51 protein-coding genes, 3 tRNA genes, 1 pseudogene and 1 riboswitch (1 of these 56 cut by a window edge) are annotated in these 56,701 nt (G+C 71.1%); of the genes and pseudogenes, 23 read left to right on the plus strand and 32 right to left on the minus strand.

Going from position 1 to position 56,701, the window contains the following annotated elements; all coding sequences use genetic code 11:
* Nucleotides 1-27: 27 nt before the first annotated feature.
* A complete protein-coding gene (locus KVA01_RS04925; protein WP_068467712.1) occupies nt 28-960 on the plus strand; it encodes a LysR family transcriptional regulator in 933 nt (310 codons plus the stop codon).
* On the opposite strand, the gene KVA01_RS04930 is transcribed toward KVA01_RS04925, so the two are convergent.
* From KVA01_RS04930 to KVA01_RS12890, 5 genes are all read right to left on the minus strand, one after another.
* Entirely contained in the window at nt 947-1,630 is a 684-nt protein-coding gene (locus tag KVA01_RS04930) for a TrmH family RNA methyltransferase (RefSeq protein WP_082810223.1), read from the minus strand. The two genes, KVA01_RS04925 and KVA01_RS04930, sit on opposite strands and share 14 nt — an antisense overlap.
* Nucleotides 1,623-2,204, minus strand: a complete 582-nt coding sequence (gene pyrE / locus KVA01_RS04935; RefSeq protein WP_068467707.1) for an orotate phosphoribosyltransferase — start codon at nt 2,202-2,204, stop codon at nt 1,623-1,625. The genes KVA01_RS04930 and pyrE overlap by 8 nt, the downstream gene beginning before the upstream one ends.
* A gap of 30 nt (nt 2,205-2,234) precedes the next feature.
* Nucleotides 2,235-2,858 (minus strand): thymidine kinase, encoded by a 624-nt coding sequence (locus tag KVA01_RS04940; RefSeq protein ID WP_068467706.1) that lies wholly within the window; start codon nt 2,856-2,858, stop codon nt 2,235-2,237.
* Nucleotides 2,859-2,864: 6 nt separating this feature from the next.
* A complete protein-coding gene (locus KVA01_RS12885) occupies nt 2,865-3,044 on the minus strand; it encodes a hypothetical protein (protein WP_231860558.1) in 180 nt (59 codons plus the stop codon).
* A 94-nt stretch (nt 3,045-3,138) separates the two neighbouring features.
* A complete protein-coding gene (locus tag KVA01_RS12890) occupies nt 3,139-3,567 on the minus strand; it encodes a hypothetical protein (RefSeq protein WP_233438763.1) in 429 nt (142 codons plus the stop codon).
* A 140-nt stretch (nt 3,568-3,707) separates the two neighbouring features.
* On the opposite strand from KVA01_RS12890, the gene KVA01_RS04950 reads away from it, so the two are divergent.
* Nucleotides 3,708-4,628: an NADP-dependent oxidoreductase gene (locus KVA01_RS04950; RefSeq protein WP_170221123.1), complete on the plus strand. Its 921-nt coding sequence runs from the start codon at nt 3,708-3,710 to the stop codon at nt 4,626-4,628.
* A 206-nt stretch (nt 4,629-4,834) separates the two neighbouring features.
* Here the strand turns inward: KVA01_RS04950 and KVA01_RS04955 are convergent, their stop codons facing one another.
* Entirely contained in the window at nt 4,835-5,593 is a 759-nt protein-coding gene (locus tag KVA01_RS04955) for an SDR family NAD(P)-dependent oxidoreductase (RefSeq protein WP_068467702.1), read from the minus strand.
* 278 nt (nt 5,594-5,871) lie between these two features.
* On the opposite strand from KVA01_RS04955, the gene KVA01_RS04960 reads away from it, so the two are divergent.
* A complete protein-coding gene (locus tag KVA01_RS04960; RefSeq protein ID WP_141269159.1) occupies nt 5,872-7,836 on the plus strand; it encodes an AMP-binding protein in 1,965 nt (654 codons plus the stop codon).
* 128 nt (nt 7,837-7,964) lie between these two features.
* The gene (locus KVA01_RS04965; RefSeq protein WP_068467698.1) at nt 7,965-8,984 is read left to right on the plus strand and encodes an LLM class flavin-dependent oxidoreductase; all 1,020 of its coding nucleotides are present in this window, start codon (nt 7,965-7,967) and stop codon (nt 8,982-8,984) included.
* Between the two features lie 354 nt (nt 8,985-9,338).
* Here the strand turns inward: KVA01_RS04965 and KVA01_RS04970 are convergent, their stop codons facing one another.
* A complete protein-coding gene (locus KVA01_RS04970) occupies nt 9,339-9,887 on the minus strand; it encodes a hypothetical protein (RefSeq protein WP_141269161.1) in 549 nt (182 codons plus the stop codon).
* Between the two features lie 157 nt (nt 9,888-10,044).
* Between KVA01_RS04970 and KVA01_RS04975 the strand changes: the two genes are divergently transcribed.
* Both KVA01_RS04975 and KVA01_RS04980 read left to right on the plus strand, forming a co-directional pair.
* A complete protein-coding gene (locus KVA01_RS04975) occupies nt 10,045-10,584 on the plus strand; it encodes a VOC family protein (RefSeq protein WP_141269163.1) in 540 nt (179 codons plus the stop codon).
* On the plus strand, nt 10,574-11,371 hold the full coding sequence (locus KVA01_RS04980; protein WP_218023597.1) for a MerR family transcriptional regulator: 798 nt from the start codon (nt 10,574-10,576) through the stop codon (nt 11,369-11,371). The genes KVA01_RS04975 and KVA01_RS04980 overlap by 11 nt, the downstream gene beginning before the upstream one ends.
* 208 nt (nt 11,372-11,579) lie before the next feature.
* Here the strand turns inward: KVA01_RS04980 and KVA01_RS04985 are convergent, their stop codons facing one another.
* Complete coding sequence (locus tag KVA01_RS04985) at nt 11,580-12,044, minus strand: GNAT family N-acetyltransferase (RefSeq protein ID WP_233438764.1); 465 nt, start codon at nt 12,042-12,044, stop codon at nt 11,580-11,582.
* Between the two features lie 142 nt (nt 12,045-12,186).
* Here KVA01_RS04985 and KVA01_RS04990 point away from each other — a divergent pair, with 142 nt between their 5' ends.
* A complete protein-coding gene (locus KVA01_RS04990; RefSeq protein ID WP_068467688.1) occupies nt 12,187-12,552 on the plus strand; it encodes an SdpI family protein in 366 nt (121 codons plus the stop codon).
* Between the two features lie 273 nt (nt 12,553-12,825).
* Here the strand turns inward: KVA01_RS04990 and KVA01_RS04995 are convergent, their stop codons facing one another.
* Nucleotides 12,826-13,479: a hypothetical protein gene (locus tag KVA01_RS04995; protein ID WP_231860556.1), complete on the minus strand. Its 654-nt coding sequence runs from the start codon at nt 13,477-13,479 to the stop codon at nt 12,826-12,828.
* Nucleotides 13,445-13,738, minus strand: coding sequence for a putative quinol monooxygenase (locus tag KVA01_RS05000; protein WP_068467685.1), 294 nt, complete (start codon nt 13,736-13,738; stop codon nt 13,445-13,447). The genes KVA01_RS04995 and KVA01_RS05000 overlap by 35 nt, the downstream gene beginning before the upstream one ends.
* Nucleotides 13,739-13,902: 164 nt before the next feature.
* Here KVA01_RS05000 and KVA01_RS05005 point away from each other — a divergent pair, with 164 nt between their 5' ends.
* On the plus strand, nt 13,903-14,880 hold the full coding sequence (locus tag KVA01_RS05005) for an ABC transporter ATP-binding protein (protein WP_141269169.1): 978 nt from the start codon (nt 13,903-13,905) through the stop codon (nt 14,878-14,880).
* Nucleotides 14,877-15,686 carry a hypothetical protein gene (locus tag KVA01_RS05010; protein WP_141269172.1) on the plus strand — a complete coding sequence of 270 codons (810 nt, stop codon included), beginning with the start codon at nt 14,877-14,879 and terminating at the stop codon, nt 15,684-15,686. The genes KVA01_RS05005 and KVA01_RS05010 overlap by 4 nt, the downstream gene beginning before the upstream one ends.
* Here the strand turns inward: KVA01_RS05010 and KVA01_RS05015 are convergent.
* The 5 genes from KVA01_RS05015 to KVA01_RS05035 all read right to left on the minus strand — a co-directional run bounded on the left by KVA01_RS05015 (nt 15,667) and on the right by KVA01_RS05035 (nt 20,753).
* Nucleotides 15,667-16,614: an Abi family protein gene (locus tag KVA01_RS05015; RefSeq protein WP_141269174.1), complete on the minus strand. Its 948-nt coding sequence runs from the start codon at nt 16,612-16,614 to the stop codon at nt 15,667-15,669. The genes KVA01_RS05010 and KVA01_RS05015 overlap by 20 nt on opposite strands.
* 66 nt (nt 16,615-16,680) lie before the next feature.
* Complete coding sequence (locus tag KVA01_RS05020; RefSeq protein ID WP_233438765.1) at nt 16,681-18,261, minus strand: ABC transporter permease; 1,581 nt, start codon at nt 18,259-18,261, stop codon at nt 16,681-16,683.
* A gap of 62 nt (nt 18,262-18,323) precedes the next feature.
* Nucleotides 18,324-19,115, minus strand: coding sequence for a molybdate ABC transporter substrate-binding protein (modA, locus tag KVA01_RS05025; protein ID WP_233438766.1), 792 nt, complete (start codon nt 19,113-19,115; stop codon nt 18,324-18,326).
* 23 nt (nt 19,116-19,138) lie between these two features.
* Nucleotides 19,139-19,540 carry a TOBE domain-containing protein gene (locus KVA01_RS05030; RefSeq protein WP_141269180.1) on the minus strand — a complete coding sequence of 134 codons (402 nt, stop codon included), beginning with the start codon at nt 19,538-19,540 and terminating at the stop codon, nt 19,139-19,141.
* Between the two features lie 430 nt (nt 19,541-19,970).
* Entirely contained in the window at nt 19,971-20,753 is a 783-nt protein-coding gene (locus KVA01_RS05035) for an enoyl-CoA hydratase (RefSeq protein ID WP_141269182.1), read from the minus strand.
* Between the two features lie 280 nt (nt 20,754-21,033).
* Here KVA01_RS05035 and nadE point away from each other — a divergent pair, with 280 nt between their 5' ends.
* Complete coding sequence (nadE, locus tag KVA01_RS05040) at nt 21,034-21,861, plus strand: NAD(+) synthase (protein WP_068467670.1); 828 nt, start codon at nt 21,034-21,036, stop codon at nt 21,859-21,861.
* Here the strand turns inward: nadE and nhaA are convergent.
* Entirely contained in the window at nt 21,827-23,077 is a 1,251-nt protein-coding gene (nhaA, locus tag KVA01_RS05045; RefSeq protein ID WP_141269184.1) for a Na+/H+ antiporter NhaA, read from the minus strand. The two genes, nadE and nhaA, sit on opposite strands and share 35 nt — an antisense overlap.
* Before the next feature lie 225 nt (nt 23,078-23,302).
* Nucleotides 23,303-23,442, plus strand: a riboswitch (TPP riboswitch).
* A gap of 47 nt (nt 23,443-23,489) precedes the next feature.
* Here nhaA and KVA01_RS05050 point away from each other — a divergent pair.
* Nucleotides 23,490-24,254, plus strand: a complete 765-nt coding sequence (locus KVA01_RS05050) for a 3-oxoacyl-ACP reductase (RefSeq protein WP_141269186.1) — start codon at nt 23,490-23,492, stop codon at nt 24,252-24,254.
* 1 nt (nt 24,255) lies between these two features.
* Nucleotides 24,256-25,596 carry an LLM class flavin-dependent oxidoreductase gene (locus KVA01_RS05055; RefSeq protein WP_141269188.1) on the plus strand — a complete coding sequence of 447 codons (1,341 nt, stop codon included), beginning with the start codon at nt 24,256-24,258 and terminating at the stop codon, nt 25,594-25,596.
* Between the two features lie 227 nt (nt 25,597-25,823).
* Here the strand turns inward: KVA01_RS05055 and KVA01_RS05060 are convergent, their stop codons facing one another.
* Entirely contained in the window at nt 25,824-27,110 is a 1,287-nt protein-coding gene (locus KVA01_RS05060; protein ID WP_231860555.1) for a phospholipase D-like domain-containing protein, read from the minus strand.
* 113 nt (nt 27,111-27,223) lie between these two features.
* Between KVA01_RS05060 and KVA01_RS05065 the strand changes: the two genes are divergently transcribed.
* Nucleotides 27,224-28,030, plus strand: a complete 807-nt coding sequence (locus tag KVA01_RS05065; protein ID WP_141269190.1) for an exodeoxyribonuclease III — start codon at nt 27,224-27,226, stop codon at nt 28,028-28,030.
* Nucleotides 28,031-28,033: 3 nt separating this feature from the next.
* On the plus strand, nt 28,034-29,176 hold the full coding sequence (locus KVA01_RS05070; protein ID WP_141269192.1) for a DUF8083 family protein: 1,143 nt from the start codon (nt 28,034-28,036) through the stop codon (nt 29,174-29,176).
* A 184-nt stretch (nt 29,177-29,360) separates the two neighbouring features.
* Here the strand turns inward: KVA01_RS05070 and KVA01_RS05075 are convergent, their stop codons facing one another.
* Nucleotides 29,361-30,371 (minus strand): putative endonuclease domain-containing protein, encoded by a 1,011-nt coding sequence (locus KVA01_RS05075; RefSeq protein WP_068471220.1) that lies wholly within the window; start codon nt 30,369-30,371, stop codon nt 29,361-29,363.
* A gap of 359 nt (nt 30,372-30,730) precedes the next feature.
* On the opposite strand from KVA01_RS05075, the gene KVA01_RS05080 reads away from it, so the two are divergent.
* Nucleotides 30,731-32,470 (plus strand): glycoside hydrolase family 13 protein, encoded by a 1,740-nt coding sequence (locus KVA01_RS05080; RefSeq protein ID WP_068467256.1) that lies wholly within the window; start codon nt 30,731-30,733, stop codon nt 32,468-32,470.
* Nucleotides 32,471-32,678: 208 nt separating this feature from the next.
* Here KVA01_RS05080 and KVA01_RS05085 read toward each other — a convergent pair whose 3' ends face one another.
* The 5 genes from KVA01_RS05085 to KVA01_RS05105 all read right to left on the minus strand — a co-directional run bounded on the left by KVA01_RS05085 (nt 32,679) and on the right by KVA01_RS05105 (nt 34,850).
* Complete coding sequence (locus KVA01_RS05085) at nt 32,679-33,149, minus strand: hypothetical protein (protein WP_068467258.1); 471 nt, start codon at nt 33,147-33,149, stop codon at nt 32,679-32,681.
* Nucleotides 33,150-33,357: 208 nt separating this feature from the next.
* Nucleotides 33,358-33,430 (minus strand) — tRNA-Phe (locus KVA01_RS05090).
* Between the two features lie 75 nt (nt 33,431-33,505).
* A tRNA-Asp gene (locus KVA01_RS05095) sits at nt 33,506-33,579 on the minus strand.
* 99 nt (nt 33,580-33,678) lie between these two features.
* A tRNA-Glu gene (locus tag KVA01_RS05100) sits at nt 33,679-33,751 on the minus strand.
* A 151-nt stretch (nt 33,752-33,902) separates the two neighbouring features.
* Entirely contained in the window at nt 33,903-34,850 is a 948-nt protein-coding gene (locus tag KVA01_RS05105) for a universal stress protein (protein ID WP_068467260.1), read from the minus strand.
* Between the two features lie 160 nt (nt 34,851-35,010).
* Here KVA01_RS05105 and KVA01_RS05110 point away from each other — a divergent pair, with 160 nt between their 5' ends.
* Nucleotides 35,011-36,378 (plus strand): D-arabinono-1,4-lactone oxidase, encoded by a 1,368-nt coding sequence (locus KVA01_RS05110; protein WP_231860536.1) that lies wholly within the window; start codon nt 35,011-35,013, stop codon nt 36,376-36,378.
* Nucleotides 36,379-36,463: 85 nt separating this feature from the next.
* Here the strand turns inward: KVA01_RS05110 and KVA01_RS05115 are convergent, their stop codons facing one another.
* Nucleotides 36,464-37,888: an FAD-dependent oxidoreductase gene (locus KVA01_RS05115; RefSeq protein ID WP_068467262.1), complete on the minus strand. Its 1,425-nt coding sequence runs from the start codon at nt 37,886-37,888 to the stop codon at nt 36,464-36,466.
* Nucleotides 37,889-38,112: 224 nt separating this feature from the next.
* Between KVA01_RS05115 and KVA01_RS05120 the strand changes: the two genes are divergently transcribed.
* On the plus strand, nt 38,113-39,573 hold the full coding sequence (locus tag KVA01_RS05120; protein WP_174805706.1) for an NCS2 family permease: 1,461 nt from the start codon (nt 38,113-38,115) through the stop codon (nt 39,571-39,573).
* 138 nt (nt 39,574-39,711) lie between these two features.
* On the opposite strand, the gene KVA01_RS05125 is transcribed toward KVA01_RS05120, so the two are convergent.
* Complete coding sequence (locus tag KVA01_RS05125) at nt 39,712-40,692, minus strand: spermidine synthase (protein WP_141269196.1); 981 nt, start codon at nt 40,690-40,692, stop codon at nt 39,712-39,714.
* A gap of 28 nt (nt 40,693-40,720) precedes the next feature.
* Complete coding sequence (locus tag KVA01_RS05130; protein ID WP_141269198.1) at nt 40,721-41,134, minus strand: thiamine-binding protein; 414 nt, start codon at nt 41,132-41,134, stop codon at nt 40,721-40,723.
* A 104-nt stretch (nt 41,135-41,238) separates the two neighbouring features.
* On the opposite strand from KVA01_RS05130, the gene pta reads away from it, so the two are divergent.
* Complete coding sequence (gene pta, locus KVA01_RS05135; RefSeq protein ID WP_068467270.1) at nt 41,239-43,332, plus strand: phosphate acetyltransferase; 2,094 nt, start codon at nt 41,239-41,241, stop codon at nt 43,330-43,332.
* 244 nt (nt 43,333-43,576) lie between these two features.
* On the plus strand, nt 43,577-44,809 hold the full coding sequence (locus KVA01_RS05140) for an acetate kinase (RefSeq protein ID WP_141269200.1): 1,233 nt from the start codon (nt 43,577-43,579) through the stop codon (nt 44,807-44,809).
* 170 nt (nt 44,810-44,979) lie between these two features.
* Here KVA01_RS05140 and KVA01_RS05145 read toward each other — a convergent pair whose 3' ends face one another.
* Together KVA01_RS05145 and KVA01_RS05150 are read right to left on the minus strand one after the other, a co-directional pair.
* A complete protein-coding gene (locus KVA01_RS05145; protein ID WP_068467274.1) occupies nt 44,980-45,267 on the minus strand; it encodes a hypothetical protein in 288 nt (95 codons plus the stop codon).
* Between the two features lie 375 nt (nt 45,268-45,642).
* Nucleotides 45,643-46,146, minus strand: coding sequence for a phosphoribosyltransferase (locus KVA01_RS05150; RefSeq protein ID WP_068467276.1), 504 nt, complete (start codon nt 46,144-46,146; stop codon nt 45,643-45,645).
* A gap of 97 nt (nt 46,147-46,243) precedes the next feature.
* On the opposite strand from KVA01_RS05150, the gene KVA01_RS05155 reads away from it, so the two are divergent.
* Entirely contained in the window at nt 46,244-47,806 is a 1,563-nt protein-coding gene (locus KVA01_RS05155) for a nucleobase:cation symporter-2 family protein (protein ID WP_141269202.1), read from the plus strand.
* Between the two features lie 258 nt (nt 47,807-48,064).
* On the opposite strand, the gene KVA01_RS05160 is transcribed toward KVA01_RS05155, so the two are convergent.
* The 4 genes and pseudogenes from KVA01_RS05160 to KVA01_RS12900 form a co-directional block, all read right to left on the minus strand.
* The gene (locus KVA01_RS05160) at nt 48,065-49,825 is read right to left on the minus strand and encodes an ABC-ATPase domain-containing protein (RefSeq protein ID WP_068467279.1); all 1,761 of its coding nucleotides are present in this window, start codon (nt 49,823-49,825) and stop codon (nt 48,065-48,067) included.
* A gap of 46 nt (nt 49,826-49,871) precedes the next feature.
* Nucleotides 49,872-50,207 (minus strand): hypothetical protein, encoded by a 336-nt coding sequence (locus KVA01_RS12895; RefSeq protein WP_233438767.1) that lies wholly within the window; start codon nt 50,205-50,207, stop codon nt 49,872-49,874.
* A gap of 85 nt (nt 50,208-50,292) precedes the next feature.
* Nucleotides 50,293-50,904, minus strand: a complete 612-nt coding sequence (locus tag KVA01_RS05170) for an HAD hydrolase-like protein (RefSeq protein WP_197461428.1) — start codon at nt 50,902-50,904, stop codon at nt 50,293-50,295.
* A gap of 332 nt (nt 50,905-51,236) precedes the next feature.
* A pseudogene (locus KVA01_RS12900) lies at nt 51,237-52,036 on the minus strand (alpha/beta hydrolase).
* Nucleotides 52,037-52,194: 158 nt separating this feature from the next.
* Between KVA01_RS12900 and KVA01_RS05180 the strand changes: the two are divergent.
* From KVA01_RS05180 to KVA01_RS05190, 3 genes are all read left to right on the plus strand, one after another.
* Nucleotides 52,195-53,277 carry a hypothetical protein gene (locus KVA01_RS05180; protein WP_068467283.1) on the plus strand — a complete coding sequence of 361 codons (1,083 nt, stop codon included), beginning with the start codon at nt 52,195-52,197 and terminating at the stop codon, nt 53,275-53,277.
* A 44-nt stretch (nt 53,278-53,321) separates the two neighbouring features.
* Nucleotides 53,322-55,985 carry an excinuclease ABC subunit UvrA gene (locus KVA01_RS05185; RefSeq protein ID WP_141269204.1) on the plus strand — a complete coding sequence of 888 codons (2,664 nt, stop codon included), beginning with the start codon at nt 53,322-53,324 and terminating at the stop codon, nt 55,983-55,985.
* 208 nt (nt 55,986-56,193) lie between these two features.
* Nucleotides 56,194-56,701, plus strand: partial view of a VWA domain-containing protein gene (locus KVA01_RS05190; protein WP_068467285.1) — the start only. 833 nt of this gene lie beyond the right edge of the window; the window shows 508 of its 1,341 coding nt (coding positions 1-508); the start codon lies at nt 56,194-56,196; its stop codon lies off the right edge, out of view.

Consider the following 56,701-nt stretch of genomic DNA (forward strand, 5'->3'; position numbering starts at 1 on the left):
CCCCCCCCCCCCCGAAGGAGGTACGCTGTGCTCAACGTGGAACGGCTCAGGATCCTGGCCGAGCTCAGCCGTCGCGGCACGCTGCGCGCCGTGGCCGAGGCCCTGTCCTTCAGCACCTCCGCGGTCTCCCAGCAGCTGCGGCAGCTGGAGAAGGACGTGGGCGTGCCGCTCGTGGAACGCGTGGGCCGCGGCCTGGTGCTGACCCCGCAGGGGGAGCTGCTGGCTGCCCGCGCGCACGTGATCCTCGCGGAGGTGGAGCGCGCCGAGGCGGACGTGGTGGCCTCCACGGGCGAGCCCCGCGGAACCGTCACGGTGGCCGGGTTCCAGTCCGCTGCGATAACCCTGGTGCCCGCCACGGTGGACGACGTCGCGCGGCACCACCCGGGGGTCGACGTCGTGTTCCGACTGGGCGAACCGGCCGAGACGCTGCCCGCCCTGCCCGGGGCGGAGGTCGACGTCGCCCTCGTGGAGAGCTACCCCGGGGCCACCCTCGCCCCGGTGCCGGGGGTCACCACGCTGCCGCTCCTGGAGGACCCGCTGTGGCTGGCCCTCTCCCCCGGTCGGCTGGCCGCTCTGGACACCGACCAGGACCCGGTGGCGCAGCTCTCCGGCGCCGGGTGGGCCGTGGAACCGGAGGGCACCGCGCCGCACGCCTGGCTCGTGGAGCTGTGCCGCCGCCGGGGGTTCGACCCGCACCCGGTGTGCGTCTCGGAGGACCTCGCGGTGCAGCTGGCGTTCGTGGCGAGCGGGCACGCCGTCGCCGTGCTCCCCGGGCTGACCTTGGCCTCCGCGCCGCCGGAGGTGGTGACGCTGCCCCTGGGGGATCCCGCCCCGAGTCGCACGGTCACCGCCGCGTGGCGGGAGAACGCCGGCAACCGCCGTGCCGCGCGGGCCGTCCTGGAGTCGCTGCAGCGGGTCGCCCGCGATCTCGCCCCGCCGGGCCAGCTCAGCCGGCCGTGACCCGCTGACCGAAGACGTGCCGTCGGATCCAGGCGTGCATCGTCACCGCGGCGGCGGCTCCGGCGTTGATGGAACGCGTGGAGCCGAACTGCTCGATCGCCAGCACGGCGTCCGCCTGGGCGACCAGCTCTTCCGAGACACCCGGGCCCTCCTGCCCGAAGACCAGCACGCAGTGCTCGGGCAGGTCGAAGGTCTCGATCAGCTGCGAGCCGGGGACGTTGTCGATCGCGAGCACCGCCAGGCCCTCGCCGCGGGCCCAGTCCATGAACTCTGCGACGCCCGCGTGGTGGCGCACGTGCTGGTAGCGGTCCGTGACCATGGCCCCGCGGCGGTTCCAGCGGCGGCGTCCGATGATGTGCACCTCCCGCGCCAGGAACGCGTTCGCGGTGCGGACCACGGAGCCGATGTTGAAGTCGTGCTCCCAGTTCTCCACGGCCACGTGGAACGCGTGCCGCCGGGAGTCCAGGTCCGCGATGATCGCGTCCATGCGCCAGTAGCGGTACCGGTCCGCCACGTTGCGACGGTCGCCCTCGCGCAGCAGCTCGGGGTCCCAGTGCTCCCCGGCCGGCCAGTCACCGTGCCAGGGGCCCACGCCGACCACACGGTCCTGCGGAACAGTTGCGGCGGCGTCGTCGTCCTGCCGAGGCCCGGACGCCTCCGGCTCAGTCAAGCCCCAGCTCGTCCTTGGAGTAGGCGTACAGACATGGGATGCCCGCGGTCTCCTCGATGCGCTCCTTGGCACCGGTGCGGCGGTCCACGATCACGGCCACGGCCACGACGTTCGCGCCCGCCTTCTGCAGCGCCTCCACGGCGGTCAGGGCGGAACCACCCGTGGTGGAGGTGTCCTCGACGACCACCACGTTGCGGCCCACCACGCTGGGGCCCTCCACCTGACGCCCCATGCCGTAGGACTTCTGAGCCTTGCGCACCACAAAGGTGTCGACGGCGCGGCCCTGGTCCCCGGCCGTGCGCATGATCGCGTTGCCCACCGGGTCCGCACCCATGGTGAGCCCACCGGCGGCGTCGAACGCGATCCCGGCCCCGTCCAGCAGACCGAGCATGACCTGACCCACGTACCGGGAGGCCTCGTGGTGCAGGGTCACGCGGCGTAGGTCCACGTAGTAGTCCGCTTCGATGCCGCTGGCCAGCGTGACCTTGCCCCGCACCACGGCGAGGTCCTTGATCAGTTCGCGCAGGCGCTCACGGGCGGTGGCCAGGTCCACGGGAGAGAAGTCGGTGCTCATACGGGCAGTTTACGTGTCGGGGCTAACCCCTCAGCCCAGCCTGCCGCCGGATTCTCGCAGGTAGCACGCCGCGCACAGGGACTCGTAGGTGACGGTCACGCCGTCGATGGCCACCTGGTCCCCCTCGAACACGAAGTCGTCGCCCACCTTCCGCGTGTTGAACAGGGCCTTGCGTCCGCAGCGGCAGATGGTCTTGAGCTCCTCCAAGGTGTGGGCGAGCTCCATGAGCCGCTCGGAGCCGGGGAAAGAACGGGTACGGAAGTCGGTGCGGATGCCGTAGGCCATCACGGGCACGTCCAGCAGCACGGCGATCCGTAGCAGGTCGTCCACCTGCCCGGTCTCCAGGAACTGCGCCTCGTCCACCAGCAGGCACGCCACGGGCTGGGCGTCCACGTGCTCGAGCAGGGCCTCCGGGTCATCGCCGGTGGAGTGGCGCTTGAACAGGCCCATGGCGCTCTCGCCGGGCTGGATCAGGAAGTCCACCGTGCGGGTGACACCCAGCCGGGAGAGGATCTGGTCCTCGCCCTTGGTGTCCACGTGGGGTTTGGCGAGCAGCACGCGCTGCCCGCGTTCCTCGTAGTTGTAGGCGGCCTGGAGCAGCGCCGTGGATTTCCCGGAGTTCATCGCGCCGTAGCGGAAGTAGAGCTTGGCCACGGTCGGTCAGTCTATCGCCGCCCGCAGCCACGCCTTCGACGGGCGCGGCCAGCGCTGCACGCGGCCGTCCTCGGAGGTGGCCTCGACCGCGTACTCGATCTCACCCGAGGCCGGGCCCTGCGGCAGGTGGGCCGTGTACTCGCCGTTCAGCGCGGTCTCCCGCATGGGCGCGCGGCAGTGCAGCACGTTCCGGTCCCGCCAGCCGGCGGGGCCCGTGTTGCGGGGGGGGGCGCACCGCGTGGGGCTCCTTGTCGAAGGAGAACGTGTACCCCCGGATCTCCTAACCCGGCATGGCCGTGCGCCACTGCCCCAGGGCGGTCTCGTCCTCGGGGATGCCGCAGCGCGGCACGTAGACCACCTTGTTGAGCACCACCGAGTTCACGTACGGCGCCAGCCCACCGTGAGGGCTGATGCCGGTGTCCATGTGCAGGATCTCGAAGGGCCGCCCCCAGCGGGTGAGCAGCGGTTCCAGGTGCTCCGTGACGATCGCGCCGTACCGCTCCCGCAGCGGGTGGTCGGCGGGCGGGCGGGCGCAGCACCAGCAGCCGCTCCTCGTCCGAGGCCTTGAGCAGGCACCCCACAGGGTCCCGGAGACCCACGGCCACAGGACCAGGAAGACGGCCACGCCGCGCGAGTTCGCCCAGGCCACCCACGTGAGACCGCCGTGGGCGCCGTGCAGCGCGACGACGCCGATCGTCTCGACCCCCACGACCCCCGGCGGGGCGAGACGGCCTGCACCGGGTAGCCGCGGTCCGTGATCTCCTCGGGGTTGGACTGGACGCCATGTCGCACGTGCTGCGGCATGGAATAAGGTCCCCGCCCTGGGCTGTTGAGACAGGCATGACCACAATGAAGGCGCAGACATATCAGCAGTACGGCGACACCTCCGTGCTGGAGCTCACCGACCAGCCCATGCCCAAGGTGGGCCCCGGCGAGGTCTTGGTGAAGGTCAAGGCCGCGGGCATCAACCCGGTGGACTGGAAGGTCATGTCCGGCGGGCTGGATTCCATGATGACCGTCCAGTTCCCGGCGGCCCCCGGCTGGGACGTCGCGGGCGTCGTCGTGGGCAAGGGCTTCGACACCCCCAGCGTCTCCGAGGGCGATGAGGTGATCGCCTACGCCCGCAAGGACTGGATCCACGGCGGTACGTTTGCCCAGTACGTCTCGGTCCCGGTGCGCGCACTTGCCCCCAAACCGAAGAGTCTTTCCTGGGAACAGGCCGGAGGGCTGCCGCTCGCCGGACTCACCGCGTACCAGGTGCTCACCCGACTTGGTGTCGCGGAGGGCAAGACCGTGCTTATCCATGCGGCCTCCGGTGGTGTGGGGAGCATGGGCGTGCAGATTGCCAAGGCGTTCGGCGCGCGGGTAATCGGCACCGCATCGACCAAGAACCACGACTACGTGCGTGAGCTCGGCGCGGAGCCCGTGGAATACGGGGACGGCCTCGTGGAGCGCGTCAAGGAGCTCGCCCCGAACGGGGTGGACATCGTCGTGGACTTCGTGGGCGGCGTGGTGGAGGACTCCGTCGCCGTGCTCGCGGACGGCGGCCAGCACGCCTCCATCGCGGAGCCCGAGGTGGAGGAGCACGGCGGGCACTACATGTGGGTCTCTCCGGACGCAGAGCAGCTCACCGAGCTCGGTCGCCTGGCCGACGACGGCAAGCTCACCGTCCGAGTGGACCGCACCTTCCCGCTCGCGCAGCTGCCGGACGCATTCACCGCCAGCCAGGAGGGCCACGCCGTGGGCAAGATCGTGCTCACGGTCGACTGATCCGCGGAACGCCCCGGGGGCGTCTCGACCTCAGCGGGGCGACTCCCGGGGCCTTTCGCGCAGGCCGGGGCCACGGAGCTCTGACCACATCACGACGATGCCTCGTCACGGGTGGACCGTGACGAGGCATCGTCATGTGCGGGGCCGTGCGGTGTCGTCGCCCGTGGCTGCGTGGCCGGGACGGGACAGGCGCGCGGCAGCGAGGATCAGCGCGGCGCCATGCGCAGGGCGCCGTCCATGCGGATGGTCTCCCCGTTGAGGTAGTCGTGCTCCACGATCATCCCCGCGAGCTGGGCGTACTCGTCCGGGCGGGCCAGGCGGTGCGGGAAGGGGACGGACTCCGCCAAGGCGCTGCGGAACTCCTCGCTCACCCGACCGAGCATGGGGGTGTCCACGATCCCGGGGGCGATCGTCATCACGCGCACCCCGCGGGAGGACAGGTCACGCGCCGCGGCGATCGTCATCGAATGCACACCGCCCTTGGACGCGGCGTACGCGGCCTGGCCGATCTGTCCCTCGAAGGCAGCCACGGAGGCGGTGTTGATGATGACGCCGCGTTGACCGGCCTCGTCCACGGGGTCCTGCGCGGTCATGACCTCCGCGGCGAGCGCGAGGACCGTGAACGTGCCCACCAGGTTGATCCGCACCACGCGCTCGAACAACGCGATGTCGTGTACGCCGTTCTTGCCCACCACGCGCGCGGAGGTCCCGATGCCCGCGCAGTTGACCACGGTGCGCAACGGCGCCACGTCCGCGGCGGTGGCCACGGCGGCCCGCACCTGCTCCTCGTCGGTGACGTCCGCGGACACGTACTGCACGCCATCGACCGGCGCGGCGGCGTGCACGACCTGCGGCAGATCCAGGCCGATCACGCGCGCCCCACGCGCCACGAGTTCCGCGGCCGTGGCCGCCCCCAGCCCGGAGGCCGCACCCGTGACGACCGCCGTCGAGTCCCTGATGTCCATGTCCGCTCCGTTCCCCGCCTCGTGGGCGGTCCAGCACGCTGTTGATGACGCCGTTCGTCGCTTTCTCCGCCCGATCGTACGGCTCCGGTGCGCGCAGGTCGACGGGCCCCATGAGCCGGCAAGCCCCGGTCAGCGCGCGACCAGCGACGACGCCCCGGTGCGGTGCAGTAAATTTAAGGAACCAGCCACCCCCGGTTCGAGGCGCGAGCACCACAGGCGCGCCGGGCCGCCCTCCCGTGGACGGGCCGGGGATCCGCACACGTCGCAGCGAGGATCCCATGAGCGAGACCACCGCCTCAGAACACTCCGTCACGCAGCGGTTGCGCGCCGCACGGGACCAGCTGCTGCGCCTACGCACCGACCTGGACGCCGCACACCGCGAGTTCGAGTGGCCCCGGTTCGAGTATTTCAACTTCGCCCTGGACTGGTTCGACGTCCTGGGCAACGGCGAGGAAGCGGACCGCGAGGCCCTCGTGATCGTGGAGGAGGACGGCACCGAGACCCGCCGCACGTACGCGCAGCTGTCCCGGCGCTCGTCGCAGCTGGCCACGTGGTTGCGCTCGCGGGGCGTGCGCCGCGGTGACCGGGTCATCCTCATGCTCGGCAACCAGGTGGAGCTGTGGGAGACCATGCTCGCGTGCACCAAGCTGGGCGCACCCATGATCCCCACGACCGTGATGCTCGGGCCCGCCGATCTGCAGGACCGCGTGGAGCGCGGCCGGGCGGCCTGGGTGGTCACGTCCCACACGAACGCCCTGAAGTTCGAGGACGTCCCCGGGGACTTCACGATCATCGAGGTTCCCGATCAGCCCGATCACCGTCCCCGTTCCGCGCCGTCGGTCTTCGCGTCCTCCGCTGGGCACGACGACGCCGCGCCGTCGCCCGCTGCTGCCGGCGACGACGCTGCGGGAGCGCCGGAAGCCGGGACTGCGGCGTCGTCGGGCGGGGGTGAAGAACCGAGCCTGCGGAAGATCGGGGAGCACCCCGTGATCGACTACCGGGACTCCTTCGCGGGTCCCGAGGAGTTCGAGGTGACCGAGCCCTCGCCCGCGGATGACCCGCTGCTGTTGTACTTCACCTCCGGGACCACGTCCCTGCCAAAACTCGTGGAGCACACCAACGTCACGTACCCCGTGGGGCATTTGTCCACGATGTACTGGATCGGGCTGGAACCCGGGGACGTGCACCTGAACGTGGCGTCGCCGGGGTGGGGCAAGCACGCGTGGTCCAACTTCTACGCACCGTTCATCGCGGGTGCCACCGTGTTCCTCTACAACTACTCGCGCTTCGACGCCGTGGCACTCATGGACCAGATGGACCGCGAGGGCGTGACGTCCTTCTGCGCACCGCCCACCGTGTGGCGCATGCTCATCCAGTCGGACCTGACCCATCTGAAGAACCCGCCGCGCAAGACGGTGTCCGCGGGTGAACCACTGAATCCGGAGATCATCGCGCGGGTCAAGGCCGCGTGGGGCACCGAGATCCGTGACGGGTACGGTCAGACCGAGTCCTCACTGCAGATCGCCAACACCCCCGGGATGCCCGTGAAACCCGGGGCCATGGGCCGTGCGCTACCCGGGTACGAGACCGTGCTGATCGACACCACGACCGGTGAGGTGAGCGAGACCGAGGGCGAACTGTGCTTGCGTCTGGACCCGCGTCCCGTGAGCCTGACACCCGGCTACCACGGGGACGCCGCGAAGACCGATGAGGCGTTCCGGGACGGCGTCTACCACACCGGGGACGTGGTCTCGCGGGACGAGAACGGGGTCTTCACCTACGTGGGCCGCGCGGACGACGTCTTCAAAGCCTCCGACTACCGGCTCTCTCCCTTCGAGCTGGAATCCGTGGTGATCGAACACCCCGCGGTCGTGGAGGTGGCAGTGGTGCCTTCGCCGGATCCCATCCGCCTGGCCGTTCCCAAGGCGTACGTGGTGCTCGCCGCGGGTCACGAGCCCACCGCCGAGACCGCGGAGAGCATCCTGCACCACTGCCGGGTCAACCTCGCGGCGTACAAGCGCATCCGTCGACTCGAGTTCGCGGAGCTGCCCAAGACCATCTCCGGCAAGATCCGCCGGGTCGAGCTGCGGGACCGGGAGGCGGTGCTGCATCCGGACGCAGTGGATTCCGGTTCCAGCCCTGCGGCGGGTTCCGCTTCCTCGCCCGACGACGACGCCGCGGCCCGCGCGAGTGCCTCCGTCGAGTACGCGGACACGGACTTTCCCTCCTTGCGTCATCAATAATTTCTGCGGGAATAACATGGGGCCGTCAACGCTTGTGACGGGTGAACAGCTTCCGAGAGGCGCCGGCACCCATGCCGGGGTCCCCGGATCCTTCGAGTCCTTCAAGTCCTTCGAGAAAGAGCGGTGACATGAAGAAGATCGGCTTCCTGTCCTTCGGGCACTGGACCCCCAGTCCGCACTCGGCCGTGCGCACCGGTTCCGACGCCCTGCTGCAGAGCATCGACCTCGCGGTCGCGGCCGAGGAGCTCGGCGCGGACGGCGCGTACTTCCGCGTGCACCACTTCGCGAACCAGCTGGGCGCACCCTTCCCGCTGCTGTCCGCGATCGGTGCGAAGACGTCGCGGATCGAGATCGGCACCGGCGTGATCGACATGCGCTACGTCAACCCGCAGGCGTTCGTGGAGGACGCCGGGGCGGCGGACCTGATCTCCGGCGGCAGGCTGCAGCTCGGCATCTCCCGGGGATCCCCCGAGCAGGTGATCGACGGCTGGCGGTACTTCGGCATGGAGCCCGCCGAGGGTGAGACCGAGGCGGACATGGCCCGCCGCCACACTCTCAAGACGCTGGAGCTGCTGGAGGGCACGGGCTTTGCCCAGCCGAACCCGCGCCCCATGTTCCCCAACCCTCCGGGGCTGCTGCGCCTGGAACCCCACTCCGAGGGGCTCCGGGACCGCATGTGGTGGGGAGCGGCGTCGGACGCCACCGCCCGGTGGTCCGCGGAGCTCGGGATGAACCTCATGAGCTCCACCCTGAAGACCGACGAGTCCGGCGAGCCGCTCCACGTGCAGCAGGCCAAGCAGATCCGCGTGTTCCGCGAGGCCTGGGCGCAGGCCGGGCACACGCACGAGCCGCGCGTGTCCGTGTCCCGGAGCATCTTCGCGCTCGTCAACGACACCGACCGCGCGTACTTCGGCATCAACCGGGAGAACTCGGACCAGGTGGGGGTCATCGACAACACCCGTTCCGTGTTCGGCCGCAGCTACGCGGCGGAGCCCGACCGGCTGGTGGAGGAGCTCGCGCAGGACGAGGCGATCGCGGAGGCGGACACCCTGCTCCTGACCGTCCCCAACCAGCTGGGCGTCGAGTACAACGCGCACGTCATCGAGTCGATCCTCACCCACGTGGCGCCGGAGCTGGGCTGGCGCTGACGGTCTGGCGTGCGGCGTCGGGCGCTGGTCTGGTCCGGCAGCTACGCCGACGCCCCGCGGTGACATCTGAGGTGTAGAAGTGCCCGCGGGACGTGCTGTCCCGCGGGCACTTCTACGCCCAGGAGTTCGGGGCTCGGCGGGAGCCGCCGGAGCTGGGCTGCCGGCCAGCCGCACCTCGCCGGGGCCGACGCCGCGGCGTCGGCCGTGCGCATGGCACTCCTGGGCGGTAGCGCTCCCGGACGTTGACATCTCCGGGTGGCCGTGTTTCCCACCGGCAGTGTCGCCGGTCTCCGGAGGGTGCGGGCTGCGATGTTCTCAGCGTGCGGTGTTCCGAGGACCCGTTGCCGTCAGGTCTCAGCGCACGCGGTTCAGCTCCCGCAGCAGGGCTTCCCCGTCCGCGACGTCGAAGAAGGCCACGGGCGAGGGCCGACCGGGCGAGAAGATCTCCATGCCGCTGTTGAGTTGGGCGGTCTGGAGGCCCGCCCCGCCGAAGACGACCTCCACGTGCACGCCGTCCCGGTTCTTCCGCACCTGCGCGGGCTCGTCCTTCACGCGGACGTCCGAGACCCTCCGGTCCCCCTCCACCACGATGGCGCGGGTGTCCGTGAGGCCGTAGACCGTGCGCCGTTTGCGACGAGCCTTGACGATGAACCGTCCGAAGACGAGGTACAACAGGCCCATCGCCACGAAGAGCAGCCCGAAAAGAGGAGACCACCAGCGAGGGCCAGCGTCCGTGGACACCCGCCACGTCCACCACACGGCGAACGCGCACCACAGGATGCTGAAGGGCACGAAGAACGCGTCGAACGGCATGAAGTGCACGCGCGGATCGGGCTGCCCCGACCACAGAAGCTTCTCGCCGGGACGCAGATGGGGTTGCAGCCGCTGCTGGGGATTCTCCACAGGGGCAGTATGACACCGGCCACACCCCCCTGACGTCTGAGGCGCGAAATGCCCGCCCCGAGGCGGTATTGGCGGGCATTTCACGCCTCAGATGTCCGAGCTCCTGGTGTGGAACGCCCTTGACCCTCACGCAACGTGAGGCAGGACAGTCACCGTCATGAGCACTCACTTCGATTCCTTCGACATCAGCCCCGTTCCCGCTCCGGCATGGGACGCGGCGGCGCCCGAGAACTTCCGCGGCATCTACGGCATGCCGTCCTTCGTCACCGTCACCACCTCGGACATGGCCGCATCCGTGACCTTCTGGACCGGGGTGCTCGGGTTCTTCTCACTGTTCGAGATCCCCGGGCGGCTGGTGCATCTCCGCCGCTGGGCCTTCCAGGACGTCCTCCTCGTCCCCGGCACGCCGCCGCAGGAGGGAGCGTCCTCCCCGGCGGTGAACTTCGCGTGCGTGCAGGCCCAGATCGAACAGGTCAGCGCCGCGTGTGAAGGTTTCGACGGCGTCGTCGTGTCCGGCCCGCGGGACACGCCCTGGAACAGTCGCGAGGTCGAGGTCCTCACCCCGGAAGGCATCCGGGTGGTCTTCACCGCGGCCAAGCCGTACGACCCCGCGACCCAGGAGGCCGCCAATTTGAGGGCCGTGGGCATCACTGCCCCGGCACACGGCGTCGAGGACAATGAGGCCCATGGCCGATGACCGGATGCCGTTGACCGTGGGGCAGGCAGCAGAGCGACTGGGCGTCACTGTGCGGACGCTGCACCACTGGGATGCCGAGGGCGTGGCGTGCCCCTCCGAGCGGTCCGGCACCGGGTACCGCCTCTACACCGGCGCGGATCTGGAGCGCTTGGAGCGAGTGGTGATCTACCGCGAGCTGGGGCTGGGGCTCGACGCCGTCCGCGCCCTGCTCGACGATCCCACCGTGGACGCCGTCGCCGCGCTGCGCGAGCAGAACGCGCAGCTGGAGGCGCGCATCCGACACTTGCGTGACCTCCACGGAAGCGTGCAGCGCATGATCGAGGCGCACGAACGCGGGATCCTCATGCCCCCAGAGCAGCAGAAGCGCGTCTTCGGCACCGGGTGGGATCCGTCGTGGCCGGCCCAGGCGCGGGCCCGCTGGGGTGACACCCCGCAGTGGCGGCAGTACGCCGAACGAGCAGCTTCCCGAAGCCCCTCCGAGTGGTCGGGTCTCTCGCAGGAGAGCCGCGAGCTCGACGACGCCTTGGCACGTGCCGTGCGCGAAGGCACCCTTCCCGGCAACCCCCGCGCGAACGATCTCGTGGAACGCCACCGCGCGCTGTTAAGCCAGTACTTCCCGCTCACCCGGCAGATGCAGGTCTGCCTGGGTCGTCTCTACGAGTCCGACCCCGGATTCGCCGGGCACTACGACTCGCAGCAGCCCGGACTGGCCTCATGGTTCCACGAGTCCATCGACGCCAATGCCCGGGCCCACGGAGTCGATCCCGACACGGCGGAGTGGGAATGAGGGCACGGGCCCGCCACACGCCGCCGCTCCAAAAACCTGCCCCACCGAGCGCTGACATCTGAGACGCGACATGACCGTGGAGCTGCACTTTTCGCGGGCATTTCCGCGCTCAGATGTTCGAAGCTGCAGGCAAGACCCTGGGTCGGGGCAGCGGCCGCAACGGTAGACAGCAACCAGGATCGCGATCAGGCAAGTGTCCCCACCCACCTCACCTCGCCATCCACCACATGCTCGGTGGGGTCCATCCCCAGGCCGCACGCCACCCGCTGCGAGGCGGCGTGACCCGGATGAATGTGCGCCATGACCTGCGTGACACCACGATCACGAAGCTCCCCGGCGAGGAGGTTCGCCGCGCGACTCGCGTATCCGCCCCCCCCTGCCACGGAAGACCGATAACCCAGGCGATCTCGGTGGGTGAGCCATCCCCAGGAACGGTGGCCTGGACGTACCCCACGGGCCGCTGCTCCGGGCCGGCAAGCACAATGCCGTTGAACCACTGCTCGGTTCCATCGGCGGACCGTCCGCGCGTCTGCACGGCGTACTGCCGTTGCAGGTCCGAAACGCTCGGAGGCTCCCCGCCCGTGTACCGGTACAGCTCCGCCCCGGCCGGGACCTCCGCCATGTCATGAGCGTCATCCACGCGCAGGGGTCGCAGCGTGATCACCGTGGTCATGGACTTGAACGTACATTCCGTCGCCCGCTTCGGACAGCGTCTGCGCACAGCCGAAAGCCAACGGTCGCCCCCGGCACTGGATCGGCCGTTGAGCTGCACGAGTGGGTCGACCTCACGACCCCTTGGGGATACCGTTCACAGCATGGACGAATCCAGCATCGGCGCTCTTATCGGCATCGTGTCGTCGCTCATGGTGGTCGCCATCCTGTACGGGGTCACCCGGGCGGGGGCCACCGGCGGGATGGGTCGCAACGGCGCCGTCGGCATCCGCACCCGGGCCACGAAGCGCAGCGACGACGCCTGGCAGGCCGGGCACGCCGCCGCCCTTCCGGTGGTCAGGGTCCTGTGCCTGGCCCTGCTCGTCCTCGACCTGGTGTGCCTGGCGCTGGTCTTCCTGGGGCCGAGTGCCCTCCGACCGTGGCTCGGGCTGATCCCCGCGGCGGGAATCGTCGTGGCGGCGGTCGTCACGAGCCGCGCGGCGGCAAAGGGCGCCGACGCCGCCCAGTGACATCTGGGGCGCACAATGACTGCCCGGCAGCACTTTTCGTGGGCATTTCTGGGCTCAGACGTCAGTGGAGCGGAGCCACACGGCCGCACAGGGTGCTGACGCCGCACGCTGACATCTGAGGTGTAGAAGTGCCCGCCCCGCGGCACGTCTGGCGGGCACTTCTACACCTCAGAGTGCGGAGAGGCCAGGAGGCGCAGGCGAGGCGGGGCAGACGAGGGCGGGGCGGCGTCGTCGTGACCCCGTGACCCCGGACGGCGCCGGGGCGCCGCACCCTCAGCCCGCGATCAGCGCGTAGATGCCGCCCAGGAAGAACACCCCGTACCCGGACCCCGCCACCAGCTGCGGCCACGTGTGGGCGCGCAGCACGTGGCGGCTCACGCACACCGCCACCGCGACCGGCACGAACAGCAGACCCCACGGCCCCCACGCCACGGGCAGGATCACCGCGGTGCCGCCCATCATCATCCCGTGCACCGAGATCTTCCACCACGGGCTCACGAGGGCGACGACGGCGCTCGCCGCCAGCGTCGCGGTGAGCAGGCCGGTGATCTCCACGGGGCCGTCGAAGGCGAGGGTCACCGCGAGGAACGCCGCGACCAGCAGGAACGTTCCGACCATGACCGGGCGGCGGTGCTCCTTGACGCTCACGTGGTGGTCGGTGAGAACCCCGCGGCGGGAGAGGACGGTGACCGTGGCGAGCGAGACCCCGCACACGGACAGCGCCGCCGCGACGCCCCACAGCAACGCGGTGGATGTGCCGTGCGCCGTCCACGGGATCACGACCAGCAGCACCGCCAGGACCACGGGCGCCTGGAAGACCTCGCTGAGGAGGACCGCCCACGCGGGAGACGGGCGCGCCGTCGAGGCGCTCTCCCCCGTCGTGGGCGGCGCGTCAGAAGTCGAGGGTCTCGTACGTCTCGTGCTCATTGCTCTCCAGCGCGGGGATCGCCTGGCCCACGCCCCAGCGGGTGAAGTGCTCGGAGCCCACGTGGGCCTTGAAGGCGTCCTTGTCCGTGTAGACCTCGAAGATCCGGAACACGGCGGGCTCGTCCGGGCTCTGGTACGCCTGGTAGTAGAGGTTCCCGGGCTCCTGGCGGGCCTCCGGGGAGAGCTTCGCGAGCGCGTCGCGCACCGTCCCCTCCTCGCCGGGCTTCGCGGTCCAGGTGGCGCTGCAGACGAAGGCCATGGAGTGTCCTCTCTCGACGTCGACGCCGGACGGTCACCGGCCCGGCTCATGCTACCGATTCGGGGTGGGTGGGCATCTCCGGCCAGCGCCACCGGCACCCGCGGGACGCGCCCGCATCCGCCACCTCCGCCGCCCCGCTCCCTCCACCCCGCAGGATGGAGGGCATGATTCGGATCGAGCACCTGACCAAGCGCTACGGCGGGTTCACCGCGGTGGACGACATCTCCTTCGTGGCGCAGCCCGGGCGGGTCACCGGGTTCCTGGGTCCCAACGGGGCGGGGAAGTCCACCGCGTTGCGGATGCTCACCCACCTCACACCCGCCACGTCCGGGAGCGCACTGGTGCTGGGGCGCCGCTACGAGGACCTCCCCAATCCGAGCCGCCACGTGGGCGTGATGCTCGACGCCGCCGCGCAGCACCCCGGGCGCACCGGCCGGGAGGTGCTGCAGCTGGCGGCCATGGTCACCGGGATGGGCCGGTCCCGCGTGGACGAGATGCTGGACCTCGTGGGCCTCGAACGCTCCGAGGCCTCCCGCCGTGTGAAGAACTACTCGCTGGGCATGCGTCAGCGTCTCGGACTGGCGGGTGCGCTCATGGGCCGCCCGCAGATCCTGATCCTGGACGAGCCCGCCAACGGCCTGGACCCCGCGGGCATCCGCTGGATGCGGGGGCTGCTGCGGGACTTCGCGGACCAGGGCGGCACCGTGCTGCTGAGCTCGCACCTGCTGCACGAGGTGGAACTCGTCGCGGACGACCTCGTGATGATCGGCCACGGCCGCATCGTCGCGCAGGGACGCCTGGCGGACCTGCTCACCACGCGCCCGGGATGCGTGGCCGACGCCGAGGACCGGACGGCGTTCGCGGACGCGCTGCGCGCCGTCGGCATCGCCTTCACCGGGCGAGCGGACGGCGCCGCGGAGATCGAGGCCGACGCCGCCCGCGTGGGTCGCGTGGCGCTCGACGCCGGTGTGCCGCTCACCCTGCTGCGCCCCGCGGACGGCACCCGCCTGGAGGACATGTTCCTGCAGCTCACCGCGGACACCGCCCGCGGCGGGCCCGGTGAGAACGCCCTAGGCCAGAACGCCCCCGAGCAGGATGCGACCGCCCGGACGGCACCCGCCCGAGAGGAGACCCGCGCATGAGCACCACGTCGAACGTCACCGCCCCGAACACCGCAGCGCCCTGGCAGGAACCCGAGCCGGACGGCCGTGGTCTTCCTTTCCTGACCCTGCTGCGCGTGGAGCTGCGCAAGCAGGTGGACACCCGCGCCGGCCGCGGGATACTGGTCGCCATTGGCGTGCTCACGGCGCTCGTGCTGGGGCTTACCACGTGGATGACCCGTGAAGAGGGCGCCGAGCTCCCCGGGCTCTTCGTCCTGACGATGACGCCGCAGGGGTTGCTGCTGCCCGTGCTGGGGATCATCACGGCCTGCAACGAGTGGAGTCAGCGCACCGCGCTGATCACGTTCACGCAGGAACCCCGCCGACTCCGTGTAGTGCTCGCCAAAATCATCGCGGCGCTGGTCCTGGGAACGGTTGCCTTCGCGGCGGCGTGGGTCCTGGCACTGCTCGCGCATCTGATCTCTGCCGGCCTCTCCGGCAACCCCGTGAGCATCGATCTCAATCCCGGGCAGCTGGCAGGCCAGTGGCTCACCCAGATGCTCGCGCTCCTGCAAGGTGTGGCGTTCGGGCTGGCGCTGCTGTCCGTGCCCCTGGCAATCGTCGGCTACTTCGTCCTGCCCACCCTGTACTCGGCAGTCGCTCTGGTGGTGCCTGCCCTGCGCGATCTCGGCGCGTGGGGGAACATGGCCGCGGCCTCCTCCCCTCTCATGGAGGGCGTGGACCTCACCGCCACCCAGTGGGCCCAGCTGGGGACGTCCTCGCTGCTGTGGATAGGTGTGCCCCTGCTCATCGGCGTCTGGCGGGTGCTCACCCGCGAGGTGAAGTAGCCTCTCCGAGCTTCCATCCCGGTGACCAGAGCACGTGCTGCTCCCACGAGACCGGCATCTTCATCATGGCCGGGCTCACCGTACGCATCTGCGGAAAGTCCAGGAGCACAGACCGGAGCTCCATCAGACGGTCATGGGTGCCACGTGCGCGCAGGAGGTACGCCATGACGGCCAGGACACCATAGATCCGGTCCACTGTTCCCCGGGCGTGATCAAGCAGAGGGTCACTTCTGCGATGACTCAGCTGAGGCTTCATCCCGATGGACCGGTTCCACAGTCGGCCGTGATGAGCCACGACGTTGCGAATGATGTTCAATGACTTTAACCATGAGTGGAATTCGTCGGCCCGTGCCCCGTAGCGCTCCGCGATGTCACGCCGGACCGCAAACGGTGCAAGTTCGAAGAGAGTCACTAGCTGACCCATCTGCATGATCTCGGTGGCCACCCACACGGGCATGAGCCCGTCATAACGTTGCAGGAAGTGTTGGACGACATCTTCCTTCGAGCGCACTTGCAAACTCTCCAGAGATCTGCGGAACTGATCGAATTTTCGTGCCACAACTCGCTGGTCCAGCACATCAGGATTCACATGGGCGAAGGGATCCAACCGGCCGAGCTCATGCCCCACAGAGACACGGAGCTGAATCTCGAGTGCGCTCAGGCATGCCCACACCGACTCCCGAAGTCTCGTGTCGAAGTTGTAGAGGGCGAGGACATCGCGGAAAGTCGTGCCCTCGAAGAAGTGATCGCCCCGCGACACCCCGTTTGGGCCGATCTGCCGGAAGGGATACCAGTAGCCACTGAGCCCGTAGTAGCCGAGCTGCGCCAGATCGTCCAGATGCTCGTCGACATCCGGCATTCCCCGGGCGCGGAGGAGTTCTGCTTGTTCGGGGAAAGACAGCCAGGGCTTGGCATCCGCAGCGGGCATCGCTGTCCTCCGTAGATACGAGGACCGGCCCTGACCTGTAGAACAGGCGGGCCGGTCATGGTGATGTCAGTCTACCTCGGCGTGCTGAGTCCTGCCATGGGTCCGATGTCCTGCCCGCTCCAGCCGCACCACCTGGTCCGCCAACTCCGTGACGTCGTCGGGATCGTGGGTGATGAGCACCGCGGTCCTGCCGACCAGGACCCGGCGGAGCACCTCGCGCATCCGCGGGCGCGCGGCCACGTCCAGCGCACTCATGGGCTCATCCAGCAGGACCACCCGGGGGTCCGCGGCGAGGACGCGGGCGATCGCCACGCGCTGCGCCTGCCCGCCCGAGAGCTGCTCCGGGGTCCGATGCGCGAACTCCTGCGCGTCCACCTCGCGCAGCCACGCCATGGCCCGACGCCGCGCCGTCGCCCTGCGCACGCCCGCCGCCCGCGGGCCGAACGCCACGTTCTCCAGGATGCTCAGGTGCGGGAACAGCAGCGGCTCCTGCGCCATCAGGGCCACGCCGCGACGGTGCGCGGGAACCCACACGGAGCGCTCCCCCGGCTCGGCGCGGACCACGCAGCGCTCCCCGACGACCACCGTTCCGCGGTCCGGCGCGAGCAGCCCCGCGACCATGGCGAGCACGGTGGACTTCCCCACCCCGTTCGCCCCGAGCAGCGCCGCAGTCGCCCCCGGTGCCACGGTGAACTCGGCGGCCACGCGACGCTGCTCCTGCGCCACCGCCACACGCAGCCCGGTGGCCTCGTGCGCGTCACCTGCAGGGACCCCGTCGGAGATCGGGGACGACGGCGCGGCGTCGGGTTCTCCCGGAACCTCGCCTTCGCGGGGCGTTCCGGCGTCGCGGCTCTCGCCGGGTTCATGAGTCTCCGGAGCGCCGCGATCCCGGCCGAACCACCCGGTGAGGTTGGCGCGGAAGCCGGCGCCGCGGCGTCGTCGTGACGGGGCGCTGAGGCCCACGACGAGCACGGCGACCAGCACGAGGAGGAGCGAGAGGGCGACCGCTGCGTCCGGGTCCGTCTCGCGCTGGAGGTAGATCTCGAGCGGCAGCGTGCGCGTGACGCCCTGCAGGCTGCCGGCGAAGGTCAGGGTGGCGCCGAACTCGCCCAGGCAGCGCGCGAACGAGAGCGCCGCGCCGGAGAGCACCGCGGGGAGCGCGAGCGGCAGCGTCACGCGGAAGAGCGTGCGGGTGGGAGAGGCCCCCAGACCCGCCGCGACCTGCTCGTACCGCGTGCCGGTGGTGCGCAGCGCACCCTCCAGCGAGACCACGAGGAACGGCAGGGCCACGAACGTCTGCGCGAGCACCACGGCCACGGCGGAGAAGGCGACGTCGATCCCCAGGAATGCGAGCGGACGCCCCAGCAGGCCCATGCGCCCGAACGTGGACAGCAGCGCGATGCCACCCACCACGGGAGGCAGCACGAGCGGCAGCAGCACGAGCGAGCGCAGCAGGGTGAGCCCACGCGCCGTGGAGCGGGCGAGCACCAGGGCCAGCGGGCAGCCGAGCACCAGGCACAACCCGGTGGAGAGCACCGCCGTGCGCAGGCTCAGGGACAGGGCCGCAACCGAGGAGTCGCTCGTGAGCAGCTCACCCAGGTGCGCCCAGTCGATGCGGAACATCATGCCGACCACGGGGAGGAGCACGAGAAGCGCCCCCACCGCAGCTGGTACGAGGACCCACCGAGGGGTCGCGGAGAAAGCCCGGGTCACGGGGTGCCGAAGCCCGCGTCCTTCAGGACCTTCTGGCCGCGCTCCCCCTTCACCAGCTCCACGAACTCGTCCGCGAGCTGCGCCTGCGGGGCGTCCTTCAGCGCGACGATCGGGTACTTGTTAATGGCCTCGTCGGTCTTGGGGATCTCGACGGACGAGACCTTGTCCCCGGCGGACTTGGCGTCCGTGACGTAGACGATCCCGGCGTCGGCCTGCCCGGAGGTGACCTTGCCCAGCACGTCCGTCACGGCGTTCTCCTGGCTCACGGGCTTGAGCGTGACGCCGTTGGCCTTCTCAACCTTTTCGGTCGCGGAACCGCACGGCACCTCCGGCGCGCACGTGACCAGCTTGACGTCCTTGTCCACCACGTCCTGAAAGCTCGTGATCCCGGCGGGGTTGTCTTTGGGCACCACCAGGGTCAGCACGTTGGTCGCGAAGACCGCTGGCTCCCCCTTGGCGAGGTCCTTGTCCGTGAGCTTCTTCATGTTCTTCTGGTCCGCTGAGGCGAAGACGTCCGCCGGCGCACCCTCGATCAGCTGCTGCACCAGGCCCGAGGACCCGCCGTAGTTCACAGCCACGTCCACCCCCGGGTGGTCCGCCTCGAAGTCCTTGGCCAGCTCGTCGAACGAGCCCGTCAGCGACGCCGCCGCGGAGACCGTGAGCGTCTTGTGCCCCGCGGCGGACGACGACGCCGATGCGTCACCGCCGCTGCCCGAGCCACCCCCGCAGCCGCTGAGCACCAGCAGACCCGCGGCGGACACCGCGGTGACCGCACTGATCTTCCGCACTGACCCGTTCGTGAAGCGTCCCATCACTTCGTCCCCTCCGTCTCGACGATGACCGCGGTGGACTTCACCACGGCCGTGGCCACGGATCCCGGTTCCAGCCCGAGATCCCGCACCGCCTCCGTGCTCATGAGGGACACGATCCGGTGCGGACCGCACTGCAGCTCCACCTGGGACATCACCGGGTCCGACGTCACCGCCGTCACCAGTCCCACCAGTCGGTTGCGTGCAGAGCTCCTCACGTTCGCCGGGTCCTGGGGGCTCACCGCGTTGCGACGCGCGAGCTGCGCGAGGTCCACCCCGTCCACCACGGTGTGCCCGGCGTCGTCCTTGGTCCCGACGAGCGAGCCCTGCGCGATCCACCGCCTCACGGTGTCGTCGCTGACACCCATGAACGTGGCGGCCTGAGAGACACGGAGGAACGTCATGCCCTCACCCTATCCGCAGGTGCGTGCCGAACGGGGGAACACAACCGCAGATGCGGGCGGGCCGGGTGCGTTCGCGGGCAGGCGTCGTCGACAGGGCACCCCTCACGTGCTGCTCAGCGGAGTAAAGGCACGCAACGGCCCGAATTTCTGCGTTTGCTCCGTTAGTGCACGCTGCGCGCACCGCACCCTGCCCGCTGCACGGGGCGCGCACCTCCCTCGCCCGCACAGCACGACGGCGCCGCTCCGGGTTTCCCCCGAGCGACGCCGTCGGCGCGCGACGCCGGGCGAGGAGTGCCCCGCCCGGCGTCCCTCTCGTGCTGCCTGGCGGAGTAAACGCACGCAACGGCCCGAATTTCTGCGTTTACTCCGCTAATGCACGCCGCGCGGTACACGCCTCACGCGGCCCGCCACGCCGCACCCCGCCCGCCGCTCACTCGTGCGAGAAGTTCGCCTTCCGCTTCTCCGCGAAGGCGGCCATGCCCTCTTTCTGGTCCGCGGTGGAGAACAGCCCGTGGAACACCCGGCGCTCGTACTGCAGCCCGGCGGCCAGGGTGGTCTCGTACGCGGTGTTGACCGTCTCCACGGCGTGCTGGGCCACGGGCTTGGACATGCCCGCGATCGTGCCCGCAACCTCCAGCGCGGTGTCCAGGAGGGAGTCCGAGGGGACCACGCGGGAGACGAGTCCGGAACGTTCGGCCTCCTCCGCGTCCATCTGCCGACCGGTGAGGATGAGGTCCATGGCCTTCGCCTTGCCCACCGCGCGGGTGAGGCGCTGGGTGCCGCCCATGCCCGGGATCACGCCCAGGGTGATCTCCGGCTGCCCGAACTTCGCGGTGTCCGCGGCGATGATCATGTCGCACATCATCGCCACCTCGCAGCCGCCGCCGAGCGCGTAGCCCGCCACCGCGGCGATCTTGGGGGTGCGCAACCGCGCGAAGCCGTCCCATGCGGCGAAGAAGTCCTCGCGGTACATGTCCGAGCCGCTCTTGGAGCTCATCTCCTTGATGTCCGCGCCGGCGGCGAACGCCTTCTCGGAGCCGGTCAGCACGATCGCCCCGATCTCGGCGTCGCGGTCGAGCTCGGTGGCCGCGGCGACCACGTCCCGCATGGTCTGTTCGTTCAGCGCGTTGAGAGCCTTGGGGCGGTTCAGCGTGATCACTCCCACGCGTCCCTCGCGGCGGACCAGGATGGTGTCGTAGGTGTTTTCGCTCATGCGGTCAGCATCTCACGACGACGCCGTGCCCCACCTCACACGCGCGGGTGCCGGGCGGCGGGGCGCCGCCTCGACACCGACCGTCCCGCGCGGACAAACGGCCACCCCGTGCCACCCTGGCGGCAGCAGCACCGGGAACATGGCGGCTCGCCGTGAGAGCTGGCGAGGCCCCGCTACCCGGTCAGTCCGCGGAACCGGCGGGGCCCTCACCACCCCACCGGGCGGCGTCGTCCCCGGGCCCCGTCACACCCCGGAAACACCCGGCCGCTAGCATGGCGGCATGCGTGAATTGCAGGCTCAGATCATCGCCGAGCTCGGCGTCTCCCCGCGGATCGACCCGGCGCAGGAGGTGGCGCGGCGCGTGGACTTCCTCGCGGACTACCTCCGGGCCACACACACCAAGGGCTTCGTGCTGGGCATCAGCGGCGGCGTGGACTCGACCCTGGCGGGGCGGCTCGCCCAGCTGGCCGTGGAGAAGCTGCGCGAGGACGGTGTGACCGCGGAGTTCGTGGCCATGCGCCTGCCCTACCGCACGCAGCAGGACGAGGACGACGCCCAGGCCGCGCTCGCGTTCATCGCGCCGGACCGGGCGCTCACGTACGACGTCGCCCCGGCGGTGGACGGGTTCGAGGCCGCCTACACCGCGGCCACCGGGGACACGCTCACCGACTTCACGCGCGGTAACACCAAGGCGCGCGTGCGGATGACCGCGCAGTACGCGGTGGGCGGGGACCACGGCCTGCTGGTGATCGGCACGGACCACGCGGCGGAGTCCGTCACCGGGTTCTTCACGAAGTTCGGCGACGGCGGCGCGGACCTGCTCCCCCTGGCCGGGCTGGACAAGCGCCAGAACCGGCAGCTGCTGGAGCACCTGGGAGCGTCGGAGCGGCTCGTCGGGAAGGTCCCCACCGCGGACCTGCTCAACGACAACCCCGGCCGCGCGGACGAGGACGAGCTGGGCCTCACCTACGAGGACATCGACGACTACCTCGAGGGCAAGGACATCCCCGTGGAGGTCGCGGAGAAGCTGGAGCAGATCTTCCTCCGTTCCCGCCACAAGCGCACCGTCCCGGTCACCCCCGCGGACGACTGGTGGCGGCAGGGCTGACGACCCGGTAGTGGCGGTTGCGCCACGCCAGCAGCCCGCCGGCCAGCACAGCCGCCAGGACGGACGCGGTCAGGATCGCCACCTTCGCCTGGTCGTCGGCGGCCGCGGCCGGGTCGAAGCTGAGCTCCGCGATCAGCAGGGACACCGTGAACCCGATGCCCGCGAGCAGCGCGATCCCGGCCAGGTCGATCCACCGGTACGAGGAGTCCAGCCGACTGCCCGTGATCCTGGTGGTGAGCCACGTGGCGCCGATGATGCCCAGCGGCTTGCCCACCACGAGCCCCGCGACGATGCCGAGCGTGACCGGGGCCGCGAGCGCCGTCGTCAACCCGTCCCAGCCGCCCACGGCCACGCCTGCGGAGAAGAAGGCGAAGACGGGCACCGCGAACCCGGCGGACAGGGGCCGGACCCGGTGCTCCAGGTGCTCGGCAAGCTGCACCGGCTCCCCGGTTCCCTTGCCGCCGTGGACGGGCACCGCGAAGCCGAGCAGGACGCCCGCGACGGTGGCGTGGATGCCGGCGTCGTGCACGAGCGCCCAGGTGACCACGGCGAGCGGCACCAGGATGACCCAGGCAACCCACGTCCGGTCCGCGAAGAAGCGCGGGAAGCGGTGGGTCAGGAACGCGAAGGCACCCAGCGGCAGCAGTGCGAGCAGCAGCGGCGCCACGCTCACGTGCTCGGTGTAGAAGACGGCGATGATGGTGATCGCCAGGAGGTCGTCCACCACCGCGAGCGTGAGCAGGAACAGCCGCAGCGCCGGTGGCAGACGCGAACCCACGATCGCGAGCACGGCCACCGCGAAGGCGATGTCCGTGGCGGTGGGGATGGCCCAGCCGCCCAGGGTCTCGGGGCTCGCGAGGTTGGCCGCCGTGTAGATCAGGGCGGGGACGACGACGCCGCCCACCGCCGCCGCGATCGGCACCACGGCGGTCCGCAGGTCCCGCAGATCCCCCGCGACGAACTCGCGCTTGAGCTCCAGGCCCACGAGGAAGAAGAACACCGCGAGCAGACCGTCCGCGGCCCACGCGCCGAGGCTCAGCTTCAGGTGCCACGGCTCGTAGCCGACCTCGAGGTCCCGCAGCTGGAAGTAGGAGTCGGCGGCGGGTGAGTTGGCCCAGAGAATGGCCAGCGCGGCGGCCGCGACCAGCAGGATCCCTGCAACGGTCTCCCGCCGCAGGACGGACTGGGCACGGGCAAGGGGGTGGTGAGAGGGCATGGGAGTCTCCACTGTCGACGGGCATCACAAGTACTTCCGCCGACCAGACTTCCCGGCACACCAGCCCACGAGGGTAGCAGGCCGCCCGGGGAGCGCTCCGACCGGGTGGGCTCCGCGAGAGCACTTCGGCACGGCGCCCATCCGCCGTCTCCGGTGCCGCAACGTGCCCCGCCAACCGGTCCGCCGACATCCGTTTCTTCACCGCAGCCCCCTGGCTACACTGGCCCCAGTGACACGGGGTGCCGTTGCCCGTTCCCCCGCTCCCGCGCCCGGTGTGGCGCACCGTGGGGGACCGCAGCGGCTGAGATGACACCCGTCGAACCTGTCCAGTTAGTACTGGCGAAGGGATGTCACGGTCGCTCCACGCAGCTGGCGCACCGCTTTCTTCGCCGTGAGCCACGCAGGAGTGAGCATGCGGATCGAGAACACCATCGTCCTGGTCACCGGGGGCGCCCGCGGTCTGGGGGAGCACCTGAGCCGGGCGTTCGCGCGGGAGGGTGCGCGCGTCGTCGTGAACTACCACTCGAGCGAGGAGCGGGCCGCCGCGCTCGTGGCCGAGTTCGGGAAGCACCGGGCGCTGGCCGTCCGCGCGGACGTGACGGACGCGCAGCAGGTCCGGGACATGGTCGCTCGGGCGCGGGAGCACTTCGGTGCGCCGATCACCGTGGCCGTGAACAACGCGCTCGTGGAGTTCAGCTTCAACGGGGACGCCCGGCCCACGCTCGAGACCCTGACCGCGCAGAACCTCACGCAGCAGTTCGAGGGTGCCGTGGTGGGTGCGCTCAACGTGATGCAGGCGGTCGCACCGGGCATGGCGGAGGTCGGTAAGGGCCGGATCATCAACATCGGCACCAACCTGTTCCAGAACCCCGTGGTCCCCTACCACGACTACACCGCCGCCAAGGCCGCCCTGCTCTCCCTCACGCGCACCGCCGCGAAGGACCTCGGCCCGCAGGGCATCACCGTGAACATGATCTCCGGCGGCCTGCTGCGCACCACGGACGCGAGCGCCGCGACCCCGGACGAGGTCTTCGACGTCATCGCCGCCGGCACTCCCCTGGGCCGCGTCACGACCCCCGAGGAGTTCGCGGACACCACCCTGTTCTTCGCCTCCGACTGGTCGCGCGGGGTCACGGGGCAGAACCTCGTCGTCGACGGCGGACTGGTGGTCGACTGACGTGGCGGCACCCTCCGAGCACGACGACGCCGCCGCGCCGGGTCCCGCGGCCCGGTCCGGCCGCCGGCTGCACCTCAACGCGTTCCTCTTCGGGACCGGTCACCACCAGGCGTCCTGGCGCGCCCCGGACTCCGCGGTGGACCGGCTCACGGACATCACGTACTACGAGGAACTCGCGCAGCTCGCCGAGCGCGGCCTGTTCGACGCCGTGTTCTTCGCGGACGGGCACAGCGTGGGCAACGTGGCGGGCGGGCCGGCGTGGTCCCTCGAACCGCTGACCACGTTGTCCGCGATGGCGCGGGCCACGGAGCGGATCGGCCTGGTGTGCACGGTGTCCTCCACCTTCTTCACCCCCTTCCACGCCGCCAGGATGCTCGCGTCCCTGGACCACATCTCCGGTGGCCGGGCCGGGTGGAACGTGGTGACCTCCATGTGGGACGCGGAGGCCCGCAACCACGGCTACACCGCCATGCCTCCCAAGGAGGAGCGCTACGAGCGGGCCCGGGAGTTCGTGGACGTGGCCCGTGCCCTGTGGGCGAGCTGGGACGAGGACGCCGTGCTCGCGGACCGCGCCGGGCAGTGGGGCGACCCGGAGAAGGTGCACCCCGTGGACCACGAGGGCCGGTACTTCCTGGTGGACGGCCCCCTCACCGTTCCGCGCTGCCCGCAGGGCGAACCCGTGCTGTTCCAGGCGGGTGCATCCGGGCCGGGGAAGGCGCTGGCGGGGGAGGTCGCCGAGGGGATCTACGCCGTGGCCTACGACCTCCCTGCCGCACAGGAGTACTACCGGGCGGTGAAGGCGGAGGTGGCGCGCGCGGGCAGGGACCCGGACGGCGTCGTCGTGATGCCCGGGCTCGTGACCTACGTGGGGCGCACCCACGAGGAGGCGCTCGAGAAGCAGGCGGGCGTGGACCGGCTGCTGCCCGTGGAACAGTCGCTGGCGCAGCTGTCCACGTTCGTGCAGCAGGACTGCTCGCAGTGGGACCTCGACGCACCCGTCCCCGAGCTGCCACCCCTCGAGGAGTTCACCGGGCCGCAGGGGCGCTACGGCACCATCCTGCGCATCATCGAGGCCGAGAACCCCACCGTGCGCCAGCTGCTCGCACGCCTGGCCGCGGGCGGTGGGCACTGCACCATGGTGGGCACGCCGGAGAGCATCGCGGACCAGATCCAGGAGTGGTTCGAGAACGAGGGCGCGGACGGCTTCAACCTCATGCCACCCGTGCAGCCGGACTCGCTGCAGGACGTCGTGGACCTCGTGGTCCCCGAGCTGCAGCGCCGCGGGCTCTTCCGCACCGAGTACACCGCCACCACCCTGCGCGGGCACCTCGCGGAGGCCTGAGGCGGGGGTCTGAGACAGGGGTCCAAGAACCTGCCCGCAGGACGACGGCGCCGCGCCCGGTTTCCGGGACGCGGCGCCGTCGTCGTCAACTCTGGGGACCGCGGCAGTGGTGCCCCGCAGAGGAACGTGCCCGGCGCGAGTCCTGCCCGCTCACAGGTGGCCCGGGCCTCCGTTGCGCTGAGAAGCCCACCCGCTGCCGACCCCCGGAACTCACCTGCCGCGAGCGCTCAGAGGAACAGGCGCAGGGGCACCAGCACCGTCTCCGCGATGCGCGCCATCGGGTGCCGTTCCCGCCACTCCGGGGAGGTCAGCGTCTCGCAGTGCTCCATGTCCGAGCGGAAGATCTTCTCCATCTGGGACGCGAAGCCGTGGTCGATGATCTCCACGTTGGTCTCGTAGTTGAAGGACAGGGACAGCCGGTCCAGGTTGGCGGTGCCCACCGTGGACCACACGCCGTCCACCGTGGCCGTCTTCGCGTGGATCATGGACGCCGAGTACAGCAGGATCGTCACGCCCGCCTCCAGCAGCTCGCCGTAGAACCCGCGGGAGACCCAGTCCGCCAGGATGTGGTTGGAGTCCTTGGGCACCATGACCCGCACGTCCACGCCGCGGCGCGCCGCGTTCAGCAGAGCGCCGATGACCTGCTGGTCCGGGATGAAGTACGGGGTGTTGATCCAGATGTGGGACTGCGCGCGCTCGATCGCGTTGAGGTACATCCCGCGGATCGGGTACACGATCTGGATGGGGATGTTCGCCGCCACCCGGATCTCGGGATCCCACTTCTGCGGCGCGACCCACGGGATGTTCTCGTGCGCCTCGCGGACCTCGTTCCACGCGGAGGCAATCGCGTTGCGCAGCCCCCACACCGCCGAACCCTCCTCGCGGATGTGCGTGTCCCGCCACTGGTTCGAGTACATGGACCCGATGTTGTAGCCGCCCACGAAGCCCACGCGGTCGTCCACCACCAGGATCTTGGAGTGCATGTACCCGGAGTAGCGCAGCGGCCCCCGCCAGAACGAGCGGCGCATGATGGGCATGCGGAAGACCGTGATCTTCTCCGAGAACCGGTAGAAGGAGTTGGGGATCACCGTGTTCGCGAACCCGTCGTAGACCACGTAGACCGCCACACCGCGGTCCGCGGCCCGGTTCAGGGCGTCCAGGAACTGCTGGCCCACCTCGTCGTTCTTCCAGATGAACGTCTGCAGCAGCACAGAGTCCTGGGCGTCGTCGATCGCCGAGAGCATGTCCTTGTAGACCGAGTTCCCGTCCGTGTAGACGGTCACGGGGTTGCCCTCGACCTCCGCGGTGAAGGTCCCGGGACGGGGGGCGTCACGGGCCTTCCGGTTGCGGTGCTTCCACCAGTCCACTCCGGCGAGTCCCGCGATCACCACACCCTGCGCGGCGAACAGGGTGCCCAGGCCCGTCGCAGCCGTCCTGAACAGGATCCTGCTGGGCTTGATCCGCTTGACGACCGCCATGATCTCTCCACCGCTCACAATCAGGTTTCCGCTCATTCCTCCACCCTACTGGGCGATCAACGTGGCTGTCCCGATGGCAAACCCGACAGATCCCGGGGAAGACCCGCCGCCGTTTCTCCCGCGGTGCACGGGTCGCTACGGTGGAGTCCATGAGAATCGCCACGTGGAACGTGAACTCCATCCGCGCCCGGGCCGACCGCATCGAGGCGTGGCTCGACCGTTCGGACGTGGACGTCCTGGCCATCCAGGAGACCAAGGCCAAGGACGAGAACTTCCCGTGGGAGCTCTTCGAGTTCGCGGGCTACGAGGTGGCGCACTTCGGCGTGAACCAGTGGAACGGCGTCGCCATCGCCTCCCGCGTGGGCCTGAAGGACGTGGAGCGCACGTTCCCCGGCCAGCCCACGTTCGGCAAGCCCGGCCAGGAGCCCGCGCAGGAGGCCCGCGCGATCGGTGCCACGTGCAACGGCGTGCGCGTGTGGTCCCTCTACGTGCCCAACGGCCGCGGCCTGGACGACCCCCACATGCCGTACAAGCTCGAGTGGCTGCGCGTGCTCGAGGGCCACGCCAAGGACTGGCTGAGGGAGGACCCGCAGGCGCAGATCGCCCTGGTCGGTGACTGGAACGTGGCACCGCAGGACGACGACGTCTGGGACATCGACTTCTTCCGCGACGGCGGCTACACCCACGTGAGCGAGCCGGAGCGCGCCGCGTTCAACGCGTTCATCGAGGACGCCGGCTACCAGGACGTGGTCCGCCCCCGCCACCCCGGGCCCGGCGTCTACACGTACTGGGACTACACGCAGCTGCGCTTCCCCAAGAAAGAGGGCATGCGCATCGACTTCCAGCTGTGCTCCCCCGCCCTCGCCGAGCGCGTCACGGACGCGTGGATCGACCGCGACGAGCGCAAGGGCAAGGGTGCTTCGGACCACGCCCCCGTCGTGATCGAGATCGACTGAGCCGTGCCCCTCCTCAACGTGGGCAGCGCCTACCGGAGCATCACGGGCTCCCCCATCCGCTTCGCCCTGCGCGTCTACGTCCCCCAGCAGGACCTCGACGCCGCCTACGCCCCGGGCATCCCCCGCGCCATGGACCCGTTCACGGCCGGGGTGCACGAGTTCTCGGAGCAGCTCGCGCGCCTGACGGACACTTCGCAGCCCTTGCTGCCTCCCGCGGGGGACCCCCTGTGGGCCATGCCGTTCTCTACCGCGCCCGCCGGCTCGCGGAGGCTGGCCGACGCCGCAGGGAGCGGTTCTGCGGGGGCCAGTGCGGCGAGCGGCGGTCCCGCGTCTGGTGGGTCTGCAGATGCCAGTTCGTGGCGCGGTGAGACAGCGGCTGGTGGGTTCGCCGCCGACGGGTCACCGGGTGGCGGGGCAGCGGGCGGCGAGTCGCAGACGGGCGGGGTGCCCGGCGGCCGCCTGCCGGGTGGGGCCGTCGGACGCGTCCCCGGCGCCTCGCCGGACGTCGCGGGCGACTTCCCCGTCTTCCACCCCACCCAGCGGCTGCGCCGTTCCCTGCGGCTGTTCACCGCCGCGGAGAATGAGGACAGCGCCCAGCTGCTCCCGCTGCTCGTGCCCGAGAACCAGGTGGACGACGCCGCCCAGGCCACCTCCCGGGAAGCCTTCCAGCCCGTCTACACCCGGGAGTCCTCCTATGTGGTGCCGCTCGCATGGTTCGCCGCGTTCACGCCCGAGGACCGCGTGACGTCGCAGCACTCCGGCCACGAGGTGCACCGCCTGATCGCCCCGGCGGACGTCGCGGCGGCCCGGGTGAAGCAGGCGGCGAAGACCGTCGAGGACGCCGCCCGCTCCGTCACCGGGGACACCACCGACCCGGGCGACCTCCCGGAGGAGGCGCAGCAGGCCACCGCGTTCGCCGAGGACCTCACCCGGCTCGCCCGCTGGCTGGACGCGTTCAGCCCCGCATCGCTCGTGAGCCTGGACTACGGCTCGGTGGCGGACCGGCTCCAGCCGGACGAGAGCCCGCAGGACATGGCGGACGCCGTGGAACTGCTGCGCGAGGGAGACTTCGGCTCCGCGACGGCCGCGCTGCGCCGCATCTTCGTGCGCTGGGCCCCGCTGGCCCACCTGCAGCAGGCGAACTGACCCGAAAACCGGCCGCCCCGCCGTCGTCGTCCCCTACTCCGCCCCATCCTCACCCCGCCCCACCCGGCGCCGTCGCCGCCCCTGCCGCCCCGCGCCATCACCCCGCCGCATTTACTCCGTTAGTGCAGATTTCCGCGCCCAAAACTGCATTTACTCCACTAGACAGCCGCCGCGGGCACCAAAATCAGCCCAGAGCCCTGCGCAGGCGAGCCAGCCATGCCTCTCGCCGGACCGGTGATCGCAGGTCGTCCCAGGTGAGGACCGTGACATCCCATCCGGCGTCCCTCAGCAGCGACAGGCGGTGCATCTCGTCCCGGTACTGCCCGACCTCCTGGGCATGGACGGCACCGTTGTACTCGAGAGCGATCCGAGCACCCGGCCATGCCAGGTCCAGCAGATAGCTGCGGCCCGCCACCGTCACACGGTGGTTGAGCATGGGCTCAGGCAGCCCGGCCCGCACCACGATCAGACGGGTGAGCGTCTCGGCCGGGGACCAGCAGGGCGCCCGCGCGTCCTGCCACGCACGTCGCAGCCGGATGACACCTCGGGCGGCAGGAGGGAGCATGCCCAGGTTCTCCTCCGCCTGCTCGCGGGTGAACACCACCGGAGTCCATGTGCCGGTGACGACGAAACGCGTGGAGATCAGAGCATCCAAGCACGCCGTGATTCGCCACGGGGGAAGGGTCAGCGCCAACCGCGCCATGGACTCCAACGGGTGTGCGATCCGGCTTCCCCACGGCCCCTCCAGGGGAGCCAATCCATGGGACTTGGCGATCCTCATACCGTCCTGCTGAGACTGTGCCCGGTCCCCGCTCCACAGCAGGTCCACGCGTTCCCCGGCCGCCGTGAGCTCTTGATTGGCCGGTTCCGCGATCCCTCGCCCACGCGACCGAGCTGCGGGTGAGAGCACACCCTGCACCCACGCCTCCGTACCGCCCACGGGTAACCGCAGCAGCTCCAGCCCTCGTACACCGCTCAGCAGCAGCCCCGCGTCCGGACCGCAGAGATGCTTCTGCAGCAGAACGCCTCGTTGGACGGGCGTGAGCGGCGCGTCCTGGAGCGCCCACAATCCTCGGGCCAGCCGTTGAACCCCCGGGGCTTTGAGCAGCTGGGACGCTCGCCGGCCCGTCTCCGCGGTGGTCACCACGGAGGGCTCCGGAGGGAAGGGCACGGGTTGCTGCAGATACATCTCCATGTGCGGACTCTAGGGAGAAACGTGGCGCCGTGAACGACGTTGTCCACAGCCTGCGGCACTGCGCCGACGTCGCGCCGACGCCGCCGGGGCAAGCTCGTGCCGCAGACGGGCCGGTCCAGAGCACCGCCAACCGCTCCGAGGCCGCTCTCGAGTGGAGTGAGGTGCTGCCTAGTGGAGTAAATGCATATTTGGGCCCTGGAATCTGCACTAACGGAGTAAATGCAGCGGGGTGATGGTGGCAGGGCGGCGGGACGACGGCGCGCGGCAGGGTGGGGTGGGTGGGGTGGGTGGGGTGGGTGGGGTGGGGTGCCACGGTGACGGCATGTGGGCGCGCGGGACCAGCGGCGTAGCCTGGGCGCGTGACTTCTTCCCGTACAGACTTCCCTGCCCCGTCCGGTTCCGAGTGGTGGCGCGACGCCGTCATCTATCAGGTCTATCCGCGTTCCTTCAAGGACTCCAACGGGGACGGCATGGGTGACCTGGGCGGTGTCACCGAGAAGCTGCCGTACCTGAAGCAGCTGGGTGTGGACGCCGTGTGGCTCTCCCCGTTCTACCTCTCCCCGCAGCACGACGCCGGCTACGACGTCGCGGATTACCGCACCGTGGACCCCCGCTTCGGCTCGCTCGAGGACTTCGACCGCATGCGCGAGGAGGCCCACCGGCTGGGCCTGAAGATCATCGTGGACCTCGTCCCGAACCACACCTCCGAGGACCACGAGTGGTTCCGGGCCGCGCTGGCCGCCGGTCCGGGCTCCCCGGAGCGCGAGCGCTACATGTTCCGCGAGGGCACCGGCGAGAACGGCGAGCTGCCGCCCAACAACTGGAAGTCGCTGTTCGGCGGGCGGGCGTGGACCCGTGTGCCGGACGGCCAGTGGTACCTGCACCTCTTCGACTCCACGCAGCCGGACCTGAACTGGGAGAACCCGGAGGTGTGGGAGGAGTTCCGCGCCATCCTGCGCTTCTGGCTGGACCGCGGCGCGGACGGCTTCCGCGTGGACGTGGCCCACGGGATGATCAAGGCGGACGGCCTGCCGGACTGGGACGAGCAGGTGCACATGGTGGAGGGCACGGACTCCGCCGACGACGCCGCTGCCGCCACCCACCCGACGCCCGGCGAGGACCCCGAGGGGCCCGGCAAGACCATGGACACCGGCCCCTACTTCGACCAGGACGGTGTGCACGAGATCTACCGGGACTGGAACCGCGTGCTGCGGGAGTACCCCGGTGAACGCATGCTGGTGGTCGAGGCATGGGTGGGCCCCGCCCCGCGGCTGGCCCGCTACGTGCGCGAGGACGAGGCCCAGCAGGCGTTCAACTTCGACTTCCTGGTGGCCGGCTGGCACCGCGACCGGATGCGGGACACGATCGAGACCTCCCTGCGCGCGAACTCCGAGGTCGGCGCGCCGTGCACGTGGGTGCTCTCCAACCACGACACCGTCCGGCACTCCTCGCGCTACGGCTTGAGCTCGCGCACGGCGTACCCGAACGGCATCGGCGCGCAGGACGAGCAGCCGCACCCCGGCCAGGGTCTGCGTCGCGCCCGGGCCGCCGCGCTCGTGGAGCTCTCGCTGCCGGGCTCGGCGTACGTCTACCAGGGCGACGAGCTGGGCCTGCCCGAGCACACGGAGCTTCCCGACGCCGCCCGCCAGGACCCCACGTTCCACCGCACCGCGGGCGCGGAGCTGGGGCGCGACGGCGCTCGCGTGCCGCTGCCGTGGTCCCCCGTGGGCGAGGGGCTGGGTTTCGGTCCGGCGCCGTGGCTGCCCCAGCCGGAGTCCTTCCACGAGATCACCGTGGACCACCAGCTGGGCGACCCGCAGTCCACGCTGAGCCTCTACCGCCGTGCCCTGCGGCTGCGCCACGAGCTGGGCCTCGGGGCCACGGGCTTCGCGTGGCACCCCCTGAGCGACGAGGACCAAGGCGTGCTCGCCTACGTGCTGCCGCGGGAGGACGGTGACGTGATGGTCGCCGCCAACCTGGGCGACGCCCCCGCCACCGTCGCGGAGCTCTCGACCGGTGAGCTGCTGCTGGCCAGCGGGCAGGATGCCGTGGTCGGAGACACGCTGAGCGTGGACAGCGCGGTGTGGCTCAAGCTCTGAGCCTCCCGCCCGTCGGCGCACGAGCCGCGCACGGTGACCCCCGCCGGGGCGACCGCGCGCGGCTCAGCCATGTGTGGGGCAGAACGTACCGGATGTGACCACTGGCCACACCCGCCACGGGACGGCACGCTCACGAGGCCGGCACCGGAGCGGCAGAGCCCGCCGAAGGTGACCACCTCGGCGGCACATCACCACCGGGGGCCGAGCTTCAGCCCGTGGGCGTGCTCGCGCAGTTCGCCTGCAGCCAGGACTCGGCGGGTTCCAGTGCCTTGTGCACGCGCACGGCCTCGCGGGACTGGAGGGTCTCCCCGGCGTCGTCCAGGACCTCGCGGACGTCCTCGAACGCGGGCTGCACGGCCTCCGGGAGGCGCTCGCGCAGGGAGGCGAGGGACGCGCGGGCCTGGGCGACGGCGTCGTCGTCCCCCTTGTCCTCGTCCTCGTCCTGCTCGGTGAGGGGCAGCAGCTCGAGGCCGCTGTAGGCCTCGGCCACGTCGAAGCAGGTGGCGGTGTCCGCCGTGCCGCGCGAGGACGCGGCGGCTGCGGAGGGGGGCGGGGACGACGTCGCGGGGACCAGGTCCACGGTCGTGGCCTGGGTTTTCTGCACGCCGCACCCCGTGACCACGGCGACGACGGCGAGCGCCCCGGCTCCCGCGCACAGCACACGTGCCCGCTCGTGCATGGCTGGTCCTCTCCCGCGATCCCCCGCACGGCCCGTGGGTCCGGCGTGCCGGGCGTCGTGAGGCTCCGGCGCGTCCCACGCTAGGCCGCGAACCTCGGGGCAGGCTGGAACGGTCCGGGGCGGACAGCCAGGAGACGGAACGGCCATGAGATGAAAAAGTCCGGGAATGAGAAGAACCCCCGCGTGTAGAAGCCACGCGAGGGTTCAGTGGCTCCGACCGGCGTCGATCCGGTGACCTTACGATTTTCAGTCGTACGCTCTACCAACTGAGCTACAGAGCCAGGCACACGCCGGGGTGAAACCCACGGTGATATGCCGCGACGGCGCGAAAAGTTTCCTTTTCATCGCCGCCTGAGCGACCCTGACGGGACTTGAACCCGCGACCTCCGCCGTGACAGGGCGGCGCGCTAACCAACTGCGCTACAGGGCCTTGATTGTTTCCAACGAGTGAAGATCTTACCAGTACAACCGGCTCGCTGTGCAAATCGTCAGCCAGCTCGTCGTCCAGCGGGATCCCCGGGGGAAAACGTACCCCCAACGGGATTCGAACCCGTGCCGCCGCCGTGAAAGGGCGGTGTCCTAGGCCGCTAGACGATGGGGGCCAGAACCTCGTCCGCAGCACGGCAGAGCGCACGGCGGACGATGGACCGTGTGTAGCTTAGAGGGAAAGTGCCCCCTTTCACAAACGTGCCGCGGCGTCGCAGGCCCCGGGGGCACGGGCCTCGAGACCCCCGGGGCCACGGGCTCCGCGGGTCAGATGCCCAGGTCCGGGCGGTCCGCGAGTCGCGGGTCCTCGAAGCGCGGGATGATCATGGCCGGCCCCACGCAGTTGTGCAGCACGCCCTGGGACGTGGAGCCCAGCAGCATGCCCGCGAAGCCGCCGTGGCCGCGGGTGCCGGTGACCACGAGCTGGTTCTGCCCGGAGCGCTCCACGAGCACGTGGATGGGTGAGCCGTCCACGACCTCGCCGGTGAGATCCACGCCGGGGAAGTGCCCGCGCAGCCAGGCCACGCTGGCATCCGTCGCGGCACGGACCTGGCCGCGGAGGTCGTCGAAGTCCACCGGGGAGGGCAGCCACACGGAGGAGGCGGTGTCGGAGGGGGCCGCGCACACCACGTGCAGCGGCACCCCGAGCTGCTCGGCCTCCTCGGCGGCCCAGAGCATCGCGGCGCTGGCCTGCTCGGAGCCGTCCGAGCCCACCGTGACGCCGTCCACGAACGCCCCGTGACGGCCGACGTTCTCGTTCAGCCGGTACTCGGTGCCCCACTGCAGGGGGATGATCCCCACAGGGCAGTGCGCGTGGGCGGGAACGGCCGTGGAGACCGAGCCCAGCAGCCGCCCGATCAGTCCACCGCGGCCGCGCGAGCCCAGCACTAGCAGCTGGGCGTCCCGGCTCAGCTCCACGAGCACCCCGGAGGGGTCCCCGGCCTCGACCGTGGAGCGGACGTCCACGTCCAGCTCGGCCACGCGGCGTCGTGCGTCCGCCACGAGCTCCGCGACGGCGCGGTTCATGGCGGCGTCGTCGAACCCGGCGTAGCCCACGTCGAAAGTGGAGCCGCCGATCATGGGCACCGAGTAGGCCGTGACCACGTGCAGCGGCGCGACCCGGCGGCGCGCCTCCCGGGCCGCCCAGTGCAGGGCCGCATAGCTCTGGTCGGAGCCGTCCACTCCCACGACGATCTCGCGCTCACGTGCGTCCACGATCTTCCCTCCGTTGGGCAGGATGTCCTGGTTCCAGCCTAGTCACGCGGTCCCCGGACGCCGGGAGGCGGTGAGATGATGGGCGCACCCGGGGCGTGCTCCACCCACCGCGCACCGGGCGTGGACTGCAAGGGGCCAGACCCCCGGAACGGAGACGACCGTGAGCACACGCGCACAAGGCGAGCGCCCCTCCCTGACGGCCGAGGTCAGGTCGGGCACGTGGCGGTCCTGGGGCGGCAACGTCTCGGCCGAACCCGCCGTGACCGTGCGGCCGGAGGACTCGGACCAGGTGCTGCAGGTCCTGGCGGAGGCCGCCGCGGCCGGTCTCACGGTGCGCCCGGCGGGCTCCGGGCACAGCTGGAGCCCGGTGGTCCCCACAGAGGACGTCCTGCTGGACACCTCCGCCCTGTCCGGGCTGGTCTCCGTGGACACCGAGCGCCAGCTGGTCACGGTCTTCGCGGGCACCACGCTGCACGAGCTGAGCCGGCTGCTGGAGGAGCACGGCCTGGCCGTCGCGAACCTGCCGGACAGCGGCCACATGACGGTGGCCGGGGCCGTCGCCACCGGCATGCACGGCACGGGCCTGGGGCAGCCGTCCATGGCCGAGCAGGTGACGGCGATGAGCATCGCCACGCCCTCCGGCGAGCTGGTCTCGTGCTCCGAGACCCACCGGCCGGACCTGCTGCGCGCGGCTCGGGTGCACCTGGGCGTGCTGGGGGTCGTCGTCTCGGTCACCCTGCAGTGCGTGAGCTCCTTCCGCCTGCACTGCGCCGAGTTCCGCGAACCCCTGGCCGGGCTCGTGGACGGGATGCAGGAGCGGATGTCCGGCGCGGACCACTTCGAGTTCTCCTGGATGCCGGGCACCTCCATGGCCCACACCCGCATCCTCAGCCGGCTGCACCGTCTGCCCCAGGACTACACACGCCCGGCCTCCCCGATCTCGCGGGCACTGCGCCGCGCGGACGACGCCGTCCTGCGCACCTCCCTGACGGCGGGCCTCGGCCGGGTGGGCTCCCTCCTGCCCCGCACGGTGAACGGGCTCAACAGGCTCGAGTCCATGGCCCTGAGCTCCCGCCGCTACACGGACGTCTCCTACCGCGCGTTCACCACCGCCCGGCCGGTGCGCTACGTGTGCAGCGAGTACGCGTTGCCGCTCGAGAGCACCGCGGACGCCTTCCGGGAGCTGCGCGACCTGGTGGACCGCAAGGGCTACGACCTCTCCTTCCCCGTGACCGTGCGCTGCTCCCCGCCGGACCGGGGACTGCTCTCACCGGCCGCGGGCCGATACACCGGGTGGATCGCCCTGCGGCAGTACGGTAGGCGTCCCCACGAGGGGTTCTTCCGCGCCGCGGAGGAGATCTTCGCGGCCCACGGGGGGCGCCCCCACTGGGGCACCGTGCACACCCGCACCGCCGCGGACCTCGCCCCGCAGTACCCCGGCTGGGACGAGTTCCTGGCGCTGCGCACCGAGCTCGACCCGCAGGGGCTGCTGCTCAACGCGCACACCCGGGAGCTGCTGGGGGTGTGAGAGGACCGGGCGGGGCCGGCGCCGTTCCCGGATCGCTCCGGAGGCACCCGCCCCGCCCGGTCCTCGGGTGGTGCGGTCGGGCGGACTACTCCGCCGAGTTCCCGGTCTCGCCGCGGGAGACCGAGACCATGTGCTCGCGCTCCACGACCTTCACGCGCTCGCGCGGGTTGCCCTCGGCGTCCTGCGAGGCCTGGCCCAGCGACTGCTCATGCTCGTCCAGGGCCAGCCAGCCCTCCCACGTGGTGAAGGGGACGCCCTTCTCCTCGAGCAGCTCCACCACGGCCTCCGGCTCGGGGCGGTCCGGGTCCGCGAGGGACGCGTGGTCCTCGATGAGGTGGTTCACGGTCTCCAGCGCGTCCGACTTGGTCGCACCGATCAGGCCCACGGGGCCGCGCTTGATCCAGCCGGTCGCGTACACGCCCGGGATGGGGGCGCCGTCGGCGTCGACCACGCGGCCCTCCTCGTTGAGGATCACGCCGCGCTCGGGGTCGAAGGGCAGCTCCGGCAGCGGGGAGCCCAGGTAGCCGATCGCGTGGTAGACGGCCTGCACGGGGTACTCCGTGTACTCGCCGGTGCCCGTGACGGAGGCGTCGCCGTTCAGGCGCGTGCGCTCCATGCGGATCGCGCGGACCTTGCCGTTCTCGTCCCCCAGGATCTCGTCCGGGGTCTGGAGGAAGTGCAGGTGCAGCCGGCGGGACGCCGTCTTGGGGGTGTCGTCCTCGCGCCACTTCTGCAGCGTCTTCATCATGACCTTGGTCTGGTTGTTCTCGACCATGGCCTGCTCGGAGGCCTCGTCGAACTGGAAGTCCTCGTCGTAGACCACGATGTCCACGTCCCGGGACTTGGCCAGCTCGCGCAGCTCCAACGGGGTGAACTTGATCTGCGCCGGGCCGCGGCGGCCGAAGATGTGCACGTCCGTGACGGGGGACTTCTTCAGGCCCTCGTACACGTTCTCCGGGATCTCGGTCACGAGCATGTCCTCGGCGTGCTTGGACAGCACGCGCGCCACGTCCAGGGCCACGTTGCCGTTGCCGATGACCGCGATCTCCTTGGCCTCCAGGGGCCACGTGCGGGGGTAGTCCGGGTGGCCGTCGTACCAGGCCACGAAGCGGGCCGCACCGTAGGAGCCGTCCAGGTCCGCGCCGGGGATGTCCAGCGGGGCATCGTTGACGGCGCCGGTGGCGAAGATGACGGCGTCGTAGTGGGTCAGGAACTCGCCCAGCGTGATGTCCTTGCCGTACTCCACGTTGCCGAAGAACCGGATGTCCCCGCGGCCCAGGATGGAACGCAGCGCCGTGATGATGCCCTTGATGCGGGGGTGATCCGGGGCCACGCCGTAGCGGATGAGACCGAACGGGGTGGGGTAGCGGTCGAAGAGGTCCACGCTCACCTCGAGCTCGCCCTCGCGCACCGCCTCGGTCTTGGTGATCATGTCCGCCGCGTAGATGCCGGCGGGGCCTGCACCGATCACGGCCACGCGGAGCGGGCGGCGGGTTGTGGGGGTAGTCACGGTGGCGCTGTCCTTTCGACACGCACGCGGGTCCCGCGTGCTTGCTGGGGTTGTCGTCCACGGTAGTGAATCGTGGTGAGTGTTGCCTAACGTCCTGCGCCGGCAGCACCGCCCTGACGCCGATCCGCGCGGTCGGGGAAAGGGCCCGGCGTAGTATTTCTACACAAAAACCCCCACCGTTTCCGTACGGTGCGTCACGTACGCGCCCGCCCGTGAGGATTGCCATGTCGTCATCCACCCCGCCCGCCGCCGCACGCGAACCACGCGGCGGACTGGACCGCTTCTTCTCGATCACCAGGCGCGGGTCCACCGTGGGCCGGGAGGTGCGCGGCGGCGTCGCCACCTTCATCGCCATGAGCTACATCGTGGTGCTCAACCCGCTGGTGCTGGGCTACGGCCAGGACGCCGCGGGCAACGCCCTGGGCGGCTCGCGGGTGGCCGCGGTGACGGCCCTGGTGGCCGGTGTGCTCACGATCCTGATGGGCGTGTGGGCCCGCTCCCCGTTCGGCGTGGCCGCGGGGCTGGGCGTGAATGCGTTCCTGGCCGTGACCATCGCGACCAACCCCGGGCTCACGTGGCCCGAGGTGATGGGCCTGGTGATCTGGGCCGGCGTGATCATGGTGGTGCTCGTGCTGACCGGGTTCCGCACCGCGGTGTTCAACGCCGTGCCGGCCTCGCTCAAGACGGCCATCGTGGTGGGCATCGGGCTGTTCATCGCCCTGATCGGACTGGTCAACGCCGGCTTCGTGCGCCGCATGCCGGACGCCGCCGGGACCACCGTGCCGGTGCAGCTGGGCGTGGGCGGTCAGCTGGTCGGCTGGCCCACCCTGACCTTCGTGGTGGGGCTGCTGCTGACGCTCGCCCTGATGGTGCGCAACGTGCGCGGCGGGATCCTGATCTCCGTGGTGCTGACCACCGTGCTGGCCCACGTGCTCGAGGCCGTGGCACCCTCCGGCTCCTCCGTGGAGAACCCCCGCGGCTGGTCCCTGGTGGTGCCCTCCACCCCGAACGGCTTCTTCAGCCTGCCGGACCTCTCCCTGCTCGGTGCCGCCGCTCCCCTGGACGCGTTCCGTCAACTGGGTGTGATCTCGTGCGCGCTGCTGATCTTCACCATCCTGCTCTCGGTCTTCTTCGACGCCATGGGCACCACGGTGGGGCTCTCGCAGCAGGCCGGGCTCGTGGCCGAGGACGGCCAGATCGAGAACCTGGACCGCGTGCTGCTCGTGGACGCGCTCGGCGCGGTGGCCGGCGGCGCGGGCTCGGCGTCCTCCAACCAGATCTTTGTGGAGTCCTCCACGGGCATCGCCGACGGCGCCCGCACGGGTCTCGCGAACGTGGTCACCGGCGTGCTGTTCCTCGCCGCCATGTTCCTCACGCCGCTCGTGAGCATGGTCCCGTTCGAGGCCGTTGCTCCCGCCATGGTGGTGGTGGGCTTCCTGATGGCCAAGAACGCCGTGGACATCGACTGGCAGGACTGGGGGGTCGCCATCCCCTCGTTCCTGACCTTCGCGATCATGCCGTTCACGTACTCGATCGCGGACGGCATCGGCGCGGGCTTCGTCTCCTACGCCTTCATCCGCGTGGTGCAGGGCCGCGGCAAGGAGGTCCACCCGCTGATGTACGTGGTGGCCGCCGCGTTCGTCCTGTTCTACGGCGTGGGCGTGATCAAGGGCTGGATGAGCTGATCCCGCTCCTCTTCTGACGACGACGCCGCTCGCCGCCTTCCACGGGTCCCTCCCGTGGGGCGCGGGCGGCGTTGTTCGTGCCGGCCCGCGGGTGCTGACCGATGCCGTGCAGCCACCCGGCTCCACCGCCCCCGCGCGTCAGGCCGAGCCGTTGCCCTGCGCCCCGGGCGCCTCAGCGTGCGGGGTCCCTGCTTCCGGACCCTCGGGGACCGGGTCCGCCGGCTTGTCGTGCCACGGGTGCGCGTCCGCGGCCAGCTCACGGCACCACGCGGTGTCCTTGTACTGGGCCGGCAGGGAGCCGCCGAGCAGCTCGCGGCCCAGCGCGGCGGCGTCGGCGGAACCGGCCGCGGGAAGTGGGGCGTGGGAGGCCGCGAGCACCACGTTGCCGTAGCGGCGGCCCTTGAGCATCGCGGGATCCGCGACCGCCGCCACGTGCTCGAAGACCTCCAGCAGCGCGGCGACCTCCGCGCGCGTGCCCTTGAGGTTGCGGGTGTCCCCCACGTTCAGCAGGTACAGCCCGTCCGGCGCCATCACGCGGTCCACGCACCGGGCGAACTCCACCGTGCGCAGGTGCCCCGGAGTCTGCTCCCCCGCGAAGACGTCCCGGATCACGACGTCCCGCGAGCCCTCCGTGAGCGACCCGGTGACCGCGCGGGCCTCCCCGGGGCGGATCCGCAGCAGGGGCGCGCGGGGCAGGTCCAGCCACTCGCGCACCAGGGTGGCCAGGGCGGCGTCGAGCTCCACGACCACCTGCCGGGCCTGCGGGTAGCGCCAGCCGAGGTAGCGGGCCATCGTGCACGCGCCGCCGCCCAGGTGCAGGACGCGCAGCGCGGTGGGGTCCAGGTGGGCGGAGACGTGCTCCTCCAGCACCGTGGAGAACCAGCGCATGTACTCGAACTCCAGCTGGTCCGGGCGCTCCGGGACGATGTGCGAGGACGGCACCCCGTTCACGCGCAGCAGCCACGCACCGGGCACGTACGGGTCCCGCTGCAGCTCCACGGTGCCGGTGTCCGTGACCCAGGTGCGCTCCACGAGCCCGGGAGCGTCCGACGACGCCGCGGCGCCGGCTTCCCCGCGCCCGTCACGCCTGGTGCTCTTCCCGCGGTTCTTCCGGCTCACGAGCTCGCGGGGATGGTCGGGTCCTGCCTCACGCGCGATCCGGGGCGGCCGCGCCCGGGGTGGTGCCCGCGGCGTCGTCCGCGGAGCCGTCCGGGCGGCCCGCCGCGATGCCGCGGCGCTCCTGCGAGCGGCCGAGCTCGTGGCTGTGCAGCGCGGACTCCAGGCGTTCCACCTTGCCGGTGAGCTCCCCCGTGTGGCCGGGGCGGATGTCCGCCTTCAGCACGAGCGAGACGCGCGGGCCGTACTCGGCCACGGCGGCGGTGGCCTCCTTGACCACGGCCATGCACTCGTCCCACTCGCCCTCGATGGTGGTGAACATGGAGTCGGTGCGGTTGGGCAGCCCGGACTCGCGCACCACGTGGACGGCCGCGGCGACGGCGTCGTGCACGGAGGCGTCCGGGTTGTCGCCGCCACTGGGTGAGACTGAGAAGGCAATCAACATGTGACCAGTGTGGCACCGGCACCCCAAAAGCGCGAGCCCCTGCGGAGCGTGTGGAGTTCATAGACTGGAGGCACCATCGGTCGACGACGCAGGGAGCATCTTCCATGACGCAGGGCATCTACATTTCCGCCATGACACCGCTGAGCGGCAAGACCCTGGTGGCGTTGGGCCTCGCCGACACCATGTTCAAGCGCACGGACGCGCTCGGGTTCTTCCGGCCGGTCTTCGACGGCGCGACCCCGGAGGACGACTCCGTCCTGCAGCTCATGAAGCGCACGTTCGACCTGCCGGACTCCCGCTGCCGGGGTGCGGTGTCCCTGGAGCGCACGCGCGAGATCCTCGCCTCCGGGGACCACGACGAGCTCGACTCCGCCGCCATGGCCGTCTACTCCGAGATGGCCCGCGAGTGCGATGTGATCCTCGTGGACGGCACGGACCTCGTGGCGCACAACGCGGCCACCGCGGAGTTCGACCTCAACGCCCGGCTCGCCAACAACATGGGCTGCTCCGTGGCCGCGGTCATCAGCGCGCACGACTCCGAGCGGGTCAAGGACGTCCTCAACGCGATCGACGTGACCCGCACCGAGCTGCGCCAGGCCGGCTGCGACATCTACGCCGTGATCGTGAACCGCGCGGACCCCGCCCACGTGGAGGAGATCCGCCGGGACGCCAAACCCGGGGACCACAACCTCCCGGCGTACGTCATCCCGGAGCTCCCCGCGATCTCCAACCCCACCGTCGCCGAGCTCGTGGACGCGCAGGGCTACGGCACGGACTTCAACTCCAGCTCCGTGGACCGCGACATCAAGGCCGTGAAGGTGGCGGCCATGACGGCGGGCAACTTCCTGGACCAGATGGCGGACGGGGACCTGGTGATCACCCCCGGGGACCGGACGGACGTGGTCTCCGCGACCCTGGCGTCGTCGTTGGCGCCCACCCTCCCCACGCCCGCGGGGATGCTGCTCACGGGCGGTTTCCGCCCCTCCGGCGCCGTGGGCTCCCTGCTGGGTGCCGCGCCATTCCCCGTGCTCGTGACCGAGGGGGACACGTTCTCCACGGCGCAGGCCGTGGCCGGCACCCGCGGCACGCTGGCCGGCGCGCACTCCCGCAAGATCGCCGCCGCGCGCGGTGCGTGGGCCGAGTACATCGACAGCGACGAGCTCTCCGGGCGGCTGACCCTGCCCCGCCCGGTCAAGCGCACCCCGCTGCGGTTCCTGCACGAGCTCGTGGAGTCCGCGCGCGCGGACCGCAAGCACGTGGTGCTCCCGGAGGGCGACGACCCCCGGATCCTGCGCGCCGCGGAGATGATCCACCGCCGCAACTTCTGCGACCTCACCGTGCTGGGCGAGCCGGAGGCCGTGCGCGCGCTCGCGCAGTCCGAGGGCATCGAGCTCGACTTCGACGCCGAGGGCCTGAACCTCGTGGACTTCCAGCACGACGACGCCCTGCGCGAGAAGTACGCGGACGAGTACGTGCGGCTGCGCTCCCACAAGGGGGTGAGCAAGGAGCAGGCGCTGGAGCGCATGGCGGACGGCTCGTACTTCGGCACGATGATGGTGCAGCTGGGGGACGTGGACGGCATGGTCTCCGGTGCCGCCCACACCACCGCGAACACCATCCGTCCCGCCCTGGAGTTCGTGAAGACCCGCGAGGGCGTGAACATCGTCTCCTCCGTGTTCTTCATGCTGCTCGCGGACCGGGTGCTCGTCTACGGCGACTGCGCCGTGAACCCCAACCCGGACGAGCAGCAGCTCGCGGACATCGCCCTCGCCTCCGCCCAGACGGCGCGCGAGTTCGGCGTGGACCCCCGCGTGGCCATGCTCTCCTACTCCACCGGCGGCTCCGGCTCCGGCGAGGACGTGGAGCGCGTGCGCGCGGCCACGGAGATCGTGCGCGAGCAGCACCCGGACTTCGAGGTCGAGGGCCCCATCCAGTACGACGCCGCCGTGGACGCCTCGATCGCCAAGTCCAAGCTCCCGGGATCGCACGTGGCGGGGCAGGCCACCGTGTTCGTGTTCCCGGACCTGAACACCGGCAACAACACCTACAAGGCCGTGCAGCAGTCCGCCGGCGCCGTGGCGGTGGGCCCCGTGCTGCAGGGTCTGCGCAAGCCCGTGAACGACCTCTCCCGCGGGTGCACGGTGGACGACATCGTGAACACCGTCGCCATCACGGCGATCCAGGCGCAGACGCTCTGACGCGAAGCGGCCAGGGCAGGATCCGCGGCGCTTCTGGACGAGGTCCGGCAGCCGCGGCGGCGGTGTCCGACCTCACCGGCCTCGAGCGGGATCCGTCGTCTGCTCCGCCCGCCCCGGGCCCTGCTGCGCAGCAGGGCCCGGGCACCCTGCGACAGGCGACGGAGCGCCGTCGTGCCCGGCCCGGGCACAGCCCGCGTGAGATCATGGAGGAGCCATTTCGCCCGCCGATCCCAAGGACCACGCCATGCTCGTGCTAGTCGTCAACTGCGGTTCATCCTCCATCAAGTACCAGGTGCGGGAGGTCGCCCCGGCGGGCGAGGAGCCGGAGGCCTACACGTCCTCGATGCCCGCCATCAACGAGAACGTGAACCTCGCGCGCGCGACCGCCGGTGTGGAGAGCGGCGAGGTCATCACCCAGGGACTGATCGAGAACATCGGCACGTCCGAGGTGCAGAACCACACCCAGGCCCTCGAGATCCTGGCGCGCCGCCTGGAGGAGGAGCTCGGCGGGCGCACGATCGACGCCGCCGGGCACCGCGTGGTCCACGGCGGCGAGCGCTTCTCCGCGCCCGTGCTGGTGAACAACGAGATCATCCGCGCGATCGAGCGCCTCGCACCGCTCGCACCGCTGCACAACCCCGCCCACGCCCTGGGCCTGCGCGCCATCCAGAAGACCTGGCCCGGCATGCCGCAGGTGTGCGTGTTCGACACCGCGTTCCACCGCACCATGCCGGAGAAGGCGTGGCGCTACGCCATCCCGGACGACTGGTACGAGATGCACGGCATGCGCCGCTACGGCTTCCACGGCACCTCCCACGACTACGTGACCGGCAAGGCCTGCGAGTTCCTGGGCATCCCGCGCGAGCAGTTCAACGCCGTGGTGGCCCACCTGGGCAACGGCGCCTCCGCGACCGCGATCCGCCAGGGCCGTTCCTACGACACCTCCATGGGCTACACCCCGCTCGCGGGCCTGGTCATGGGGACCCGCAGCGGTGACCTGGACCCGTCCGTGGTCACCGCCATGCTCGAGCGCAACCCCGGCATGAGCGCCAACGACCTCAACCGCGTGCTCAACAACGAGTCCGGCCTGCGGGGCATCTGCGGCGACTCGGACATGCGCGCCGTGGAGCAGCGTGCGGAGAACGGCCACGAGCGTGCTCAGCGCGCCCTGGAGATGGCCGCCTACCGCCTGGCCAAGTACATCGGCGGGTACCACGTGGCGGTAGGGGGTGCACAGGCCCTCATCTTCACCGCGGGGATCGGCGAGCACTCCCCGATGTTCCGCGCCATGGTCTGCGACCAGCTCGGTGCGCTCGGGATCGACCTGGACCCCGCCCTCAACGAGCACCCCCAGGGGGACGTGGCCCGCATCAGCTCCGAGAACTCCGCGATCGAGGTGCTCGTGGTGAGCACGGACGAGGAACGCGCCATCGCGGAGGCCACCGCCGCACTGGTTTGGGAGCGCGTCAAGAACTAGGGGTCGGAACGCGAGTGCGGCGTGCGGCCAGGGGGCCGGCGTCGTCGTCACCCTCACGGCGGCGGGTGCCCCGGGGGAACGGGCCCAAGCAAGGATTAAGTGCAGCTAACGCCACCTACCGGACGGTAGGTGGCGTTAGCTGCACTCAAAAGTCTCGGAGACAGGCGGCCTCACATCACGTCTCCTCGATCCCGGTACGTCATGATGCCTTTCGCCCCGAAAAATCCATCCTTGAACGGATGCCATTCATTGCAGTGCTGCCTGGTGCTGGTCAGATAGCCCTTGCCCTGGTAGTAACCGATCTTGTAAGCCAGCTGCCGTTCGCAGGCCTGGATGGAGTCCGCCTTGACGGTGACGGTGTGCTCGGTCGCGGAGGCCGCCGGAATCACTCCCGCCAGCAGTGCCCCTGCGGCCAGAACCGTAGCCACTGCACGTCGTGCGCCGCTGTACTTCGCCATGAGTCTCTCCTGCCGATTTTCATGATTATGCAAGATGGTCTTTCAGGATATGGCGTACGCCACAGCATGTTCAAGACCCCCACGCTCTCGGCGCGCTCTTTCCACCAGCCCACCTCAGTCCCCGCCTGCGGAACAGAAGGAAGGCCGTGGGGCGACGACGGCGCCTGGGCGCGGCGCGCGGCCAGGGGGCCGGCGGCGTCGTCGTCACCCTCACGGCGGTGGCAGGTGCCCCGGGGAACGGGTCCACCCGAGCCCGAGCAAGAATTAAGTGCAGCTAACGCCACCTACCGCACGGGAGGTGGCGTTAGCTGCACTTAATAGTCTCGGAGGAGGCGCGCAGGCCGGTCGTGACGACGACGCCGCGGCGCCCGCGGGTCAGCCCCGCTTGGTGACCGGCTCCTGCGCGGACCACGGAAAGACGATCCACTCGTCCGTGGACTTCCAGGAGAAGTCGGGGCGGACCTCCGAACGCGGCTTCTCGTAGATCACCGCGGAACGGCACTCGGCGCCGTAGCCGCGCAGCAGCTCCAGGACGAGGGCGAGGGTGCGGCCGGAGTCGACGACGTCGTCCACGACCAGCACCTTCTTGTCGCTGATGGACTCCGTGTCCAGCATGGGCGCCAGCAGCACGGGGTCCGGGAGGGTCTCGTGGACGTCCGTGTAGAACTCCACGTTGACCGCGTCCGAGAGTTTCACGCCCATCGCGTAGGACAGGGCGCCCGCCGGCAGCAACCCGCCGCGGGCCACCGCGATGATGATGTCCGGCTCGAAGTCCGAGTCCACGATCTGCTGGGCGAGCTCACGGCTGGCGGCACCGAAGCCCTCCCAGGTCAGGATTTCTTTGCTGTTCAGTTCGGCGGAGTCCGCGTGAAAGGCCATTCCCGTAGGTTAGTCGGTTTTCAGGGCACTCAAATGCACGTGGGACGCGCCTACACTTTCTGTGTTCCCCACCTGCCCGTCCCGAACGAGGATCTCCATGGCCAGCAGCGCACCCTCCGCCCCTTCCCACGCGCGGGAGATGCGCCCCGAGGACGAACGCCTGGGCGCCGGTCGCACCGTCGTCTACGCGGTCCAGCACATCCTGACCATGTACGGCGGGCTGATCGCGGTCCCGTTGGTGGTCGCGAGCGCCGCCGGGTACGACGCGCAGACCACCGCCCTGCTCGTCGCCGCCGCTCTGTTCGTGGGTGGTTTTGCCACGTTCCTGCAGGCGTGGGGTGCACCGCGGATCGGTTCGCAGCTGCCGCTCGTGCAGGGGGTGTCCTTCACCGGGATCGCCACGATGCTCTCGGTGCTGGCCACCGGCGGCGGCATCCAGTCCGTGATGGGCTCCATCATGGTGGCCTCCGCGTTCGGCTTCCTGGTGGCGCCGTTCTTCGCACGCGTGCTGCGCTTCTTCCCGCCGGTGGTGACGGGTTCGATCATCACGACCATCGGCATCACCCTGGTGCCCGTGGCGGCGTCGTGGTCCATGGGCGGGGACACCAAGGCCGCCGACTACGGCGGGCTCGCGAACATCGGCCTGGCCGGGTTCACGCTGCTCGCGGTGCTGCTGCTCTCCAAGTTCGGCGGCGCGGTGCTCTCCCGCCTGGCGATCCTGGTGGCCATCGTGCTCGGCACCGTGCTCGCGTGGGTCACGGGCATGGCGGACTTCTCCCAGGTGGGCAGCGGGCCGTGGGTCGCCCTGCCCTCCCCGTTCCACTTCGGTGCGCCCACGTTCCACGTGGCGGCGATCATCGCCATGGCCATCGTGATCCTCGTGAACATGGCCGAGACCACCGCGGACATCCTCGCGCTGTCCGAGATCACGGGTTCCCGCATCAACTCCGCGCGCATCGCGGACGGCCTGCGCGCGGACATGCTCTCCTCCGCGGTGGCTCCCGTGTTCAACTCCTTCACGCAGACGGCGTTCGTGCAGAACGTGGGGCTCGTGGCGATCACCAAGGTCAAGAGCCGCTACGTGGTGGCCCTGGGCGGCGTGTTCATGGTGCTGCTGGGCATGCTCCCGGTCCTCGGCCGGGTGATCGCCGCGATCCCGCTGCCGGTGATGGGCGGCGCCGGGTTCGTGCTCTTCGGCACGGTGATGTCCTCCGGCATCCGCACCCTGGCACGCGTGGACTACCGCGGCGGCATGAACCTGATCATCGTGGCGGTGTCCCTGTCCTTCGGCATGGTGCCGATCGTCGCCCCCACCTTCTATGCCTCCTTCCCCGAGTGGGTGGGCATCATCTTCTCCTCCGGCATCTCCTCCGCCGCAGTGGCCGCCCTGGTGATGAACTTCTTCTTCAACGAGCTCAGCGTCCACAAGAGCTCCACGGAGGCCATGGGCATGGGCACCGTGGGGCTGCGCGTGCTCTCGCCCCGCGAGGCCGGTGCGCTGCAGGACGGCGACCAGTTCGTCGACGGTCGGCTCCTGGACGCCCGCGGCCGGGAGGTCCCCTTCGCCACCTCCCAGGAGCAGTACGACTCGGTCCGCGAGCGCATCAACGCCGGCGAGCTGACCTCCCTGGAGGAGATCCGCCGGGCCGTGCAGGACTAGCGGACGACGACGCCGCCGCGCCCCTGAGCGCGCGCGTTCCTGCCGCCCCCTACCCCCGGTGCAATTACTCCGTTAGTGCAGATTTCGAGCCCAAAATCGGCAACTACTCAGTAATTGCAGGGGTGGCGGCGAGGGTAATGGGTGCGGAGCAGGTCTGGTCGGGACTGCGCGCGCCATCAGCGGGGGTGCGTCAGGCCGAGGCTGTCCCCGGGGCGGGGGTGCGTCGGGTCGGGGGTGCCCCCGCCCAGCGGGGATCCGTCAGCGGCGGACCCGGTGGTAGGCCGCCGCCACGTCCTGCGCGCGCGGAAGCGCCAGGTGGCCGGGGTGGCCCCGGTGGTGGGCGAGGGCGTCCAGACCGTCGCGGGCGACACGGTCCAGGGCGTCGTCGACGAGCCGCGTCAGAGGGGTCTGCCCGTCTGCGGCGCGCTGGACCTCTTCGAGCAGCCGCGCGACCGCCTCCGTCTGGGAGGGGTCCACGAGCTGGGCGAGTGCGGAGACGTCCACGTCCTCCCGGCCCAGCTGGATGGTGTCCAGGCCCCTGCCGCGTGCCGGCTTCTCGCGGTCTCCGCGTCGGTCGGAACCGTGCGTGGAATCCGGGCCGCGACCGGAACCCGAGCGGGCGGCGTCGTTCACGGACCCACCGGTCGGCACGTGCACCCGCAGCTCCCCGAAGGACTCCGCCGGGCGCATGTCACCGGGCCGGGGGAACTCGCGCACCACCTCGCGGGCACGGTCGGTGACGTCCAGGGCGCGGTAGGCGTCCATCGCGATCACCAGGTCCGCGACGTCCAGGAACGCCCCGGACCCGCCCGTGACCAGGATGGACGAGACCCCGCGCTCGGTGTGCAGCGCCCCCACGCGGTCCACGAACGGGGTGATGGGCTCGCGCTCGCCGGGCACCATGGCGCGCATGCGCTCGTCGCGGACCATGAGGTTGGTGGCGCACGTGTCCTCGTCGAGCAGCAGCACCGCGGCCTCCGCCTCGACGGCCTCCACGGTGGCGGCGGCCTGGGACGTGGACCCGGACGCGTTGGACGTGCTGAAGTCGCGGGTGTCCGCGCCGGTGGGGAGGTTGGTGATGAACGGGGAGACGTCCGTGTGGCTCACTGACCGGCCGTCCTCCGCACGCACGGACATCGCGCTCGGCAGGGCGACCACGCGCTCGCGCCCGTCCCCGGGAACGTGGCTGTAGACGCCGCGCTCCAGCGCCTGCAGCAGCGTGGACTTGCCGTGGTAGCCACCCCCTACGATCACGGTGACACCCTCGGGGATCCCCATGCCGCTCACTCTGGAGCCGTCCTCGAGCTCGAGCTCCACACGCAGCTCGGGCGGCGTCACGAACGGGACGGCACCGTGGGCGAGCGGCTCCTCTCGATGGCCGGAGGCACGGGGCAGCACGGCGCCGTCCGCGACGAACGCCACGAGTCCGCGCTGGGGCAGCTGCTCCCGCAGGTGCTGGGCGTCCAGGTGGGCGGTCACGTGGGCCTCGAGGGCGCGGGCGTCCAGGTTCGCGTACCGCAGGGCACGGTCGACGACGCCGGGCAGCACCTCCATGAGCAGCCGCTGCGCCGCGTGCCCCTTGATGCGGCGGCCCGCGGCGGGCAGGGCGATCTCGCAGCGCACCTCCACGTGCGCGTCCGGGGCGGAGGGGTCGGGGACGAGCACGGACGAACGTTCGAGGATCTCCTGCCCGGTGCGCTGGATGGAGATCCCGCCGGTGTCTTTGCCGCCGCGCGGTCCGAGGTCCCTGGCGACCCGGGAGAACTGCCGCGTGAGGAAGTCCCCCGCCGCCACGCGCCGGTCCTTCGTGGCGATCAGGGCCTGCGGGAAGCCCGCCGTGGCCAGCGGCAACCGCACACGGGCGAGGGACGGCGGCGCGTACGGGTCCGACTGCACCCGGTCCAGGAGCAGCTGCGCGTCGCCGATCCGCCACGAGCCCTTGAGCTGCTTGTACGCGCCGTAGCTGTTGCCGTCCAGGCGGCGGAGAGTCTGGGAGAGGTCCGTGCGAGGTGTGTTCATGGGTCCATCGCACCACACGAGCCGGGGTGGAGTCACGGCCCCGGACTCAGCCGACCGGTTGCGGTGCGCTGCGCCGCTGCACCCGCCCCGGCACCACGGCGGCCGCGAAGCACAGGACGTAGGCGGCGGCCACACGCCCCCAGCCGATCCGGCTCAGGATGCCGACCCCCATGACCCCCATCAGCAGCTCGGCCACGGTGGTCGAGTAGCCCATCGCCCGCACGGCGAACAGGGACGCGTAGACGTTCCCGCCCTGCGTCCCCACCGCGTTGAGGAAGGACGCGAGCGTGAACAGCCGCACCGCGGCGGGCAGTTTCGGTCTTCCCGACGACGACGCCGCGGAAGGGGCGCGCGGGGCGGGGTCGGGCGTGACGTGGGTCATGGCGGCTCACCCCATCCCCGGGACCGTCCTGGAGGCAGCCGCCCACGAATCGGCGGCGACCACCCCGGTCGGTACTGCTCGGCGACTACTCCGCGGACATCACCGGGTGCTGCGGCAGGTCCGCGACCGAGTCCAGGACGATGTCCGCGCCCAGGCGGTCGAAGTCCTCGCGCGTGAGGTGCCCGGTCAGCACGCCCACGGAGGTGACGCCCGCGCGCTTGGCGGACTCGACGTCCGCGGCGGTGTCACCGCAGCTGATCACCACGGAGGTGTCCGTGATGTCCATCTCCTCCATGAGCCGCTGGATCATGAACGGCTCGGGACGCCCCGCGGGAACCTGGTCCCCGGCCACGGAGATGTCCACGACGTCGCCGTCGCTCCAGCCCATCGCGTCCAGGATGAGGTCCTTGATCTCGCGGGAAAACCCGGTGGTCATCCCCACGGTGACGCCCCGCGAGCGCAGCTCCCGCAGCGCGTCCTCCACACCCGGCAGGGGCGTGGGAGGGTTCTCGGTGTAGGTGCGGTTGAGCTCCTCACGGAACCAGTTCCACGCCTTCTCGACGGTCTCCTCGCTGGTGTCCGCACCGCCGATGCGCAGCAGGTTCTCGATGGCCCAGTGCTTCTCGGTGCCCATCCACTCCTGGAACTGCTCGTCCGTGTAGTCGGCCCCGAACCGCTCCGTGGCCTCGCGCAGCACGCGGTAGACCTCGTCCGGTCGTCGATGGTGGTGCCTGCCATGTCGAAGACTGCGAGCTAAATCATGTGGGTGACTCTCTTTCGTGGGGTCTTCGGATGCTCGTCCGTTCAGAAGCGTTCTGAACATCCCTCCGTCATCATCGAACCACGTTGCGCAGCCACATGGACAGGCTTTCCGCAGTGAGAACCTCTGTGACCGGGACGAGCAGGACGGTGGCGACCGCCCCGAGCCGGTTCGCGCGGGGCGCGTTGAGCGGCAGGATCCCCACCCCGCCGGCCCTCACCGGAGCCGCCTCGGCCGCCGGGACCGGGGGTGCCGTCGTCCTCCCCCGGTCAGCCCCGCGACACGTGCTGCATGACGAACAGGGCGGCGCGGTCGAGGGCCTGCCCGGCCTCGTCCAGCTGGTCCACGAACGCCTGGAACACGTGCGGCACCCCGGCGGTGACGTCCAGGACCACGTCCACGTCCGCCTCCCGGGCACGCTCGGCGAGGAGTACGGAGTCGTCCAGGAGGATCTCGTCCCCGCCCACCTGGACGAGCAGCGGCGGGAAGCCCGTCAGGTCCGCCCGGGAGATGGGCGAGGCTAACTCTTCGTGAGGATCCGCGCCCTGCAGGTAGCGCTCGCCGGAGGCCTTCAGCGCCTCCTCGGTGAAGAACGGGTCCTTGTCCCGGCGACTGTCCAGGCTCCCACCGGAGCGCAGTGCATTGCCGCCCGGGGAGAAGCACACCACGCAGGCAGGTACGGGTACGCCGTGCTTCCGGGCACTCACCGCCGTCGTCACGCTCATGGCGCCGCCGGCAGAGTCGCCCACCACCGTGATGGACTCCGGCGCCTCACCCTGCTCCACCAGCTCCCGGTACGCCGCGGCGCAGTCCTCCACGCCCGCCGGGAAGGGGTGCTCGGGGCCAGCCGGTAGTCGAAGGAGATCGCGCGCATGCCGGTGCGCAGCACCAGGTGGGCCGTGAGGCTCATGGCCGTCCCCGGGGAGCCCAGGGCGAAGGAGCCGCCGTGGAGGTAAAGGATCGTTCCCGGCCGCGCCTCCCCCTTCGGCTCCACGAGAACGGCCCGGCGACCGGCGAGCTCGACGTCCGTGAGGGTCACGCTGTCAGGCACCGCGAACGCCGCCATCATGGCGGCGAAGCCCGCACGCTGCTCCTCGATCGTCTTGGGCTACTCCCCCGCGGGGGTGCGGGTCAGCATGTGGCGGATGATCTGCTTCTGCTCTGCGCTCATCGCCTCACCTTAACCACCTCCCGTAGGCTTTCCCCAGGACTATGGAAGGCGGCCCCATGAGTGAACCACTGGACCCGGAACTCGCCCGTGCGCTGCGGGAGCCCGCGCGGCTCGTGCGCGCCGATCCCGCGCTGCTGGACGTGGTGCGCGACGGCGGACCTGCCGCCCAGGCGGAGCTGCTCGCCGTGAGCGGGCGGGCTGAGACCCCCGAGGACCGCTACGCCGCCGCGGCCATGCTTGCCGCGCTGTTCGGTGACCGCGGGCCGCTGGACCAGGCGGCGCGCAGCTACGGCAGCACCCCGCCGAGCGAACTCGTGGCGCTGGCCGACGTCCCCGCCCTGCGCCCGGCACTGCGCCGGTCCCTCTCCTCCCCGGTGCTCACCGGCCTGCTCGAGTGGGCCACTACACCGGACGCCGCCCGCCCGCCACTCGAGCTCGCGATGGCCGCCCGGGACCTGCAGCTCACGGACGGCTCCGTGCTGCTCTCGGTCGCGCGCCGCGCGGACCAGGTGGCGCAGGGCGCCAAGCGGTCCCAGCAGGATCCGCTCGCGCGGTTCTCGGAGGTGCTGCGCACCGCGGCGGAGGCGGCGGGCGAAGGCGGGGCCACGCCGTCGTCGTCCCCGGGGCCCGAGTCGCGGCCCACCCCGCAGGACCCGACCACCACCGGCCCGCGGGTGACCACCACGGGCATCCCGGCGTCGGAGATGCTGACCGAGGAGGAGACGCGCGGCGCCGATCCTGACGCCGGCCGCCCGGGTGCCGACTTCCCCGGCACCGGCGTGCCCGTGCGGGACTCCATCGCGGGCCCGCGGGACACCACCGCGCAGCCGCCCGCGGAGAAGGGAAAGTTCTTCGACGCGGACCGGTTCTGGCCCATGGGCCCGCCCCGCACGGACCGTGCGGGCGGCGACCGCGGCGGGGACGACGACGTCGCACCCCAGCCGCCTGCCGACGGCCCCCTCCCGCCGCGCGAACCCTCGACGAACGACCTCTACCACGGTGCGGGCAGCAAGCGCTGGGCGGACCGCGACCCGAACAGCGAGAAGACCCGCGCGGAGGACCGCAACGCGGCCCGCAACTGGGCGATCACGTTCGGGGTGATCGTGCTGATCATCGTGATCCTGGTGGTGCTGCTGTAGCGGACCCCGCCGCGGCGTCGTCGCCTGCGGGTAGCGTGACCGGCGTGAGTATCGAGCAGAAAGAAACCGGTTCCTGGCAGAGCGGCGTGGTGGTGCGCGGTGCCCGCCAGAACAACCTCAAGGACGTGGCGCTGGACCTGCCGCGGGACGCGATCGTGGTGTTCACGGGGGTGTCCGGCTCGGGGAAGTCCTCGCTGGCGTTCGGCACGCTGTTCGCGGAGTCGCAGCGGCGCTACCTGGAGTCCGTGGCGCCGTACGCGCGGCGGCTCATCGACCAGGCGGGCGTCCCGGACGTGGACGTGGTGGAGGGGCTGCCGCCCGCCGTCGCCCTGCAGCAGCAGCGCGGCGGAGGTGGCGCGCGCTCGGACGTGGCCACGATGACCACCCTGTCCAGCCTGGTGCGGATGCTCTACTCGCGCGCCGGCTGGTACCCGCCGGGCCAGGCGATGCTCTACGCAGAGGACTTCTCCGCGAACACCGTGCAGGGTGCGTGCCCCACGTGCCACGGGATCGGGCGGGTGTACGAGGTCACCGAGGACACCATGGTCCCGGACCCGTCCCTGACCATCCGCGAGCGCGCCGTGGCCTCCTGGCCGGTGGCGTGGGCGGGGCAGAACCAGCGGGACATCCTGGTCTCCCTGGGCTACGACGTGGACACCCCCTGGAAGGACCTCCCGAAGAAGGACCGGGACTGGATCCTGTACACGGAGGACCGGCCCACCGTGGGCGTGTACCGGGGGCTGAGCCCCAACGAGACGCGCCGGGCGCAGAAGGACGGTGTGCCGGCCACGTACCAGGGCACGTTCATCGGTGCGCGCCGCTACGTGTTGGACACGTTCGCCAACGCCAAGAGCGCGAGCACCAAGAAGCGCGCGGCGCAGTACCTCTCCAGCGAGCTGTGCCCGGAGTGCCACGGCAAGCGGATCAAGCGGGAGGCCCTGTCGGTCACGTTCGAGGGCCTGGACATCGCGGAGTTCTCGCACCTGCCGCTGGCGCGCCTCGCGGAGATCGCGCGCTCCGTGACCGAGGAGGGCTGGCGCCCCAGCGAGGCGGAGCACCTGGCGGACCACGTGCTCGACGCCGAGGCCCGCGAGGCCTCCACCGCGGCACGGGTCTCGGAGGGCGGAGCCTTGCACGACGCCGCCCCGGACGTCCGGCGCACACCGAACCTCTCGGTCGAGAAGCGTGCCGCCGCGCAGCGCCTGGCGGCGGACCTCGTGGCGCGGCTGCGCCCCATGATCGACCTGGGGCTGGGCTACCTCTCTCTGGACCGCACGACCCCCACGCTCTCCGGCGGGGAGCGGCAGCGGCTGCGACTGGCCACGCAGCTGTCCTCGCAGCTCTTCGGCGTGGTCTACGTGCTGGACGAGCCCTCCGCGGGACTGCACCCCCGTGACCTGGACGCGCTGATCGGGATCCTGCACGGGCTCAAGGACCGCGGCAACAGCGTGTTCGTGGTGGAGCACTCCCTGACAGTGATCCAGCAGGCGGACTGGCTCGTGGACATCGGCCCCGAGGCCGGCGAGCGCGGCGGCCACGTGCTCTACAGCGGCGCCCCCGAGGGTCTGGCGGACGTGGCCGAGTCCGCCACGCGCCGCTACCTCTTCCCCGAGCACGCCCCGGCGGCCGGGACGCGCGAGCTGCGCGAGGCCCGCGGCCACCTGGAGCTGCGCGGGGTCACCCGCAACAACCTCCGTGACCTGGACGTGAGCTTCCCGGGCGGGTGCCTCACGGCGGTCACCGGCATCTCGGGATCCGGCAAGTCCAGCCTGGTCAGCCAGGCCCTGCCGGTCCTCGTGCGCGAGCGGCTGGGCCACCGGGCCCCGGAGGGCACGGAGATCACGGGGGACCCGGAGGCGGACCTCCTCACCGCCGACGACGCCGCGGACGACGTGCGCGGCACGGTCGCCGCCCTGCCCGCGGGCGTGCGCCGCGTCATCGTCATCGACCAGAAGCCCATCGGCCGCACGCCGCGCTCGAACGTGGCCACCTACACGGGCCTGTTCGACGCCGTGCGCAAGCTCTACGCCGCCACGGACGAGGCGAAGCGGCGCGGGTACAAGGCCGGCCGGTTCTCGTTCAACGTGACCGGCGGGCGGTGCCCCACGTGCGAGGGCGAGGGCAGCGTGATGGTCGAGCTGCTGTTCCTGCCGAGCATCTACGCGCCGTGCCCCGACTGCCACGGCACCCGCTACAAGGCGGAGACGCTCGAGGTGCTGTGGCGCGGGCGCTCCGTGGCGGACGTCCTGGCCCTGAGCGTGGACGAGGCGCACGAGTTCTTCGAGGGCGAGGACGCCATCCACCACACCCTGGGCGTGCTGCGGGACGTGGGCCTGGGCTACCTGCGGCTCGGCCAGCCCGCCACGGAGCTCTCCGGCGGGGAGGCCCAGCGCGTCAAGCTCGCCTCCGAGCTGCAGCGCGCCTCCCGCGGGGACACCCTCTACGTCCTGGACGAGCCCACCGCCGGACTGCACCCCGCGGACAGCGACCGCCTGCTCTCCCACCTGCAGGGCCTCGCGGACGCCGGCAACACCGTGATCATGGCGGAGCTGGACATGCGCATGGTCGCGCAGGCGGACCACGTGGTGGACATGGGCCCCGGCGCGGGCACGGACGGCGGGCGGGTGGTCACCGCGGGCACCCCGCACGACGTCGCCGCGCACCCGGACAGCGCCACCGCGCCGTACCTGCGGGCGGTCCTCGGCTGATCCGGCCCCGGCATGCGGGCCGTGTGCGGGGCAAGAAACCGGGTGACCGGCCGCGGCGTCATCCGCGGTGCCCCGGCGGCGTCGTCCCGCGCGGACCCCGTACTCTTGTCCCTGGGGAAGACGTCACGCGGGTCACACTGCGGTGGCGAGGGGAACACGTGAGCGTCGCCGTCCGTTGGGGACCGGGCGCTCCGGAGGGGACACCGAGATGACCGAGCCTGAGACGCACCGGGACCGCGGAGCGCACCGCGCCGAACGCCGCGGCCCGAGCGGGACCGTGCTGGTGTGGATCGCCCTGGCGGTCGTGGCCGTGCTGCTGCTGCTCGCGGCGGTCTTCCTGATCCCGCGGGGTGACGACGACGCCGCTGGCAACAAGCCGTCGGACGCCGGTTCCACGAGTGCCGCCGCAGCCCCCTCCGGGGCAGGAACCGCGAAAGGTGACGAGCCCGTCGTCGTCGGCCGCGGCGAGACCCGCGCGAAGACCTGGTCCGCGCTGCTGCAGGACAGCGGCGTGGCTCTCGGTCGGCCCCAGGACGACGCCGGCACGCGCGGGCTGGTCTCCCGCGCACTCGGTGAGGCGGCGGGCGGCACCGCGGACCGCACCGCCACGGACGAGGCCCTGAAGTTCCGCGCCCGCACGGAGGGCGACGCCGCCCCGGTGCGCAGCGCGGCCGAGCGCCTCGACCAGCTCGCCGGCAACCCCACCGCCTCCGCCT

It is taken from the genome of Kocuria varians (assembly GCF_006539885.1).
Taxonomy (GTDB): Bacteria; Actinomycetota; Actinomycetes; order Actinomycetales; family Micrococcaceae; genus Kocuria; species Kocuria varians.

Excerpts from the sequence above, each read along its gene's own strand:
- pyrE (WP_068467707.1), bottom strand. The coding sequence starts at position 2,204 with ATGAGCACCGACTTCTCTCCCGTGGACCTGGCCACCGCCCGTGAGCGC.
- KVA01_RS04950 (WP_170221123.1), top strand. The coding sequence starts at position 3,708 with ATGAAGGCGCAGACATATCAGCAGTACGGCGACACCTCCGTGCTGGAG.
- KVA01_RS04955 (WP_068467702.1), bottom strand. The coding sequence starts at position 5,593 with ATGGACATCAGGGACTCGACGGCGGTCGTCACGGGTGCGGCCTCCGGG.
- KVA01_RS04960 (WP_141269159.1), top strand. The coding sequence starts at position 5,872 with ATGAGCGAGACCACCGCCTCAGAACACTCCGTCACGCAGCGGTTGCGC.
- KVA01_RS04965 (WP_068467698.1), top strand. The coding sequence starts at position 7,965 with ATGAAGAAGATCGGCTTCCTGTCCTTCGGGCACTGGACCCCCAGTCCG.
- KVA01_RS04975 (WP_141269163.1), top strand. The coding sequence starts at position 10,045 with ATGAGCACTCACTTCGATTCCTTCGACATCAGCCCCGTTCCCGCTCCG.
- KVA01_RS04980 (WP_218023597.1), top strand. The coding sequence starts at position 10,574 with ATGGCCGATGACCGGATGCCGTTGACCGTGGGGCAGGCAGCAGAGCGA.
- KVA01_RS04985 (WP_233438764.1), bottom strand. The coding sequence starts at position 12,044 with ATGACCACGGTGATCACGCTGCGACCCCTGCGCGTGGATGACGCTCAT.
- KVA01_RS04990 (WP_068467688.1), top strand. The coding sequence starts at position 12,187 with ATGGACGAATCCAGCATCGGCGCTCTTATCGGCATCGTGTCGTCGCTC.
- KVA01_RS04995 (WP_231860556.1), bottom strand. The coding sequence starts at position 13,479 with ATGAGCACGAGACGTACGAGACCCTCGACTTCTGACGCGCCGCCCACG.
- KVA01_RS05000 (WP_068467685.1), bottom strand. The coding sequence starts at position 13,738 with ATGGCCTTCGTCTGCAGCGCCACCTGGACCGCGAAGCCCGGCGAGGAG.
- KVA01_RS05005 (WP_141269169.1), top strand. The coding sequence starts at position 13,903 with ATGATTCGGATCGAGCACCTGACCAAGCGCTACGGCGGGTTCACCGCG.
- KVA01_RS05010 (WP_141269172.1), top strand. The coding sequence starts at position 14,877 with ATGAGCACCACGTCGAACGTCACCGCCCCGAACACCGCAGCGCCCTGG.
- KVA01_RS05015 (WP_141269174.1), bottom strand. The coding sequence starts at position 16,614 with ATGCCCGCTGCGGATGCCAAGCCCTGGCTGTCTTTCCCCGAACAAGCA.
- KVA01_RS05030 (WP_141269180.1), bottom strand. The coding sequence starts at position 19,540 with ATGACGTTCCTCCGTGTCTCTCAGGCCGCCACGTTCATGGGTGTCAGC.
- KVA01_RS05035 (WP_141269182.1), bottom strand. The coding sequence starts at position 20,753 with ATGAGCGAAAACACCTACGACACCATCCTGGTCCGCCGCGAGGGACGC.
- nadE (WP_068467670.1), top strand. The coding sequence starts at position 21,034 with ATGCGTGAATTGCAGGCTCAGATCATCGCCGAGCTCGGCGTCTCCCCG.
- nhaA (WP_141269184.1), bottom strand. The coding sequence starts at position 23,077 with ATGCCCTCTCACCACCCCCTTGCCCGTGCCCAGTCCGTCCTGCGGCGG.
- KVA01_RS05050 (WP_141269186.1), top strand. The coding sequence starts at position 23,490 with ATGCGGATCGAGAACACCATCGTCCTGGTCACCGGGGGCGCCCGCGGT.
- KVA01_RS05060 (WP_231860555.1), bottom strand. The coding sequence starts at position 27,110 with ATGAGCGGAAACCTGATTGTGAGCGGTGGAGAGATCATGGCGGTCGTC.
- KVA01_RS05065 (WP_141269190.1), top strand. The coding sequence starts at position 27,224 with ATGAGAATCGCCACGTGGAACGTGAACTCCATCCGCGCCCGGGCCGAC.
- KVA01_RS05075 (WP_068471220.1), bottom strand. The coding sequence starts at position 30,371 with ATGGAGATGTATCTGCAGCAACCCGTGCCCTTCCCTCCGGAGCCCTCC.
- KVA01_RS05085 (WP_068467258.1), bottom strand. The coding sequence starts at position 33,149 with ATGCACGAGCGGGCACGTGTGCTGTGCGCGGGAGCCGGGGCGCTCGCC.
- KVA01_RS05120 (WP_174805706.1), top strand. The coding sequence starts at position 38,113 with ATGTCGTCATCCACCCCGCCCGCCGCCGCACGCGAACCACGCGGCGGA.
- KVA01_RS05130 (WP_141269198.1), bottom strand. The coding sequence starts at position 41,134 with ATGTTGATTGCCTTCTCAGTCTCACCCAGTGGCGGCGACAACCCGGAC.
- pta (WP_068467270.1), top strand. The coding sequence starts at position 41,239 with ATGACGCAGGGCATCTACATTTCCGCCATGACACCGCTGAGCGGCAAG.
- KVA01_RS05140 (WP_141269200.1), top strand. The coding sequence starts at position 43,577 with ATGCTCGTGCTAGTCGTCAACTGCGGTTCATCCTCCATCAAGTACCAG.
- KVA01_RS05145 (WP_068467274.1), bottom strand. The coding sequence starts at position 45,267 with ATGGCGAAGTACAGCGGCGCACGACGTGCAGTGGCTACGGTTCTGGCC.
- KVA01_RS05150 (WP_068467276.1), bottom strand. The coding sequence starts at position 46,146 with ATGGCCTTTCACGCGGACTCCGCCGAACTGAACAGCAAAGAAATCCTG.
- KVA01_RS05155 (WP_141269202.1), top strand. The coding sequence starts at position 46,244 with ATGGCCAGCAGCGCACCCTCCGCCCCTTCCCACGCGCGGGAGATGCGC.
- KVA01_RS05160 (WP_068467279.1), bottom strand. The coding sequence starts at position 49,825 with ATGAACACACCTCGCACGGACCTCTCCCAGACTCTCCGCCGCCTGGAC.
- KVA01_RS12895 (WP_233438767.1), bottom strand. The coding sequence starts at position 50,207 with ATGACCCACGTCACGCCCGACCCCGCCCCGCGCGCCCCTTCCGCGGCG.
- KVA01_RS05180 (WP_068467283.1), top strand. The coding sequence starts at position 52,195 with ATGAGTGAACCACTGGACCCGGAACTCGCCCGTGCGCTGCGGGAGCCC.